The sequence below is a fragment of the Methanoculleus chikugoensis genome, from assembly GCF_900095385.1.
Classification (GTDB): Archaea; Halobacteriota; Methanomicrobia; order Methanomicrobiales; family Methanoculleaceae; genus Methanoculleus; species Methanoculleus chikugoensis_A.
In genome coordinates, this window is sequence record NZ_FMID01000049.1 from 1 (window position 1) to 57,671 (window position 57,671).

Annotated in this window: 50 protein-coding genes and 1 tRNA gene (1 of these 51 running past the window's edge); 30 read left to right on the forward strand and 21 right to left on the reverse strand. The window is 61.3% G+C overall.

Features of this window, described 5'->3' with window-relative positions; translation table 11 throughout:
* Positions 1-245: 245 nt before the first annotated feature.
* Positions 246-566, reverse strand: a complete 321-nt coding sequence (locus L21_RS10545; protein WP_143727280.1) for a hypothetical protein — start codon at positions 564-566, stop codon at positions 246-248.
* A gap of 1,540 nt (positions 567-2,106) precedes the next feature.
* Between L21_RS10545 and L21_RS10550 the strand changes: the two genes are divergently transcribed.
* Both L21_RS10550 and L21_RS10555 read left to right on the forward strand, forming a co-directional pair.
* Complete coding sequence (locus L21_RS10550) at positions 2,107-3,120, forward strand: GNAT family N-acetyltransferase (protein WP_074370437.1); 1,014 nt, start codon at positions 2,107-2,109, stop codon at positions 3,118-3,120.
* Positions 3,121-3,756: 636 nt separating this feature from the next.
* Complete coding sequence (locus tag L21_RS10555; protein ID WP_256713042.1) at positions 3,757-4,644, forward strand: polysaccharide deacetylase family protein; 888 nt, start codon at positions 3,757-3,759, stop codon at positions 4,642-4,644.
* Positions 4,645-4,742: 98 nt separating this feature from the next.
* Here the strand turns inward: L21_RS10555 and L21_RS10560 are convergent, their stop codons facing one another.
* Positions 4,743-6,290: a lipopolysaccharide biosynthesis protein gene (locus L21_RS10560; RefSeq protein WP_083608960.1), complete on the reverse strand. Its 1,548-nt coding sequence runs from the start codon at positions 6,288-6,290 to the stop codon at positions 4,743-4,745.
* A 550-nt stretch (positions 6,291-6,840) separates the two neighbouring features.
* Between L21_RS10560 and L21_RS10565 the strand changes: the two genes are divergently transcribed.
* The 6 genes from L21_RS10565 (at position 6,841) to L21_RS10590 (ending at position 12,715) form a co-directional block, all read left to right on the forward strand.
* A complete protein-coding gene (locus L21_RS10565; protein ID WP_074370440.1) occupies positions 6,841-7,323 on the forward strand; it encodes a polysaccharide deacetylase family protein in 483 nt (160 codons plus the stop codon).
* Positions 7,324-7,408: 85 nt separating this feature from the next.
* Positions 7,409-8,419 (forward strand): GNAT family N-acetyltransferase, encoded by a 1,011-nt coding sequence (locus tag L21_RS13610; protein WP_083608962.1) that lies wholly within the window; start codon positions 7,409-7,411, stop codon positions 8,417-8,419.
* 305 nt (positions 8,420-8,724) lie between these two features.
* A complete protein-coding gene (locus L21_RS10575; RefSeq protein ID WP_143727281.1) occupies positions 8,725-9,090 on the forward strand; it encodes a DUF8044 family membrane protein in 366 nt (121 codons plus the stop codon).
* Between the two features lie 57 nt (positions 9,091-9,147).
* A complete protein-coding gene (locus L21_RS10580; RefSeq protein WP_074370443.1) occupies positions 9,148-9,945 on the forward strand; it encodes a DUF7982 domain-containing protein in 798 nt (265 codons plus the stop codon).
* 455 nt (positions 9,946-10,400) lie between these two features.
* A complete protein-coding gene (locus L21_RS10585) occupies positions 10,401-11,483 on the forward strand; it encodes a CapA family protein (protein ID WP_074370444.1) in 1,083 nt (360 codons plus the stop codon).
* Complete coding sequence (locus L21_RS10590) at positions 11,480-12,715, forward strand: glycosyltransferase (RefSeq protein WP_074370445.1); 1,236 nt, start codon at positions 11,480-11,482, stop codon at positions 12,713-12,715. The genes L21_RS10585 and L21_RS10590 overlap by 4 nt, the downstream gene beginning before the upstream one ends.
* A 555-nt stretch (positions 12,716-13,270) precedes the next feature.
* Here L21_RS10590 and L21_RS10595 read toward each other — a convergent pair.
* Complete coding sequence (locus L21_RS10595; protein ID WP_074370446.1) at positions 13,271-14,728, reverse strand: right-handed parallel beta-helix repeat-containing protein; 1,458 nt, start codon at positions 14,726-14,728, stop codon at positions 13,271-13,273.
* Between the two features lie 545 nt (positions 14,729-15,273).
* On the opposite strand from L21_RS10595, the gene L21_RS10600 reads away from it, so the two are divergent.
* A complete protein-coding gene (locus tag L21_RS10600) occupies positions 15,274-16,449 on the forward strand; it encodes a glycosyltransferase family 4 protein (protein ID WP_074370447.1) in 1,176 nt (391 codons plus the stop codon).
* A 182-nt stretch (positions 16,450-16,631) separates the two neighbouring features.
* Positions 16,632-18,818, forward strand: coding sequence for a DUF2206 domain-containing protein (locus L21_RS10605; protein ID WP_256713048.1), 2,187 nt, complete (start codon positions 16,632-16,634; stop codon positions 18,816-18,818).
* Positions 18,819-18,850: 32 nt separating this feature from the next.
* Here the strand turns inward: L21_RS10605 and L21_RS10610 are convergent, their stop codons facing one another.
* From L21_RS10610 to L21_RS10625, 4 genes are all read right to left on the reverse strand, one after another.
* Positions 18,851-20,092 carry a lipopolysaccharide biosynthesis protein gene (locus tag L21_RS10610; RefSeq protein ID WP_074370449.1) on the reverse strand — a complete coding sequence of 414 codons (1,242 nt, stop codon included), beginning with the start codon at positions 20,090-20,092 and terminating at the stop codon, positions 18,851-18,853.
* A gap of 249 nt (positions 20,093-20,341) precedes the next feature.
* Positions 20,342-22,903, reverse strand: coding sequence for a CARDB domain-containing protein (locus L21_RS10615; RefSeq protein WP_074370450.1), 2,562 nt, complete (start codon positions 22,901-22,903; stop codon positions 20,342-20,344).
* A gap of 400 nt (positions 22,904-23,303) precedes the next feature.
* Positions 23,304-24,950, reverse strand: a complete 1,647-nt coding sequence (locus tag L21_RS10620; RefSeq protein WP_074370451.1) for a hypothetical protein — start codon at positions 24,948-24,950, stop codon at positions 23,304-23,306.
* A 230-nt stretch (positions 24,951-25,180) separates the two neighbouring features.
* Positions 25,181-26,734 carry a right-handed parallel beta-helix repeat-containing protein gene (locus L21_RS10625; protein WP_178377723.1) on the reverse strand — a complete coding sequence of 518 codons (1,554 nt, stop codon included), beginning with the start codon at positions 26,732-26,734 and terminating at the stop codon, positions 25,181-25,183.
* A gap of 323 nt (positions 26,735-27,057) precedes the next feature.
* On the opposite strand from L21_RS10625, the gene L21_RS10630 reads away from it, so the two are divergent.
* The 11 genes from L21_RS10630 to L21_RS10675 all read left to right on the forward strand — a co-directional run bounded on the left by L21_RS10630 (position 27,058) and on the right by L21_RS10675 (position 34,103).
* Positions 27,058-27,645 carry a hypothetical protein gene (locus L21_RS10630; protein ID WP_074370452.1) on the forward strand — a complete coding sequence of 196 codons (588 nt, stop codon included), beginning with the start codon at positions 27,058-27,060 and terminating at the stop codon, positions 27,643-27,645.
* A 74-nt stretch (positions 27,646-27,719) separates the two neighbouring features.
* On the forward strand, positions 27,720-28,868 hold the full coding sequence (locus tag L21_RS10635) for an ORC1-type DNA replication protein (protein ID WP_074370453.1): 1,149 nt from the start codon (positions 27,720-27,722) through the stop codon (positions 28,866-28,868).
* A 46-nt stretch (positions 28,869-28,914) separates the two neighbouring features.
* Complete coding sequence (gene mch / locus L21_RS10640; protein WP_074370454.1) at positions 28,915-29,862, forward strand: methenyltetrahydromethanopterin cyclohydrolase; 948 nt, start codon at positions 28,915-28,917, stop codon at positions 29,860-29,862.
* A gap of 170 nt (positions 29,863-30,032) precedes the next feature.
* A tRNA-Val gene (locus tag L21_RS10645) sits at positions 30,033-30,106 on the forward strand.
* A gap of 47 nt (positions 30,107-30,153) precedes the next feature.
* A complete protein-coding gene (locus L21_RS10650; protein WP_074370455.1) occupies positions 30,154-30,426 on the forward strand; it encodes a hypothetical protein in 273 nt (90 codons plus the stop codon).
* 373 nt (positions 30,427-30,799) lie between these two features.
* Positions 30,800-31,117, forward strand: a complete 318-nt coding sequence (locus tag L21_RS10655) for a nucleotidyltransferase family protein (RefSeq protein ID WP_074370456.1) — start codon at positions 30,800-30,802, stop codon at positions 31,115-31,117.
* On the forward strand, positions 31,114-31,506 hold the full coding sequence (locus L21_RS10660; RefSeq protein WP_074370457.1) for a HepT-like ribonuclease domain-containing protein: 393 nt from the start codon (positions 31,114-31,116) through the stop codon (positions 31,504-31,506). Before L21_RS10655 ends, L21_RS10660 begins: the two co-directional genes overlap by 4 nt.
* On the forward strand, positions 31,503-31,742 hold the full coding sequence (locus tag L21_RS14550) for a Fic family protein (RefSeq protein WP_342764774.1): 240 nt from the start codon (positions 31,503-31,505) through the stop codon (positions 31,740-31,742). The genes L21_RS10660 and L21_RS14550 overlap by 4 nt, the downstream gene beginning before the upstream one ends.
* 211 nt (positions 31,743-31,953) lie before the next feature.
* Positions 31,954-32,922, forward strand: coding sequence for a proline iminopeptidase-family hydrolase (locus L21_RS10665; protein WP_083608964.1), 969 nt, complete (start codon positions 31,954-31,956; stop codon positions 32,920-32,922).
* 371 nt (positions 32,923-33,293) lie between these two features.
* Complete coding sequence (locus L21_RS10670) at positions 33,294-33,503, forward strand: TOBE domain-containing protein (RefSeq protein ID WP_054848364.1); 210 nt, start codon at positions 33,294-33,296, stop codon at positions 33,501-33,503.
* 87 nt (positions 33,504-33,590) lie between these two features.
* Positions 33,591-34,103 carry a hypothetical protein gene (locus L21_RS10675; RefSeq protein WP_074370458.1) on the forward strand — a complete coding sequence of 171 codons (513 nt, stop codon included), beginning with the start codon at positions 33,591-33,593 and terminating at the stop codon, positions 34,101-34,103.
* A 430-nt stretch (positions 34,104-34,533) separates the two neighbouring features.
* On the opposite strand, the gene L21_RS10680 is transcribed toward L21_RS10675, so the two are convergent.
* Entirely contained in the window at positions 34,534-34,953 is a 420-nt protein-coding gene (locus L21_RS10680; RefSeq protein WP_074370459.1) for an SET domain-containing protein, read from the reverse strand.
* A 230-nt stretch (positions 34,954-35,183) separates the two neighbouring features.
* Between L21_RS10680 and L21_RS10685 the strand changes: the two genes are divergently transcribed.
* Together L21_RS10685 and L21_RS10690 are read left to right on the forward strand one after the other, a co-directional pair.
* The gene (locus L21_RS10685; protein WP_074370460.1) at positions 35,184-36,065 is read left to right on the forward strand and encodes an ABC transporter ATP-binding protein; all 882 of its coding nucleotides are present in this window, start codon (positions 35,184-35,186) and stop codon (positions 36,063-36,065) included.
* A gap of 3 nt (positions 36,066-36,068) precedes the next feature.
* Entirely contained in the window at positions 36,069-36,839 is a 771-nt protein-coding gene (locus tag L21_RS10690) for an ABC transporter permease (protein WP_074370461.1), read from the forward strand.
* 18 nt (positions 36,840-36,857) lie between these two features.
* On the opposite strand, the gene L21_RS10695 is transcribed toward L21_RS10690, so the two are convergent.
* Both L21_RS10695 and L21_RS10700 read right to left on the reverse strand, forming a co-directional pair.
* A complete protein-coding gene (locus L21_RS10695; RefSeq protein WP_074370462.1) occupies positions 36,858-37,034 on the reverse strand; it encodes a CxxC-x17-CxxC domain-containing protein in 177 nt (58 codons plus the stop codon).
* A gap of 43 nt (positions 37,035-37,077) precedes the next feature.
* Positions 37,078-37,254, reverse strand: coding sequence for a CxxC-x17-CxxC domain-containing protein (locus L21_RS10700; protein WP_074370500.1), 177 nt, complete (start codon positions 37,252-37,254; stop codon positions 37,078-37,080).
* A gap of 304 nt (positions 37,255-37,558) precedes the next feature.
* On the opposite strand from L21_RS10700, the gene L21_RS10705 reads away from it, so the two are divergent.
* The 5 genes from L21_RS10705 (at position 37,559) to L21_RS10725 (ending at position 42,107) form a co-directional block, all read left to right on the forward strand.
* Positions 37,559-39,550, forward strand: a complete 1,992-nt coding sequence (locus tag L21_RS10705) for a methyltransferase domain-containing protein (protein WP_074370463.1) — start codon at positions 37,559-37,561, stop codon at positions 39,548-39,550.
* Positions 39,551-39,630: 80 nt separating this feature from the next.
* The gene (nifB, locus tag L21_RS10710; RefSeq protein WP_074370464.1) at positions 39,631-40,542 is read left to right on the forward strand and encodes a nitrogenase cofactor biosynthesis protein NifB; all 912 of its coding nucleotides are present in this window, start codon (positions 39,631-39,633) and stop codon (positions 40,540-40,542) included.
* Between the two features lie 31 nt (positions 40,543-40,573).
* The gene (locus tag L21_RS10715) at positions 40,574-41,437 is read left to right on the forward strand and encodes a DNA-3-methyladenine glycosylase family protein (protein ID WP_074370465.1); all 864 of its coding nucleotides are present in this window, start codon (positions 40,574-40,576) and stop codon (positions 41,435-41,437) included.
* Positions 41,438-41,610: 173 nt separating this feature from the next.
* Positions 41,611-41,838, forward strand: coding sequence for a DUF7557 family protein (locus L21_RS10720; protein ID WP_074370466.1), 228 nt, complete (start codon positions 41,611-41,613; stop codon positions 41,836-41,838).
* Positions 41,835-42,107: a type II toxin-antitoxin system RelE family toxin gene (locus L21_RS10725; RefSeq protein ID WP_074370467.1), complete on the forward strand. Its 273-nt coding sequence runs from the start codon at positions 41,835-41,837 to the stop codon at positions 42,105-42,107. The genes L21_RS10720 and L21_RS10725 overlap by 4 nt, the downstream gene beginning before the upstream one ends.
* A 223-nt stretch (positions 42,108-42,330) precedes the next feature.
* On the opposite strand, the gene L21_RS10730 is transcribed toward L21_RS10725, so the two are convergent.
* The 6 genes from L21_RS10730 to L21_RS10760 form a co-directional block, all read right to left on the reverse strand.
* On the reverse strand, positions 42,331-42,783 hold the full coding sequence (locus L21_RS10730; RefSeq protein ID WP_143727282.1) for a hypothetical protein: 453 nt from the start codon (positions 42,781-42,783) through the stop codon (positions 42,331-42,333).
* Positions 42,784-42,868: 85 nt separating this feature from the next.
* Positions 42,869-43,579, reverse strand: a complete 711-nt coding sequence (locus L21_RS10735) for a sulfate/molybdate ABC transporter ATP-binding protein (protein WP_074370469.1) — start codon at positions 43,577-43,579, stop codon at positions 42,869-42,871.
* Positions 43,579-44,421 (reverse strand): ABC transporter permease, encoded by an 843-nt coding sequence (locus L21_RS10740; RefSeq protein WP_074370470.1) that lies wholly within the window; start codon positions 44,419-44,421, stop codon positions 43,579-43,581. Before L21_RS10740 ends, L21_RS10735 begins: the two co-directional genes overlap by 1 nt.
* Positions 44,396-45,217, reverse strand: coding sequence for a molybdate ABC transporter substrate-binding protein (modA, locus tag L21_RS10745; protein WP_074370471.1), 822 nt, complete (start codon positions 45,215-45,217; stop codon positions 44,396-44,398). Before modA ends, L21_RS10740 begins: the two co-directional genes overlap by 26 nt.
* A gap of 233 nt (positions 45,218-45,450) precedes the next feature.
* A complete protein-coding gene (locus tag L21_RS10750) occupies positions 45,451-45,729 on the reverse strand; it encodes a hypothetical protein (RefSeq protein ID WP_074370472.1) in 279 nt (92 codons plus the stop codon).
* Positions 45,730-46,387: 658 nt separating this feature from the next.
* On the reverse strand, positions 46,388-47,614 hold the full coding sequence (locus L21_RS10760) for an adenosylhomocysteinase (RefSeq protein WP_074370474.1): 1,227 nt from the start codon (positions 47,612-47,614) through the stop codon (positions 46,388-46,390).
* Positions 47,615-48,204: 590 nt separating this feature from the next.
* Here L21_RS10760 and hisF point away from each other — a divergent pair.
* Positions 48,205-49,011 (forward strand): imidazole glycerol phosphate synthase subunit HisF, encoded by an 807-nt coding sequence (gene hisF / locus L21_RS10765; RefSeq protein WP_074370475.1) that lies wholly within the window; start codon positions 48,205-48,207, stop codon positions 49,009-49,011.
* On the opposite strand, the gene pheT is transcribed toward hisF, so the two are convergent.
* Genes pheT through endA form a run of 4 tightly spaced genes read right to left on the reverse strand, consistent with a single transcriptional unit; the run spans position 48,968 to position 54,336 of the window.
* On the reverse strand, positions 48,968-50,608 hold the full coding sequence (pheT, locus tag L21_RS10770; RefSeq protein ID WP_074370501.1) for a phenylalanine--tRNA ligase subunit beta: 1,641 nt from the start codon (positions 50,606-50,608) through the stop codon (positions 48,968-48,970). The genes hisF and pheT overlap by 44 nt on opposite strands.
* 2 nt (positions 50,609-50,610) lie before the next feature.
* Positions 50,611-52,056 carry a phenylalanine--tRNA ligase subunit alpha gene (gene pheS / locus L21_RS10775; RefSeq protein ID WP_074370502.1) on the reverse strand — a complete coding sequence of 482 codons (1,446 nt, stop codon included), beginning with the start codon at positions 52,054-52,056 and terminating at the stop codon, positions 50,611-50,613.
* Positions 52,057-52,058: 2 nt separating this feature from the next.
* Positions 52,059-53,315: a tryptophan--tRNA ligase gene (locus L21_RS10780; RefSeq protein WP_074370476.1), complete on the reverse strand. Its 1,257-nt coding sequence runs from the start codon at positions 53,313-53,315 to the stop codon at positions 52,059-52,061.
* 10 nt (positions 53,316-53,325) lie between these two features.
* Positions 53,326-54,336: a tRNA-intron lyase gene (endA, locus tag L21_RS10785; RefSeq protein WP_074370477.1), complete on the reverse strand. Its 1,011-nt coding sequence runs from the start codon at positions 54,334-54,336 to the stop codon at positions 53,326-53,328.
* Positions 54,337-54,430: 94 nt separating this feature from the next.
* Between endA and L21_RS10790 the strand changes: the two genes are divergently transcribed.
* Positions 54,431-55,648, forward strand: a complete 1,218-nt coding sequence (locus L21_RS10790) for a hypothetical protein (protein WP_074370503.1) — start codon at positions 54,431-54,433, stop codon at positions 55,646-55,648.
* 42 nt (positions 55,649-55,690) lie between these two features.
* Here L21_RS10790 and L21_RS10795 read toward each other — a convergent pair whose 3' ends face one another.
* On the reverse strand, positions 55,691-57,671 hold the 3' portion of the coding sequence (locus L21_RS10795; RefSeq protein ID WP_074370478.1) for a PKD domain-containing protein. The gene runs 602 nt beyond the window's last position; 1,981 of the gene's 2,583 nt are visible here — the last part of the coding sequence; the start codon falls outside the window, past its right edge; it ends in the stop codon at positions 55,691-55,693.

Here is a 57,671-nt window from a genome sequence, read left to right on the forward strand (position 1 = left end):
ATAACCACACGGGAAGTCCGTACCGATATCACCGGGGGCAATCCGAACGTGCTTCTCACAACTCCGGTTAATTTATGGACATGAGGGCGTGCCAGCCTGGCGGGAAGGCCATTGCCGCGGCACTCGCCTCTACACAGGGCGGCGTTTTCCACTACGCTCCGGCAGCAAAACAGGCAGGCTTTTCAACGATCCGCCGAAGGGGCCACAAAAGCCGTATACCGGGAGTACGGAAGAAGTGGAAGGATTCAGGGTTCAGTCCGCTTCAGCCAGGCTTCCCTCCAGAAAAGCAAGCACGACCTGTCGCAATCACTGTGCCTCTTCCCATCGCAGTAGACCCCCTCCAGAAAAACCGTAGGACTCCTTAATATTCTTACTTCACCGTTAGATTCAAGGGTGATTGACCTTACTTTTTTAAATACGCGGCATTTTTTCCCACAAAAATCCTCCATTTCCGGCATGAAGAGCAGACCTTTGTATTTCCCATTCTCATCAAGCGTGGAGCGTATTTCTTCTAAAGACCGGACCTGGACAAATTCACCGGGTTGCAGATCGAGTACCTCTTCCACAGGCATAACCTCCTTTTGGGTAACAGTTGGTCGATTTGTGCTGCAAGTGTCGTCGCTTAAAGGTGAAAGTATCGGCTGAACTTGCCTCCATAATGGAGCGACGTATGGAACTTGTTTAACAATAGGTACCAGAGGAGCCTTGATAGAATCATTCCATGCTCTCTGCATGCGGAACACATATGACGGCCGCGTAAATCCGTATACCTCCTGAGCCATGAAGGTACAGGGTATTGCACGTTGGTTCATATTCCCCCCGTTACTTTTACCAAGAAATTAACTCCTGGACACCACCGACCAGCAGTCACACACTTAAATCCATCCATTGCAATTATCAGGATTTTACCGGCATATCATGGACTATTTCCGGAAAGGGCGCAAGATTCAAATCACATTGTTCCATTTCATCCAGCAGCGCGACCGGCCTAAACTCCTGATTTGGCAGGATTCAGGTCGGCATAGTATATAAATCATTTGCTGCAGGTATGATTCCCGATACGTGCGGAGAACAATACAGGGTCCAGGAATTAACTCTGACCCCTGATTCGAAACGGGGCGGTGTACTGAATGATAACTGAAAAGAGTTTCAAATCATTTTCTCTCAAATACTCTATATCTCCAATCGACCCTTTTTTCAACGGAGTATGGTTGCCAATGAGGTCGTCCCAAAAAGGTCTCCGAACCTTCGCCATACCCTAATCAGAGCGCTTACTTCTTAGGAGTCTGCCATCTGAAACATATCCAGGGTATTGAGGGTGAAACGGCTTTCCGTTGGGAACTGCACCTCCGGTGCTCGAGCTCCGGTTCTACCGACCATCGCTTATCGCACCGTTAGGTGCGAGGAACAGAGCTTGAGCACCGCTGGGTGCGGGGGAAGGAGTTTGAGAAGTCCGAAGGGCTTCGAACGGGGTGTCCCCCTCCCGGTAACAGTGTTTTGGGATAACCTCAATGATTCTCACCGGCGACCCAAACCACAAGGCCTTAACCATCGAAGGCGGCTCCGCTGCGACGGTACCCGGGCGGAAACAGGAGCAAAATCCCGGTCCGGATGCAAACATCACATCCTCATGAATAAAAACAGCCATGTGACCGTTCGGATCGAGACAGTCGCTGCATCGCTTCATAGCGCCGGATCGATATCTCTCGAAAAGAAGGTTAGCTTACCGGCACAAAAACTATTTCGGAGTGAAAACTCAGGCGTCCACGGGCAAGGCCGTGCACAGGGCTGCCCGTGGCCGCCCTCTGCCGATCAAGGAGAAACAGGGAGGCAAAGACATCGAGAGAGCCTGCTCCCCGGCGGAGCAGCCGTTCGGCCGGCTCGGGCCGGTCCCGGATGTCGGCTGCTTCACGGTCACAATCGTTAAAACCGCCTCTGTAGAACGGCTTCAGCCGCCCCCCGATACCGCTCAGTCGACATGGGGAGAAGGTGCGATCCACCGGCGAGGTTTTTCCACAGGGCCAAAAAACCGTCATTACTCATTAATACCCCACATTGTGTCATATAGAAAGTTTTTTTTACATTTGGAAAGGTAATGGCCCTTCCATGGGCTATTCCATACAAGAACTGTCTGAGGAGAATGCGGAGGCCTGGGATGAGTTTAACAACCGGTGCCCGGAGGGGACATTTTACCATACCACAAAATGGAAGAGTACACTGGAAAATGCACTCAAAATCGACCTTAAGTACTGGATCCTCTGGAAAGAGCAGAAGATAGTCGGCATATTCCCTTTGAGGCACCGCACGATAGTATTTCTAAACGGGCTTGATCCTATCCCCTACTCAGGATTCAACAGTATCCTGCTGGATCATGATTTCAATCCCCGAGACCTGAATGAAATACTCGCTCTGTTCGCATCGAAGTACGCGTTTTGTTTATTGAATATGAATAATAAAACGCTGTTGGACCATATAGGATACAACCATCATCCCACCGACAATACAGGCAATATGGTATTGGACTTACAGCAGAAATCACCAGACAGTGTCTGGGAAAACTTCCCTGCCAGAAAAGGACAGAGAAAGTTTATTCGCAGGTTCGATGAGAAGGGATTTGAAATCCGTGAACTCCGCCGACAGGAAGATGTGAAAACGTTTTATCGGTACTATGCTGAAAACCTCATACGTATAAACGCAGATATTCTGCCTTTCACTTTTTTCCAGAAACTTCTGGAAACATATTCGCAGGATGAGATGCGTGTAACATTGTTATCGAAAGGGGATATGTATGCCGGGGGGTTGCTCACCTTCGTCCATCCCGCCAGCAAGACAGCATATTTCCAGTATCTCTCCCTGAATCGAAGTCTCCCTAACACATATCACCCCACCTACGCCCTCTTCTGGGAAGGGCTTAATTGGGCGTGGGACAACGGATATCAGAAGGTCTCCTTCGGCCGGCAAAATATGGATCCAAACAACGCCCGTTTTCGAATAAAGACAGATTTCGGAGCGGAATACCTGCCGATATATTCGAGGGCAGTCCTGTTCTCTAAAACTACCTCATTACTCTATCAACTCAAAGAAATATATCGTGGAAGCCAACGTGAACAGAACCAATAAACAGCGGAGCCTGACAGTGCGAGGGGATGTAAAAAGGCTTGAAAATGTAAATCGAACGTCCCGGACGCATTGGCCATCAACTCTATCCCGGGCACGGTTCTCCGTGTCAGTAACCGTTTACTCAAGGCTGAAGTCGCCTAAAACCCTCTCTGCCGGGCGGGGCCGACCTTCAAATTCCACGTGTGCATAATAACGGGGCCGGGGGCGCACATCACCATCAGGCATCTCGTACGGATTCCGCCTCCCGACATGTTATCCGGGTGCCGGCATGAGGCTGAAATAGAAGCCGGAGATCGCTTCTCGTCAGGTGAACCTGCAACCTGCAGGGTCTCATGACCGTTTCGGGCTGTGCTCGACAGCAGTGCGGATCGATGATGGGACACGGGACATGATGCCGTGCTTTACCATATCCTGCCATTTTTTGGGAGAGGTGGGGAAAAGCATAATATCTTCCATTCCAAGTCTGCGTGAGGGAGTCGTCTGCAGAGAATAGATCTGCTCAGGCAGGACAGTGAGATCTGGAACTTGTTTACCAGAAAGGAAGAGTACGATGCGTGCAGCCGTGACCGGTATGACCGGTTTCCGTACTACAGGAGTTGCCACCGGGACATATCCGTACCCCGGGCATCACAGTTGTTGACAGAAAAGGGCTACTATTGTGAATATCCGGAAGCACAGCCATTCGCAATCTGCCTGACACACGATATTGACACGGTATACAGGCCAATACGATCCAAAACCCTTGAGATCCTGAGTGCACTGAAGAACAGGGATCTCGCCCGTGCCGGTCGGATCGTCCCACAACTGCGCTCGAAAAAGTATCCTGAATGGAATTTCAACGAGATTGCCGCTCTCGAGGAGTCCTACGGAGCTCGCTCCAGTTTCTATTTCCTGGCCCTTGAAGAGGGGGACAGGACCTACGCATACGCGATCGAGGATCTGGAACAGGAGATGGGTGCACTCCTTGACAGGGGGTGGGAGATCGGGCTGCACGGAGGATGCGAGGCCTGCCGTGACCTTGAGCAGCTGCGGAGAGAGAAGCGGCACCTGGAAAAGGTTCTGAATCGGACGGTAGACGGATATCGAAATCATTTTCTCAAGTTCCGGGTGCCGGGCACCTGGGAACTGCTGGAACAAGCAGGGTTCCGATACGACACCACCCTCGGGTACCCGGACTGTATCGGGTTCCGGAACGGGATGTGCCACCCGTTCCGGCCGTTTAACATGAATACCAGCCAGGAAATGAATATTCTGGAGATCCCGCTCGCAATAATGGACCAGACACTGCTCTCCTACATGCGGTTGAACACGGAGCAGGCCTGGACTCAGACAGAGCGCCTTCTCGATGCTGTCGAACGGCATAACGGCGTACTCACCATCCTCTGGCATAATACGTTCATGACCGGTACGTCGCTTCAGTTCTACCGGAAGATCCTGAAGTACGGTCACGAGAAGGGCGCCTGGATGACAAGCTGCAAAGAGATTGAAGCATGGTGGCAGAAGAGCGGAATGCAGCCCCCTTGACTTCATGTTGCACCTGTCCTTAACACTCTACGGGCGCCGTTTACCCTATGATCCCGGCACCCTCTCCGACCGATCCGGGGACAATTTTCTCAAGCCCGCTATCGAAAGAGACCTAACCGCTCCATCCAATCGGTGTGCTTTGTGGGATTCGAACCCTGGATCATCCCTATGAGTTCGCTACGAAGCAGGGGATCTGTAAAGAAGATCAGGAGATAATAGGCAACCGCGGCTATACCTGCGATCCCAAACAGGAGTAAGAGCGGGAGCCCGACATATACCCCGAGCATAAGAGGGAGGGAGATGATGATGCTCAACAGCAGGTGCCGGACCAGACTGAGCATGCTGTCCCGGGATCCAGCCCCGGATTCCCGCAAGAGGTAGACGCTCTTCGCTCCCCATATGAGCATGCCGCCGATGGAGAAGATAGCGAGGGTTAAGAGAGGGTTACCGGAGGCGCCGACGACAGAGAAGATGGCCACCCATGCACATAGGGTCATGACCTCGAAACATGAATAAGTCTTCTGTTTCTCCAGAACTCCGAACAGCGTTGCAATCGGTGAGACAATGAAAACTGCGAAGAGCCAGGGGGCGAGGATCTGTGCATAGGTACCGGCGGTAAGCCAGTTCGCCCCGAAGACAAAGGTGAAGAGATCCTCGGCAAGGATGATGAAGATGATAAAGGGGAAGATACCAACGGCGATAAGCCGCGTATGGACCTCCTTGACGACGGTCTTCACACCACCGGTTTGATTCATCTCCTCGCTCGCTTTCTGATAAAACACCTGGGAGATGGCTGTTCCCACCATCGCCATCGGCAGTTTTACTGCCATTATGGCAAGAGCATAGTTGCCGAGGACGGTGGGGTTGAAGAAGTAGGCGAGCATGAAGGCAGGCAATTCCCAGGACATGCTGTTTGCAAGGTTTCCTGCGGTTCCATAGGACGCGAACTCCCTGTACCGGACGGCAAGTTCCCTCATCCGCCTCACCGTAACGGATTTTAAGTGTCTGGCGTCCTCCTGCGTTCCGAAGAGCATGAAGAGATCGGCAAGAGCAAAACCCGCCACCGAACTGAGGATAAGACCCAGGGGGGAGGCGATGAACAGCCCGCCTCCGATCTGGAACACTCGTGTCGAGACCGAATTCACAACAATGCCCTTGGAGAGTACGCCGTACCTCGCCTTCCGGGAGAGCCACCGATTCAGGATCACGAAGAGACTGTTGAAGGTGATGAAGACCGGGAGCCATATGAGATAATCGGCGATCATCGGCGTTTCAAAGACTGTCCCGAGCCAATCTGAAAACCCGATGAAGACAGCGCCGGCTGCGGCAGAGGTGCCTAAGATACAGACGATACAGAGCACGGAGACATTCATGGAGTCCTCATCCTTCTCCGGCAGCATGATGACATAATGGTAGGAGAGGGAGGAGATGACCACGAGCACCGCGGCAATAGAGAGGAAGAGCTGGGCGACGCCGAAATACTCCGGGGAGTAGATCCGCGTAACTACCGGGATGAGGAGGATGCCGACGACCTGCGCGAGCACGGTGCCCGTTGTCAGTTTGAAGATATTGCTGAGGAAACTTGCCACGCGATTCCCTTGTCTCCTATCCAATCCCGGAGGGGCTATATGTGTTTCGCCCTGCACTCAGAGAGGGTTCTAAAATTATAGACGGATACCGGGCAAGAGGTTCCGGAAGCATCAGAAACGAGGGAGGGGCGTCTGGTTCGATCCTGAACTCTGCAAGAAGCGCAGTGCCATCGAACGGTTCTCCAGCCGGATCGAGGCATTCAAGAAGATTACTTCCCGATATGAACGCTGTGAGACCTCGTTCCTCGGCCTGATCCGCCCGGCATTTGCTATCACGAACTGGAGAATTACGGGATGAACTCAATATCAACGCCACCAACAACCTCTTCCTCAAGGCAACCATGCAGATGCATGAGATCTTCCGGCAGAACCCGCAGATATGACGCCTCTTCACCTATGCGGAGATGTGCAGTGAAACATTCAGTGACGACCGGGACCGGTTCCCCCACGATGTGAACAACCACCGTGAGCCCTTTGAGCCCCGGGCCTCACACCGCCTCGCCGAGCACAGGGCTGCCACTCCGAGGACCCGATATCCAGCCGTTCGCTCTCTGCCTCACCCGTGTATCGACGGGGTTTACCGGTCGCGCTCCCAAGGTGTGATGCATTGCGGCCCCTGAAGGCCGGCGAGATCACAAAAACTCTCACCGGCACCCGGCAGTTCCGGTTGAAGGAACTTCCCGGGTTCAACTTCCGGGAGATCACGGCCCTTGAGGAGGGGTGCGGCGCCCGGTCGAGTTTTTACTTCCTCGCTCTCGCAGCCAAGAAGCAGCAGCTGGAAGCGGTCCTCGGCCGGCCGGTCGTCGGCTACCTCAGCCGAGCGGGGTTTTGCTGCGAAGCCACCATCGGGTATGCCGACGGCATCGGTTTCAGGGGCGGGATGTGCCATCCCTTCAAGGTTTATGACCTCAAGGCCGGCCGAGAGATTGATATCCTAGAGATCCCTCTTGCTGTTATGGACCGCACATCCGATGGTTATATGCGGCTCGACGCCGGAAAAACGTGGGAGCTCACCCGGTGCCTCATCGACACAACCGAGCGCAGCCTGCCATGGGGGGTTCACCCATTCTCCGGCATGATTCCTGCATGAAGGAGGGGCTGAAGATCTACAAGAAGATTCCGCGACACTGTAAGGGGAAGGGACGACGCGGGGCGGAAATTGCCGATAGATTGATATGACGGCAAATGACCTTGAAGCGAGAATTCTTGAGTTCCATGAGTACGGTTTGTGGAACGAACTTGCTGTTCAGTCTCCTCAAGGAACCATCTTTCACAATAGCGACTACTTGCAGGTGGTTGCAGATGCCTCCTCGAGTAAACTCAAAATCTATGGGTGTTTTAAAAATGATGAACTTTTAGGTGGGTGTTCGCTGTTTGTAAAAGACTGGGGCGGGGTCGTTTCTTATGCGGTATCATCGGGACCTCTCACCCCATATGGAGGTTTTCTCCTCCCGGGCCCGGACACCTCAAAAGTGCGCGAAAGTGAATTGGTCCAACACGGCATCATCAATACACTCTGTGACAGCATCCGGGAAGATCGCTATTCTTCAATAACCATAACCAACTCGCCGGATTTGGCGGATATTCGACCCTGTTTATGGCGCGGCTGGAAGGGAAGTGTGGCGTATACGTATTACATCGATTTAGAAGGCAATTTTTCTGAGAGATTTTCAAAGAGCGTTCGAAGAGAAGTGAGGAAAGCAGAAGATACTGGTTTGCATATTGAGAAACTCAATGATGCTGCGACGCATCATAAGTTACTTACTCAAGTATTTGATCGTCAAGATCAGGATACTCCAGTTGAAGAGAATTTTTTTACGAGCATGCTTGGCCTCACTGAGAGAAAGAAATGTGGCGGCATGTGGGTTGCACGAGATGAGTCTGAAAATATCTTAACATCCCGCATCTGGATCTGGGATAACAAAAGGGCATATGCCTGGAGTGCAGCTTCGAACCAGGAATTTCGGGACAGTGGGGCAAATCGGCTCTTATTTGTCAGTCTTCTTGAGGAGATGCAGAAGATGGGATTTCATCAGGTCAATATGATGCATGGAAATACACAACGCCTGAGTTATCATGCGGCAGGGTACAATCCAATTTTGGTGCCGTATTATAGCGTTGCAAGGAGGGATTTTGTCTATAACCTGGCATCGACTATCCAAACGGCAATAAAGAACCGCAGATGAGAGTGAAAAGCGGGACATTTGAAGGATATCCCCTGGGGCAGCCCCGAAAGTAAGCGTGAGCAGCGCCGGGTGCGAGCGGATGTTCTCTCCCAGACCCTCCCCCGAGCGGCGGCACCCGATGGGAAGCCGTTTCACCCTCAATACCCGGGATATGGTTCAGATGGAAGATTCCTAGGGAGTAAGCTCTCCGATTAGGGCATACCGAAAGATTCGGAGATATTTTTGGGACGGCCTCGCATCCTGCAAGAACCTCCCGGGAAATATGAGAGGCGGCTGAAGCATGGATGGGGGGATGTGATAGCGTAGTGGGGCCACCATCAAACCCGCAGACCGTCCCCGGGATCTGCTCGGGCCTCACCGAAGGGAATATATGCAATACCCACGATTTCAGGCATGTTCCACCGATGCGTAAAAGAGATATTGCACCAATCGCTCTGATGGTCTGGATGCTCACCGTGAGCAACCTTATGGGTATATCCTACGGCTCGGACTTAAAATATTTTATAGCCGTCGCGCTTGTAGGGTTCTTCGTCATTCTCTACCTAATTCACCCGGTGTTCTCAAAACCGGGGTACATCCGCAATATCTACCGTATGGGAATTGTTTGTGCGGCGCTTTTTTGTCTGATCATTATCCTGAGAGTACTGGAGTTGATCGAATACTTGAGTTGACCAGCATGCAAGGGCCGTTCCACTCCCTATCCAACGAGTTGCCCTTAGATACCGGGTATGACAATGAACGGGTATAACCATTACAGAATCGGCTCCTACCTCCTCATCGGCTTTGCACCTCTGCTTATCCTTGCAGCCGTACTCACCGATCCGCAGGAATACATGCAAAGCCCGTTCCTCATGCTGAGCGCGACCTGTTTCATCGGAGGAGGCTTTCTCTTCGCTCTCAGCGGAGATAAACCCATAGATGCACGGCTTGCCGGCCGACTCTCCGTGCAGGGCATCCCCACCCTCGGCCACATCATCCGTGACATGGGCGGCTCCGGGCCCGCGGTTTTTCTTCCACCGGAGAGCGAAGGTGGGAGCGTCACGCAATTCACTTCGACCCGGTCCGATTACAGATCCTTTGCGGCTGAAGGCGGCGGATTCACGTACCATAACGGGAGCACGGGCATCCTGACCCCTCCCCTGGCAGCTCCCCTCCTGGATGACCTAAAGAATGACAGCGATCTCGCCCTCCCAAAGGATTACAGTCTGCTCATGGGAGCGATCCGCGAGGTGTGCGAGGAAACTCTTTCGGTTACCGAGTGGATGGACATCCGGAGAGAAGGTGATCGGGTAATCTTCACGCTGCACAACTATCTGCTCTTTTCAGGCTGCGCTTCGCTTCACGCGGAGTCCCCTGAGTTCTGCATGCTCTGTCCATGCTCGATCTGCAGCCTGATCGCATGCATGATCGCTGAGGGCCTCGGGTGCGAAGTCAGCCTGAACCGGACTGCTCTGGACGATGCCGACCGCTCACTCCGAGTAGAGTTGTCCTGCGCCTTCGCGGAAAAAACCCCGCTACCGGCCTGATGGATATTCGAGGAGAGAAGAGTCGTTGCGGCATCAGTCCCCTGCTTCATCACCGGTCAGTGGGGGTAACTCTCATCATCTGCCGCCCGGCGATCCAGTACATACTCGGTGCACAAGCAGTTAATGGTTCGGCATCCCGAGTTCCACCGTTACCGGTGCGGCACCATGCCCCAACGGGATTCGGGAGCCCCGGAAAAGCCGTATGCGTCGGGATACGCATGCTGGAGGTCATAATCAGGGCAAAATATATATCCTTGGATCGCCTGTCAGGGACTCAACGTATCGGGGAGGGAAGGCAGTATTCACGATTACCCGTGCATGATACTATCTCTCGCAGATGCCGGCAGAGTTCCACCGATCCGGCTCGAGGGGGTGGGGACCTTCAGATCGACGATGAAGACCGGTTGCAGGCCCGGATCTTCCGCCCCGGGCAAAGATTCCGCAGGAGGAGCGGTGTGACATCGGTGCGGCTGCGAGCGGTCGGAGACGTGCTGCTCTGGATGAGGAACGGCAAGAGGCCATTTGCCCTGGTCCAGCACGAACTCCGGCGGAAAGATCTGCTCTTCGGGAACCTGGAGACGGTGCTCTCCGAGAGCGGAACCGAGAGGAAGAAACGCTGGGTCAATACAACCCCCCCGGAGGCGGGCGAGTACCTCAGAGAAGCCGGGTTCGACATCCTCAGCGTGGCGAACAACCACACGCTCGATATGGGCCGGGAGGGGTTTGAGAAGACCCTCGAAGGGCTTGAGGTCCGCGGTATCGCCTACGTCGGAGGGGGAAGAGGCGATGAAAGACTCCCGGGGCTGATCGTCGAGCGGAGCGGGATCCGGTTCGGTTTCCTCGCATACACGACCGGAAGGTTCCGGTCGCCGCCGGGTGTCACCGTCGCCAAACTGAAGAAGAAGAACGTCATCGAAGATATCAGGGCGCTGAAGGAACGCACCGACCACGTTGTCGTCTCCCTGCACTGGGGGATTGAGAACACCTACTACCCCTCGCCCGACCAGGTCAGGCTCGCTCACGCCTTCATCGACAGCGGGGCGACCCTGATCCTCGGGCACCATTCGCATACCATCCAGGGGCTGGAACGGTACAAAGACGGGCTGATCGCGTATTCGCTCGGGAACTTCCAGTTCGACACCGAGATCTTCAAGGAGGGGATCAACAGCACCATGATCCTCTCGGTGGAGTTCGACCGGCACGGCATCCGGGATTACACGACCATTCCCTGCGTCATCAACAGCGACTTCCAGCCCGGGGTGGCGGAGGGACGGACCAGGGAACTGGTGGAACGCTGGATCGCGAAGTGCTCCGAGAGGGTGCGCAACGGGGGCGTCACCCGCCAGTGGTGGTTCGAGCAGATCGGCGAGGACTACCTGGAGTACAACCTGGAGAGTTACCGTTACCGGATCCGGCAGCACGGTCTTGCGCCCCTGCTCGAGTGCGGGGTCTGGCTCTTCACGCCGTTCTGTCTGAACTGCTACGCGGGCCTGATCCGGAAACGGTTCCGGGAACGCAGCACGGGGGGACGGGCATGAAGGTTCTGCAGGTGACCCCGTTCTTCAAACCGCTCTGGGAGTCGGGCGGGGTGGCACGGGTCGCATACGATATCTCACGGGCCCTGCACGAGAACGGGCACGAGATCACCGTCTACACGACGAACCGGAGCATCTATCCGAACGATCTGCCGACGAATCGCGTCACCTCCGTCGACGGGATGAACGTCTATTACTTTGAGAATTTACGAAAATACGCCCTGGGTGTGACCCCGCCGGTGATGCCCTACCGCATGCCGGCGGTCGCGAGGCAGGAGATTCCCGGGTTCGACCTTGTCCACATCCACGACCACCGCACCATGCTCACCATCATCGCCTCGCACTACGCGAGGAAGTACGGGATACCCTACGTGCTCCAGGCACACGGGGCGCTCCCGCAGGATACGGGGTCAAAACGGATGAAGCGGCTCTTCGACCGGTTCTGGTCGGATACGGTGATCCTCGGCGCCGCGGGAGTTATCGCGCTCAACGAGACGGAGGCCGAGCGGTACCGCGAGCTGGGTGTTGCCGACGAGAAGATGGCGATCGTCCCGAACGGCATCGACCTCGCCGAGTACCCTTCCCTCCCTGCCCGCGGCAGGTTTCGTGCGGCATGGGGGATCGACGACGCTGCGAAGGTCGTGCTCTACCTGGGAAGGCTCGACCCGACGAAGGGGATCGATCTCTTGATCCGTTCGTTTGCCGTGGTCGCGCGGGAGGAGGGCGACGCCATCCTGGTGCTGGTGGGTGGAGACATGGGCCACAACGACGAGTTCAGGCACCGGGTCGGCTCGCTCGGTCTCGACGATCGGGTGGTCTTCACGGGGTTCGTGAGCAAGGAGGAGAAGATGGCGGCGTACACCGACGCGGACGTCTTCGTGACGCCGAGCTTCACCGGTTTTCCGGTCACGTTCCTCGAAGCGTGCCTCTGCGGGACACCCATCGTGACGACGGGCAAGGGGGATCTGCTCGGGTGGATCGACAACACCGTCGGGTTCAATACCCGGTATACACCGGAGGCCCTCGCCGGCGCCATCGGACGCCTGCTTACCGACGAAGCGTTGCGGGCAAGGTTCGGGGAACAGGCGAAAGAACTCGTCCGGACCAGGTACAACTGGGAGACGATCGTCCGCGACATCGAGACGTTTTACGCGAAGGTTGCCGGGAGCGCGGAAGGAGGTGTGCCGGCGGGGGTCTCGAAAGGGACAACACCAAAGGCCCCGGATACGTTGTAGGCGCACCCGGCCGGAGGGCGGGTGCGTGAGCACCGTTAGGAACGACTGCCCGTAGGACAGGAGTTCGAGCACCGAAGGTGGGTGTTGCGATGGGCGTTCGGAAGGCCGAAGCGAGGAAAAAGTCCGAAACAGTGGACCGTGGTGGCTATCGCCATACGGGGGAGGCGGCTCGCGGGGAGGGGGGAGTATTCCCCCCTCGCGGCGATAGCCCCTCGAAAGCCGTACACGGGGCATGCAATGTTCCGACTGAAACGGCTGTCCGCAGGATGCAACCGGCCGGAGTGAAACTGTCGGAACGTGCGACGGTTCATTAGTATGACGTTCCGAAACGCGACTGGCTGGAAGCGCCATGGTGCGAGCACCGAAGGTGCGAGTTGCGATGGGCCAAAGGGCCGGAGCATGAGAAGGCCAAAGGTCTTCGAGTTGCGACTCCGGCGGAACAGCGGGTCGGCACTATCAAAATTCTCCGAGTATCTCATCCACCCGCCCTCCAGCCGGTACAAAACTAAAAAAAGATTAGGACCGGGGCCGTCAGGCCCGATGGTATCGACCGGTTTACGCGCCGGCAGACGCAACCGTCATACCGTCCGTCCGGACGTTCTGGCCACCCTCGACCAGGAACGCCTTCTCGGAGGCGGAGGTTACCTCTCCCGTGTACTGGACGTTCTGGTTGTTCTTCGCCCAGACGAGCGTATCGACCCGGTCACCGGAGGCGTGGATGTCAACTTCGGCATTGCTGAACTGGCCGTTCGTGCCGCCGAGGCTTGCACCCTTGCCGTCGATCCCTGCCGGGTTCACGAGCTCGAAGTTCTCGATCCGGATGTTGCTCGCGAGGTCGACCTGAAGGCCGTAGCCGTGCGAGTCGATGCTCGTGCAGTTCTCAAGCACCAGGGCGGGGTCGGTCGAACGGCTCGGGATGCTGTAGTAGCCGGCCGGCTTACGGTGGGTGTAGTCGGTCTTCCCGGCGCCGGTGTCCTTGTCGACACAGTCGTAGAGTTTGCCGCCGTTCGTCGCGTAGAACCCATACAGCGAGTTGCCTTCCGCGACGCAGTTCTTGAACGTCACGTCGGCGTTCGGGGCGTAGTAGCCGCACCCGAAGTAGTGGGTCGACATGTCGCTCTGCTTGTAGGGCACCGTCGGGTAGGGCTTCTGCCCGTTGTTGTTGCTCACGCAGTTCTCGAGGACGGCGTTCGTCACCTTCGGGTCGAACTCGAAGTGGAACCCGGACTCCAGGTTACCCTCAGCAAGGCAGTTCGTCACGCGAAGACCGTCCATGTCGTTCAACTCCGCGAAGTCGAACCCGGTGATCCAGGGGTTGAACGCGCCTTTGCTCCCGCAGTTGATCGCCTGACAGTTATCGTAGCGGACGTCCTTGATCACCTTGTTGGACGACCCCCAGGCATTGTGGAGGAACCCGTAGGTGCCGGTGTCCACGGCCTTGCAGTTGATGAACTCGACGTCTTCAAGGGTCGGGGCATAGACCGCCGGATCGTGGATCAGGAGATAGACCGCCTGGATGCTCGTGTCCGCGGTTCCCGTGATGTTGTGAACTTTCGCGTGGCTTGCCCGGATGGTCATCACGCCAAGCCATTTGACGCCGCTGCTGTAGCCGCTGCCCTCGATGTGGAACCCGTCGAGGGTCACGTACTCCTTGTCGACGCTGATACGTCCGTCGCTGGTGAAGACGAGGTTCGTTGCATCCGGACCCTGTCCGGAGAGCGTCGTGCCTGCCGGCGGCGCGATGACGCCGGCGCAGTTGAACGTACCGTCCGAGAGGACGACGTTACCGCCGTCGGGCAGCGCGGCGAGCGCCGCCTGGATCTCGGCCTGGTCGTCGACTCCGTCACAGACATAGTCTGCCTGGTTCTTCGACAGCTCGGTGCTATCGCTTGCAGCCACGGTGAGCGTGGCCGGACTTGCGGACTCGGCTGCACTTACCGGAGAGAGTGCCGCAACAAAGCAGCACACGAGAAGTGCTGCAGCCAGTCTCAGTATATTCTGCCTGTCTGTCATGCCATTCAGCCTCTCTGTGAGGTATCACTACCGTCTTGCAATCGCCATATATATATTTTATTGTAAAAATAAAATTAACCTGAGGGATTAAACGGCAATATGGGCCGCACCGATGCGATCTGTTGTGGTGACATGGCATCATAACAGAGATCGTTTCCTGCAAAAAGATATTATATAACTAGTTTGATTAAAACCGAAGATTACAAATACTCGCGCTTCCCGCCACCGTTCGCCGGGAGTGACCCTTCCCCGAAACGGTTTCAGCCGGAACGGATGGGAGTTCGGTCTCGTGCGCCGGCACGGCACGGCCTCCCCGGCCATCGCTACGAGGCGACGGCGTGAAACGGCAAGGATTCCATACCGCTTGCGCGTATCGGGAATCGCGGGTGCCCGATAGAGCAGGAATACCATATGGATACGCCGGGAGGGAAACGGCCGGCCGGGTGGATGCCGCCGGCTCTCCGCAGACCCCACCAGGGTTCATCCGTCAAACGACGCTTCAGGGCACAATCTCTATATACAGCATCCTCATAGAGAGGGCCCCTATGCGCGTGGCGTGCCTGACCTTCTGGTTCTACGACTACACCATCCAGATGGCAAACGAACTTGCCCGGCACACCGAAGTGCTGCTGCTGCTCCCCGACTACAGGTCGGAAGAGTATGTGGAGAGCATCGACCCGGCCGTGAAGGTTCACATCTTCGGCTACTCGCGATACGCCGGGAGGTTCGGGCCGTCGTGCTACCCGATGCTCAAAGATATCGTCGCCGCAATCGACGACTTCGCACCCGACGTCGTCCACTTCCAGGTGAACAACCCCATGCTCTGTCCGCTCCTCCCGATGCTCCGGAAGTACCCGCTGGTGGCGACGTTTCACGACATCGAACCGCACCCCGGTGAAGACCGTCTCCTTGACGCAGGTTCACTGCTCTACCGGCTCACCCTCTTCGTATCGCGGGCCATGCCCGACCGGATCTTCGTTCACGGGGAGGCACTCCGGGAGACCCTGGTGAAGAACTACCGCGTCCGCGGAGAGAACGTGCACGTCATCCCCATCGGCGAGCACGAAGTGGCGCCGTTCGTGAAGTTCGAGCGGGACGACCTGGAGCCCGACGGCCGGCGGGTTCTCTTCTTCGGACGCATTCACCGCTACAAAGGGCTCGACTGCCTGATCCGGGCGGAGCCGCTCATCACCCACGAGATCCCGGACGCCCGGATCGTCATCGCCGGAACGGGCGAGGACTTCGGCAGGTACCGGGAGGCGATGGCGGACCGGGACGCGTTCGAGGTCCACAACTACCGGATACCCTACGAAGAGGGCGCCCGGCTCTTCCAGCAGGCGAGCGTCGTGGCGCTCCCGTACCTCGAAGCGTCCCAGAGCGGCGTCATACCGACCGCGTACGGGTTCCGGCGACCGGTGGTGGTGACCGACGTGGGGAGCCTGCCCGAGGTCGTCGACGACGGGGTGACCGGCTACGTCGTGCCGCCGCGGGATCCGGAAGCGCTGGCAGCCGCGATCGTCCGCCTGCTGAAGGACCCCGGGGCGTGCCGCCGCATGGGGGAGCGGGGTTACGCGAAACTGAAGACGGACATGGCCTGGTCGACGATAGCACGGTCTCTCCTCGCTGTCTACAGTGAGCTGGCAGCCGCCCGGGGGAGGGGAAACGTTCCCGCGGACGAGGCGTTCGCCGATACCCCCCCTGCCGCCGGGAACGAGCGTTGACCTCATCCTCCTCCCGCAACAGGGCCCGAACCGGCGCAACACATTAATAGGTTGCCGGGGAGTAGGTGCACCGATGCTGCAGGCGGCCCGTCGGGTGTCACCGAAGGAGAAGACTCGCTGCTCACACATAGCCGGCCGGAGACAGAACAAGGGATACCATGCACCTTCGAAACCCGCTCCGAATGAATGACTGGGATAACAGAACGTTCTTCTGGACATTCCAGGCGATCCAGTTCGTCTTCCTCGGGGTGGTCAGTCTCGATCTCGTCGGGTATTACATACCGATTGCAAGGGAGGGCCTGGCGTTCCTGTATCTCACCTTCCTCCCCGGAGTCCTCGTGCTGAAGGCGCTCAGGCTCCACGATCTCGGCACGATCGAGACGGTACTCTACTCCGCCGGGCTGAGCCTTGTACTCGTCATGCTCACCGGCCTTACCGCCAACGTCGTATACCCGGTACTCGGGTACACGCGGCCGTTCTCGTTTCCGATCCTCCTCCTCACACTCGTCGCCGTCATGCAGGTTCTGCTCTATCTCGCGCTCACCAGGGATAAGGGGCGTACCGGTGAGAGCCCCGGGCTCGCCGTCCCCTCCTCTCCTGCGGTACCGTTCCTGATACTCCTCCCGTTCCTCGCGATCATCGGGACATACCTGCGCGACAACTACCACATGGTCACGCTCCTCTTCCTGCTCCTCGTCCTGATCGCCGTCATCGGTCTCGCCGTCGGGTTCGACCGTTTCATCCCGAAGTCCTGCTATCCGCTCGGGATCTACGCCATCGCGTTGTCGCTCCTCTACCATACCTCGCTGATATCGGAGTACGTCTGGGGTTACGACATCCACCACGAACTTCACCTCGCAAACGGCGTGCTGATGCCGGGGCTCTGGGACATGGCCATCCCGTATAACACGAACGGGATGCTCTCCGTCGTCGCGCTCGTCCCCATCTACTCGCTCATATGCGATCTTGATCCCGTCTGGATCTTCAAGATCGTCTACCCCCTTCTCTTCGCGCTCGTGCCGCTCGGGCTCTACCGGGCGGTCGAGAAACAGACGGACGCAAGGATAGGGTTTCTCTCGATCTTCTTCTTCTTCTCGTTCTTCACGTTCTACACGGAGATGATCTCCCTCGCCCGCCAGCAGATCGCGGAACTCTTCCTCGCGCTGACCGTGCTCGTGATGATCGACAAGACCATGGACCGGGGGAAGCGGGCATTCCTCATGATCGCATTCGCGTTCGCCATGATCGTCTCGCACTACGGGCTCTCGTACATCTACCTCTTCTCGCTCGTTCCGGCATGGCTGCTGCTTGCCGTTCCCGAGCGCCTGCAGTCCCGGCTGCCGGAGAGGCTCGCCAGGGGCGTCGCCCTCCTGAGGCACGATCCCCTCGCTCCGCCGGGAACCGGCGGGAGGACGATACCGGTGAGGACGCTCATCCTCCCCTACATCATCATCTTCGCCGCCCTGGTCTACCTCTGGTACTCAACGGTCGCCGAAGGCACGGCGCTCGCTACCGTCACCGGCATCGGGGACAAGATATGGAACACCCTCTTTATGGACTCATTCAACCCGACAACCGCCCAGGGGATGCATATTCTCACCAGCCAGTCGACGACGCCCCTCCACGGCCTCGCGAAACTCGTCCATGTCGCCACCCAGGGCCTCATCGCCGTCGGGCTGCTTGCAACCCTCGCAAGACGCGAGCGGTGGCGCATCGAGCCCGAGTATCTCGCCGTCTCGCTCGTTTTCCTGCTCATCAACGTAGCCGGCATCGTCGTCCCGTTCTTCGCAAGCTCGCTCAACACCAGCAGGCTCTACCACATCACCCTGATCTTCCTTGCCCCGTTCGCGATCATCGGCGGCATAGCGCTGTACGAGAGGTTGACCGGGTGGATACGCGCAGTCAGGGCCGCCCCGTTCATGGGGACGGCGTACCAGGCCCTCTCCGTATTCCTCGTCATCTTCTTCCTCTTCAACAGCGGGCTCCTCTACCAGGTCATGGACGACAACCCGACGTCGATGGCGCTCGACACCGCCGGCGACAAACCGGTCTTCAACGGCAGGGAGGTGCAGGGAGCGGTATGGCTCTTCTCGGAGGGGAACGAGCGCCCGGTCTACGTCGACGGCACACGCTGGTGGCTTCTCTTAGGGTTCAACCCCGGCAGCCAGCGGTACGTTCCGGCAAATGCGTCGCTGCTGGAGCCCAACTCCTACCTCTACTTCGGTACGTACAACCTCGTGCGGGAGAGCATCCGGATCGAGACGCAGGAGCACGCGGTCACCACGGCAACGTATACGGGTGCGGACCGGTTCATCCGGAGCCACCACCGGATCTACGATAACGCCGGTTCCGCCGTCTACTACCGGTGAAGAACCGGGCCCGGCAGCGTATCCAAAAAAAATTATAGCCACCCTTTCTTCTTCAGGATCAGGCCGACGAGGAGCGTTCCGGCGACGTACGTGGCGAGCCACGCGTATCCCATGCCGATGAGGCCGAACCGGTTCATCATGGCGTAGCCGAGCCCGAGCAGGGCGACGCTGATAAAACCGCTGAGGACGACGAGGCTCCGGATATCGTTTCTGACCTTTGCGATGGATATGAACGTCTGGCAGATGGAGACGAAGAGGGCGGATGCGGCAAGCACGCGGAGCAGGGCCATCCCTTCGACGTAGTCCTTGCCGATCAGGTTGAGAATCTGCTCCCCGAAGAGGGAGAGGCCGATGATCGCGGGTACGAGCAGGAGGAACATGCTCGCGAGCGTCCGGAGAACGCTCCTCTTCATCTCCCCCCCGTGGCTCCCCTCGACGAAGAGCGAGGTCGTGAACGCGTAGGGGATCATGAAGAGGATCGAGACGATCGCGTAGGTGATGTAGTAGTTGGCGGTGCTCTCGGCCCCGAGCACGTTGAGCACCATGATCGGGATGAGCATGTTCGGGGCGGACATCAATATCCCGGCGACATACGCACCGGCGGAGAACTGCCATGCCTCCCGCAGGAAGACCCGGTCGACGCACGGCGTCGGCCGGACGGAACACCGAGCAAGGAGGACGAGAGCCAGGACGAGACCAAGGATGAACGAGAGGCCGAAGGCGCCGAAGATGCCCACCGCGCCGAGGAAGACCAGGGGGACGAGGAAGAGGATCCGCGTCCCGTAGAGCAGGTTCAGCGCGAAGTAGTGTTCGGACTTCCGCAGGGCGTTGAACGCACCCTCAAAGACCCAGGTGATGGAGTAAGCCCCGAGGATGACGAGGTAGAGCGGCGCGATCGTTCTGACGATGGCGAGCTCGGGAGCCAGGACGTCGACCGTTGCGATGAAGAAGAGGCCCGCACCGAGCGCAACCGCCGTAGGGACGAGGACGGCGGTTCCGATCACCCTGTTCTTGTCGCGGGTCGGAAAGAACCGGATCACCGACTGGTCGAGACCGAGGCGGGAGATGAGGATGAGGAGGCCCATCGACGACATCAGGGCGGTTGCAATACCCACGTCCGCCTGCGAGTAGAACCGGGCGGCGATCATCCAGAAGAAGAACCCGAACCCCGCTGCAACGAACGACGAGGCCATGATAAAGAACGAATTCCGGATAAGCGGCTGCTGTAGGTGCTGCCTGACCTCACTGAAATTCTTCGGGAGCGCTACTGCCATTCGGCCGCCCGTATCGGTCGGCACCTATATAGATGTATCCGCCGCTCCAACCCCGCGAGAGCCGGAGATCCTCCGGGAGAGAACGTTCAGGGCCGTGTTGCACGATGCGGCAACGGACGATGCCCGCCGGATTCGGAGAGGAGCGCCGTCCATAACCACTATCGCCACCAACTGTAGAGAAGGTAGGGGCGGCACCCGTGGCAAAACCCGGAGGAGAGGAGGGATCAACCGCTCCTCCCGGGAGACACTTTAGAGAGAAGAGGTCCTGCCGAAGAAGAAGTCGGCGAGCAGGGCAACATCCTTCCAGTCCACGGTGCCGTCTCCATTAACGTCGGCAGCCGGGTCGGACGGCGTTGTTTTCTGCGCCATCTCGGCAGCGATCGTCACGTCGACCCAATCGACGTTGCCGTCTCCGTTGAGGTCGCCCCTGACGGGGGCGGGGGTGCCGACGACGATCGCTTTGCTCATGACGTTGTTGGTCTCGTTCGACTCGGCAATCCGGTTGACGTCGTCGACGGTGGCCTTCACGGTGTGGGTGCCCTCGACGGCCTTCCAGGTTGCACCGCTTGAGCCGCCGTTCGCGGTCAGGGTAACCGACGCGCCGGGAGCGATCGCCGTGGCGTGGGTGTCGGACCAGACGCCGGGCCCTGCCGCGCCGTCATCGAACGTAAAGAGGACGCCGTGCTTGGTGCCCGCAGGCGTGGGGGCGGTGCCCTGGTTCTTGATCGTGGCCTTCAGCGTCACCGCATCCCCGGTAGCGGGGTTCGCCGGCGTCCAGGCGATGTCGGTCACCACAAGGTCCGGCTTCCCGGAGGGGGCCGGCGTGGTGGGGGTGGGGGTCGGGGTGGACCCCGACGCGGCCTTCGAGACCGCGATCTGCTCGGTGCGAACGTTGTTTGCATCGTTCGACTCAGCAATCCGGTTGACGTCGTCGACGGTGGCCTTCACGGTGTGCGTACCCTCGACGGCCGTCCAGGTTGCACCGGCCGAACCGCCGTTCGCGGTCAGGGTGACCCAGGAGCCGGGGGCGATCGATGCCGCGTGGGCGTCGGACCAGACCCCGGGGCCGGCGGCACCGTCATCGAACGTAAAGAGGACGCCGTGCCGGGTGCCCGCAGGCGTGGGGGCGTCGCCCTGGTTCTTGATCGTTGCCTTCAGCGTCACCGCATCCCCGGAGGCGGGCTTCGCCGGCGTCCAGGCGATGTCGGTCACCACAAGGTCCGGCTTCCCGGAGGGAGCCGGGGTGGTGGGAACGGTCGGGGTCGGTGCCGGCGAGCCGGTGGACGTCACCTTCACGTTCTGGAGGGTCGCCTGACCTGCCGGAACCGTGCTTGCGACAGTCACACCGGGGGAACCGGCGGGGAGGGTCTTAGAGACGATCTCCATGTCCTTCACGAGGACGTTCTGGGTCCTGTAGCCCTCGATCACGAACGGTTTTGCCGCATCGGAGACGATCTGACCGGAGAAGACGGTGTTAACGTTCTCCTTCGCCCAGACAAGCGTCTCCACGCGGTTGCCGGACGCATAGATGCTCACCTCGGAGTTGTCGAACTGGCCGTTCGTGCCGCCGAGGCTGGAACCCTTGCCCTTGTACCCGATCGGGTCGACCAGGTGGAAGTTCCGGATCTTCACGTTGTTCGCGAGGTCGACCTGGAGGCCGTAGCCGTTCGCGTTGATGCTCGTGCAGTTCTCCATCACCGTAGAGGGGTTGACCGAACGGCTCGGGATACTGTAGTAGCCGGCAGGCACCCGGTAGGAGAAGTCGGTTCTCCCGGCACCGGTGTCCTTCTCGACACAGTTGTAGAGCTTGCCGCCGTTCGTCGTGTAGAACCCGTTCATGGAGTTGCCTTCCGCGACGCAGTTGATGAACGTCACGTCACAGTTCGGGGCGTAGTAGCCGCACCCGAAGTAGTGAGTCGACATGTCGTTCTGCTGGTAGGCCCGCGCCGGGAAGGGTTTCTGCCCGTTGTTGTTGCTCGTGCAGTTCTCGAGGACGGCGTTCGTCACCTTCGGGTCGAACTCGAAGTGGAACCCGGACTCGAGAGTGCCCTCCGCATAGCAGTCCTTCACGCGAAGACCGTCCATGTCGTTGAGCTCCGCAAAGTTGAACCCGGTCACCCAGGGGTTGAACGCTCCGAACTTGCCGCAGTTGATCGCCTGGCAGTTCTCGTAGCGAACGTTCTTGATCACCTTGTTCGTCGATCCCCAGGCATTGTGGAGGAACCCGTAGGTGCCGGTGTCCACGGCCTTGCAGTTGACGAACTCGACGTCCTCGAGGGTCGGGGCATATACGGTAGGATCGTGGATCAGGAGGTAGACCGCCTGGATGCTTGCATCAGCGGTTCCCGCGATGTTGTGGATCTTCGCGTGGCTTGCACGGATGTTCATCACACCGAGCCACTTGACACCGCTGCTGTAGCCGGTTCCCTTGATGTGGAACCCGTCCAGCGTGATGTACTCGCGGTCGACGTTGATCCGCCCGTCGCGGGTGAAGACGAGGTTCGTCTCCGATTCACCTTCCCCCTTGAGGGTGGAGCCTGCTTTAGGAGAAATGATCCCTGCGCAGTTGTACGTACCACTGGAGAGGAGGACAACACCGCCGGATGACGGCAGGGCATTCAGTGCTGCCTGGATCTCCACGTGATCGTTGACCCCATCACAGACGTAGGCAGCCGCCGCTTTATCGGCTGCACTGCTGTCGCTTGCCGCGACAATCGTGGTGGGAGTCGCTTCGAGTGCCCCGACAATCGGGATGAGCCCGACAATCAGGAACACTGCAATAAGAAGCTTCGTTGTCCGTCTATCTCGCATTATCTCACCTCTTGGGAGATACTCCATTATCTGACAGCCGTCTTTTAAAAGGTTTTTTAAATAAAATAGGCTGATTTAAAAGATTTGAATTTTAAACAGACCCATCATTAGAGAGATAATCGATTATTTCCACCATTTTGGGAATTTATGCCCCGACGAAAAGTAATATATACAAATTCGAAATTTAGCGCATACGCCCCGCAGAATACGCACCTTGACCGGGGATCCCCGGAGGTATTCCTGACGGATGAACGGGGGCAGAATATCCATTATAATACTGTAACTAATATAAAACTCGCAGAATTGTGCGACACCCCGCGCCCGGCCGACCGCGGCGGCAACTACCCCCTGCCGCACCCCGGCCGGATACGGCACCGGTGATCCGGGAGACGGGCGGCGATCAGAGCGAGCCCGAGACGACCGCCACGTTCTCAAACGTCACCGCACCGGCAGGAACCGTATTCGTGAGGATGACGCCGTTGGTGAACGGTGCGAGGTTCGCGGAGACGATCTCCATATCCCTGATCCGGACGTTCTGCGTGCGATCGCCCTCGATCACGAACGGTTTTGCCGATTGCGAGACGATCCTGCCCGAATACTCGACGTTCTCGTTGTTCCTTGCCCATATCAGCGTCTCCGCCCTGTCCCCCGATGCATAGATGTTGACCACGGAGTTAGACAGCGGCCCCCCCTGCGATCCTCCGAGGTTCGTCGCCTTTCCATCGATCCCGGCCGGATTCTCCAGGGAGAAGTTCTTGATCAGGACATCGCTTGCGAGGTCGATATGAAGGCCGTAGCCGTACGAGTCGATGCTCGAACAGTTCTCAAGCACGAGAGACGGGGCTATCGATCGTGTCGGGGCGGCGTAGAACGATGCCGGCTGGACGAACCGGTAATCGGTCTTCCCGGCTCCGACGTTCCGGTCGACACAGTTGTAGAGTTTGCCGCCGTTCGTCGCGTAGAATCCGTGCCGGCTGTTCCCCTCGGAGTAGCAGCTGATGAAGGTGACGTCACCGCGGGGTGCGTAGTAGCCGCACCCAAAGTAGTGCGTGGATCGGTCGTCCTCGCGGTAGGGCTTTGTCGGGTAGGCTTTCTGCCCGTTATTTCTGCTGATGCAGTTTGTGAGGATGCAGTCGCGCTTCTCGGGGTCCCACTCGAAGTGGAACCCGGACTCCAGGTTGCCTTCCGCGAGGCAGTTCGTCACCCGGAGGCCTTCGATGTCGTTTAACTCCGCGAAGTCGAACCCGGTCACCCAGGGGTTGAACGCACCGTACCTGCCGCAGTTGATCGCCTGACAGTTCTCGTAGCGGACGTTCTTGATCACCCTGTTCGTCGACCCCCAGGCGTTGTGGAGGAACCCGTAGGTCCCGGTGTCCACGGCCTTGCAGTTGACGAACTCGACGTCCTCGAGGGTGGGGGCGTAGACGTCCGGGTCGTGCAGCAGGAGGAAGACCGCCTGGGTGCCGGCATCAGCAGTCCCCTCGACGGCGAGGACCTTCGCGTGGCTCGCGTAGATGGTGACCACGCCGAGCCAGAGATCGGGCTCGGTCTTCGGGTACCCGGTGCCCCTGACGTGGAAGTTGTAGAGCGTGACGGATTCGCGGGAGACGAGGAGCCGCCCGTTGTCGGTGAACTCGATGAACGTCGCATCCACCCCTTCCCCGCAGAGCATGGTCTTCGCACCCGGGTAGATGTTCCCGGCGCAGTTGAACGTCCCTTCGAGGAGGGCGACCGTTCCGCCCGAGGATAGTGCATCGAACGCCGCCTGGATCTCCGCCTGGTCGTCGGTGCCGTCGCAGACGATATCGGCCCGGGCCTTCGCTGCAGCGCTGCTGTCGCCTGCCGCAACGACGATCGTCGGCCCGGCGACCTCCGGGGGCACCGCCGGAGTCGTGGGAATCGGGGTGACCGGTGGAGGGGGCGGGGGTACCGGCACCGGAGGGTAAAAGTGCACGATCAGCACGACGGCGACGATCACCGTGAGTATGATCGCGACGGCGATGAGGATGCGCCGTTCTCTCGTCCCCAGCTGCAGTCCTGCCGACATGGAACTACCTGCCCGTTATTGCTGCTATCCGGGGATCGTGCGGAGCCGCGAGAGCCCGGCGACACCTCCCACCCCGGATCACCCACTATGGCACGGAAGTACCATTTAAGGGTTTAGCCGACTCCCTCCCGCCGGAGGGTTCCGCCGGGGATTCCGGAAAGAAAACGGCCGGCTCTGGAGGTCGAGGGATTTACGCATGAAGCCTTCCGCACCACGGGCGCCCCGGGGACCTATGCCGCACCGCCGGCCGGCAGCACCTTGAGATCCGTCAGGTCCGCACCCCCTTCCAGCGTCCACTCGACCGCCACAGGCCGGGGAGCATCGGAGACGATCGTCCCGGAGTATGCGACGTTTCTGTTGTTGACGATGGAGACCAGCGTCTGCGGCCGGTCGCCCGACGCGGAGAGATCGATGACCGAGTCGGAGATGCCCGCATCGATCGTCGAATTCACCGGGAGTTCGCCGGACGGGCACCCGAGCATCGCCCCTACACCGTTGATACCCGCCGGATCGGTCATGGTGAAGTTCCTGATGAGCGCGTTCTCCGTGCCGCAGACAAAGAGGCCCCAGCCGTAGGAGTCGAGGCTCCGGCAGTGATCCATCACGATGGACGGGCTCTTCGAGACGGGCAGGGACTGGAGGATGCAGTAAGATATGGGTTTTACGGAGCCGCCAGCGGTCGAGTTGCGGCCGGTCTCGCTCTCGGTGCAGTTGTAGAGGAGCACGCCTTCCGGGTTGATGACGAAGAACCCGAACGCACCGTTCCCCTCTGCCCGGCAGTTCACCAGCGCCACTTCCCCTCCCGGGAGGTAGAAGCCGGCGCCGAAGAAGTCGGGGTCGCCCACCAGGTAGTCGTCGGGATAGGGTTTCCGGCCGTTGTTGCGGCTCACGCAGTCGGTGAAGACGCAGTCGCGTTTCTCCGGGTCCCACTCGAAGTGGAACCCGGACTCCAGGTTGCCCTCCGCAAGGCAGTCCGCCACCCGGAGGCCTTCGATATCGTTCAACTCCGCAAAGTTGAACCCGGTCACCCACTGGTTGAACGCACCGTCGCTCCCGCAGTTGATGGCGGAGCAGTTCTCGTACCGGACGTTTTTGATCGTCGTGTTTTTAGTTCCCCAGGCGTTGTGGAGGAACCCGTAGGTCCCGGTATCCGCGGCCCGGCAGTCGACGAACTCGACGTCTTCGAGGATGGGGGCGTAGACGTTCGGGTTGTGCAGCAGGAGGAAGACCGCCTGGATGCTCGCGTCCGCCGTGCCCGTGACGTTGTACACCCGGGCATGGCTCGCGTAGACGGTGAGCACCCCGTGCCACCGGGTGAGGTCGAGGGTCGTATCCGTGCTCGCGTTCACGTAGCCCGAGCCCCGGACGTGAAACCCGTCCAGGGTGACCCGCTCCTCCGAGACGTTGAGGAGGCTGTTCCGGCTGAACTCGAGGGACGTATTCTCCGGCCCCTGCCCGAGAAGCGTCGCTCCGGCGGCGGGGATGAGGCTGCCCGAACAGTTGAACGTGCCGTCCGAGAGGACGACCGTGCCGCCCGGCGGCAGCGCATCGAGCGCCGCCTGGATCTCCACCTGGTCGTCGAGGCCGTCGCAGACGTAGTGCGCATCCGCTGCAGCGCTGCTGTCGCTCGCCGCCACAACGATCGGCGCCGCGGGTGCGGCGGCAACACCCTGGACGAGCAGAAGCCCGGCAACTATGCCGACCAGGAGAACGACCGGCAGGTCCGCGGCGGGTGGGCGTGGCCGGGATGGATCTGACGCTTTTTGACGCAGGCGGGTAGTCATCACGCTCCTCGGGCACATCGTACGGGCTACCGGGTAGAGGTGTCGGAAACTTCACCCCGATATAGCAGCAGAGATATAAAAATCCATGCGCGAAGAAATAGCCATACGCCACCATACACAGGGGTTCCGGCACCCACGCGGGCGGCGGTCGGAACCGGCCCGGATACCCGGGGCAGCCACCTGTCTTCATCGTGCCGCCGACTGCCGGCCCGGATCGCCCCCGGTGCCGGGGCGGAGAAATGCGGCCGAACCGGCCGAACGGCGGGGCGATGCGGGTCGCCGGTGGAATTGTATATAAAGAGATACAATATTATTCGGGAAATATGTCCAGCAAGAAGGAAGTCACCATCGGGATCACCATCAACCTCGAGAACTACGAAAATCTCCGTCTTGAGGTCGAGGGAGATGTAGAGACCCACGAGGATGTGGACGACCTTATCACATTCCTCGACGGGATCCTTGCCCGGCTCGGGCGCGGCGATCAGGCGACCGCCGAGCGCGTGGATGCATACCGTCGCCGCGTTCTCGCGGCAAGGCCCCCGGTCCAAGAGGTGCCTCTCCCGGAGAAGAAGGCGCCTGAGCCGGCAGCCCCGGTGACGGAACCGGCTGCCCGGGAGGAGGAGAAGAGAGCCTGCCCTCCGCCCGAGGTCATCGAGGCGGCGATTCCGCCGGCACCGGAGCACCCGGAGCCCCCCCGGGTGCCGAGACCGCCCGAGAAGCCGGAGGAGAAGCCCGCAGCACAGCCGGAGGCGGCACCGCCGCAGCAGGAACCGGTTCCGGCGAAGCCGTCCGGGGCTCCGGCGGAGGATGTCTGCGAGGTCTGCGGAGCAGAAGTGACGAAATCACAGGCAAAACTCTCTCAACTCTTCATGAGCAAAACGCTCTGCAAGAAGTGCATGGAACAGCCCTAATTCCTGCAGGATCCGCGCGATGAGGAGAACCCAACCTGGAGGATATAAATACTACCGTACCCGAGGATTGTATAATGAAGAAGAACCTGCTCATGTGGGACGAGACGCTTTTTCGGGACCCTGAAGTCTTCGAGATCGATTATGTCCCCGAGCAGTTCAACCACCGTGACGCCCAGATCCGGGAACTCGCGTATCAGGTCAAGCCCGGACTGCGGGGGGCGAGGCCGCTCAACACCATCTGCCGCGGCCTCCCGGGAACCGGGAAGACGACGAGCGTGAAGAAGGTCTTTGCCGAGATCGAAGAGGCCACGAAGAAACTCGTCCCCGTCTACATCAACTGCCAGATCGACAACACGAAGTTCGCCATCTTCTCCCAGATCTACCGCCGCGTCACCGGGCACCCGCCGCCGCCGTCGGGCACGTCGTTCAAGCAGGTCTTCGACGCCATAGCGAAAGTGCTGCAGCGCGAAGAGCAGGTGCTCCTCGTGGCACTCGACGACGCGAACTACCTCCTCTACGAGAACGAGATCAACCAGGTGCTCTATCCCCTGTTGCGCTCGCACGAGGCCTACCCGGGCGTCCGGATCGGGGTCGTCGCCATCGTCAGCGACATGTCCGTCACCCTGCAGACCGAGGTCGACGCACGGGTGGCGTCGGTCTTCCGCCCGACCGAGATCTACTTCCCTCCCTACTCAGCGGAGGAGATCCACGGCATCCTCGAGGAGCGTGTCCTGCAGGGTCTCTACCCGAACGTCCTCCGGGCCGAGATGCTGGATCTCGTGGTGGAGCAGACGATGAAGAGCGGCGACCTCCGCGTCGGCATCGACCTCCTGAAGCGTGCGGCCCTGAACGCCGAGCGGGAGGCACGCCGGTCGGTCGAGCGGGGGGATGTCTGCAAGGCATACGAGGTCTCCCGGTACCTCCACCTTGCGTTCTCGCTCCGGGCGCTCAAGGCCGAGGAGCGGGAGGTGCTGGCCAGGATCGCGGATATGTCGGCCCGCGACGATAAGGAGATGAACGCCGGCGACGTCTACCGGTTCGTCAAAGAGCAGGTGGGAGGGGTCAGTTACACCAAGTTCTACGAGATCATCCAGAAGTTCGATGCGATGCGGCTCTTAAACCTCCACTACCGCCAGGGAAGAGGGCGGACGAGGCTGATCAGTCTCCGGTACGATCCCGGGCGCGTGCTGGAGCACCTGGGGCAGGAGCAGACGATTTCATAATCCTTATCAGTTCCCCCGCCGTTTATACTCTGATGAGGTTTTCCACATGCTCAGCGTGAACGAACTGGCACTGGATATTTTTGAGGAACTCTTCGAATACGCCGAGGAGTTCAATGCCGTCCCGCACGAGCTCGACAACGGCGCACGCATTGTTGACTGCGGCGTCAGCACTTCGGGCGGGTACCTGACTGGGAGGCGGTTCACCGAGATCTGCATGGGCGGGCTCGGCGAGGTCGACATTACGATGGGCCGGATCAAGGAGTTCCCCATGCCGTTCATCGAGGTCAGCACCGACTTCCCGTCGATTGCGTGCCTCGGCGCCCAGAAGGCGGGCTGGACGATCAGCGTCAACAAGTACTTCGCGATGGGGAGCGGCCCCGCACGGGCGCTCTCCCTGAAGCCCAAGCACACCTACGAGGTCATCGAGTACGAGGACGAGTTCGATTACGCGGTCATCTGCCTCGAGAGCGACCACCTCCCGAACGCCGCGGTGATGGAGAACATCGCCGAGGCCTGCAACGTGGACGTGGCGAACACCTGCGCGGTCGTCGCCCCCACAGCCTCCCTCGTCGGCTCGATCCAGGTCGCCGGCCGCTGCGTGGAGACCGCGGTCTACAAGCTGAACGAGCTCGGGTTCGACACCAGAAAGATCACCGCGGGTATCGGCCACGCCCCGATCGCGCCCGTCAAGAAGGACGGCACGAAGGCGATGGGCTGCACCAACGACGCGACGATCTACCACGGCAGCATCATGCTGACGATGAACGCCCCGGAGATCAAGGACTACCTGGATCGGATCCCGAGCAACAAGTCCAAGGGGTACGGGAAGCCGTTCTACGATATCTTCAAGGAAGCCAACTTCGACTTCTACCAGATCGACACCTCGCTCTTCTCCCCGGCCGAGGTCGTCATCAACGAGCTCTCCGAGGGCAAGATCTACCATGTGGGCGCCGTCAACCCCGAAGTGACGCTGAAGTCCTTCGGGTTTATCTGAACTCTTTTTTTTAGAGGATACTTTCGTCAATCTCCCATCATGCATACTCCGGCGGAGGCCTCTATGAGCGCAGGCCACAACGGACGGGAGATGCCGCGCACGACGACACCGGAATAGGAGCAGGCAACACGTTTATCCGTCACGGTGCAAAACACTATAAGGCATCCACGGGGCTTGTGGTCTAGCCGGTTATGACGTCGCCCTTACACGGCGAAGATCCCCGGTTCGAATCCGGGCAGGCCCATTTCTTTTGTAGAATATCTCACACGGTTCTGAGCGCATAACGCTCCGGTGATCGTTCCAAAATCCCCAGGAGGAGGTTCATCCGCCCCCAATCACCCTCACGATCACCGCCACCACCCCGCCGACGATCCCGCCCGCCCCGGCGCCCTGGTCGAGGGCCTTCTTGCGATGAACAAAGCGCTCGCCGGGGATCTCCCGCCGGAAGAGCGCTCAAGGCTGGAAGCGGCGTGCGAGGAGGCCGACCGGGAGATCGACCGGATCGTGTATGCGCTCTACGGGCTAACGGAGGAGAAGACCGTGGTCATGGAGGGGGCGGGGTGACGTTCCGGGCCGGCTGAGTCCGGCAGGTTTTATCACGCAATAAACGAGGGGTTCCTCCCCGCCGCACCCCCGGCAGGAAACCGTCCCGGCCATATCCCGGAGCCCTTCCCCATTGATTGCCTCCTCTACGTCCGCACTTGAGGCATCCTTGAGAGCAGGGAAACGACAGAAACGGGTGTGCGCTGCTCGTTAGCGCACACAACGAGAGATTGGTAGCAGGAGACTATCGATGAACCACGATAGGATCGTAAAGGGATCGTAGCCTCCGCTGATCACCGCCCCTACCCCGTCCCCCCAGCCCCGAAAACCCACCACACTCCGGCACACCCGGGGATACCTATACAAGAGAGAACGGCGCATATCCCGATCAGGAATGGACACCATCACCGGCGAGCCCGGCGGGGAGTGTGCGAGGATCATCGGCATTCTCCGGGCGAAGAAGGCATACCTGGAGGAGACCTACCACGTCGGGTCCATCGGCATCTTCGGCTCGTGCCGGCGCGGCGAGGAGCACGAGGGGAGCGACGTGGATATCCTGATCGAGTTCTCCAGGGTGCCGGGGATCTTCGGGTTCCTCAGGCTTGAGCGGTACCTCTCCGAACTTCTCGATAGGCCGGTGGATCTGGTCGAGAAGAGTGCACTCAAACCCCGTATCGGCCGCCGTGTTGCAGAAGAGGTCATCTATATATGACGGCTCCGCGAAGCGCCCTTGATTACCTGGATGATATCCTTGATGCCATCGAAAAGATCGAGATCTTTACCCGGGGCATGTCGCATGAGGAGTTCTCCGACGATGATAAAACCGTCTACGCAGTCATGCGAGCGCTGGAAGTGATCGGTGAAGCGACGAAGTGTATCCCTCCCGAGATCAGGGAGAGCTGCCCGTCTCTTCCCTGGACAGAGATGGCCGGCATGCGCGACAAACTGATCCACACCTACTTCGGGATCAACAGGGCAATCATCTGGAGAACGATCCAGGACGATATCCCTCTGCTCAGGCCCGGAATGCAGGCCCTCCGCGATGGCCTGGCCGCAGAGGAGAACAGGGATCAACAAACGCCCGATCCGCGGGGCTTTTGAAAGTAACCGAACAAGTAACGCGCCTTCTGGCCTGTTTGAAGGAGAGACCATCAGGAGCTCGGGATGCCATGCAGTGCCCGGGTCTCAATCACCGACCCACATTCCTGTACGATTACCGGAGACCAGCGATTCAGGCAGGTTTTGTTCAGATGACGCATCCGGATTCCCCGAGAAGCCCAGAACAGAAATACCGACTGACAGAAAAGGGGAAGAAGTGCCTGGAGAGCAGAGAGTGATACCTGGGATGGAGGGGAGAATGCCTGCCGACACCATGCACGGCAGGTTTACGTCCTGGCGGTTCCCCCCTCACCTCCCATCCATCCCACGCACGATCACCGCCCCCACAAAACTCTAATCCTACCCCGCGCAAACATCCCATCAGGAACGCCCCGCCGGCGGCGCGAGAGACCCCGGCCACGCGCTCCGAGATCCGGAGGGATACACCCCATGCCACTCATCGCTCTCACAACCGTAGCGCTCCTCGCGCTCTGCATCGCGGCCGGCGGATCGAACGTCACCATAACCAGAACCGACGGCGACACCCGCGAGGGCTACGTCGACGTCACCGGCGGCCGGGTCTGGTTCCGGATCGTCGGTGCGGAGAGCGCGGGAACGCCCCTCCTTGTCCTCCACGGGGGGCCGGGGATGACGCACGACTACCTCGAACCGCTCGAGGCGCTCGCGGACGAGCGGCCGGTCGTCTTCTACGACCAACTCGGGTGCGGGAACTCCGACCGGCCCGACGATCCCGCTCTCTGGACGGTGGAGCGCTACGTCGCGGAGGTCGACGAGGTCAGGGAGGCGCTCGGCCTCTCCCGGGTGCACCTCCTCGGGCAGTCCTGGGGAGGCGGGCTCGCGGCCGAATACGTCCTCGCTAAAAAACCCGACGGCGTCGAGAGCCTCATCCTCTCCGGGCCGCTGCTGGACGCCGGCCGGTGGGTCGCCGACCAGCGGGCGAACCTCGCGGCGTTCCCCGACGAGATGCAGGAGGATATCCGGGAGGCGGAAGCAGGCGGGAACTTCGACTCACCGGAGTACCAGGAGGCCATAACGGCGTACTACACCCGGCACGTCTGCCGGACGGATCCCTGGCCCGAATGCCTGAACAGGTCGATCGAGCAACTCGCCATGCCGGTCTACCTCCAGATGTGGGGGCCGAGCGAGTTCACCTGCACGGGAACCCTCCGGGAGTTCAGCGTCACCGACCGGCTCGGCGAAGTCACGGTCCCGGTGCTCTTCACCTGCGGGGAGCACGACGAAGCAACGCCCGAAGCGATGGCATACTACCGGAGCCTGGTGCCAGGATCGGAGATCGCGGTCTTTAAAGGCGCCTCGCACAGCCACCACCTCGAAGAGACCGCGGCATACATCGCGGCCGTGCGGGAGTTTTTATGCCGGGTCGATGCGGCACACTGACCCGGGGGCAGACAAACCCACTCTTTTGCGCCCAGGAGAATCATATCACAACTCCGGAGTCTCGCGCGAAGGCGCGAAGAACGCGAAATCCAGAGAAATGCTGGCAATCCCCTTCGCGTCTTCGCGTGCAGCAACGTCGATGGAGGTAGCAGGTGCTATGCCTCAGGGTGAGACATTCAACAGAGCCCTATTTTAGCACTCGTGCAGGCCGGGGGCACATCAGGCGCCGCCGCTCTTCCCCATCCCGGAACCCACAGCGACAGACAGCATCGCGGCATCCCCATCCACAGGGAGAGGTTGCGCACCACGCTGTTGTCCCGGGCATCGAAACTTATATTACCCGGAAAGCAGGATCACCGCCGCGGTGCATCATGAAGTTAAGCGCAAGAAACCAGCTTCCCGGAAAAGTAAAGGCCATTGATGTGGGCGTCGTCACCGCAGAGGTCGTCATCGCGCTGGACGGCGGCGGCGAACTTACCGCGGTCATCACGAAGAAGTCCGTGGAGAACCTCGGGCTTACCGTCGGCAAGAAGGTCTACGCCGTGGTCAAGTCGACCGAGGTCATGGTCGCCATCGACTGAACAACCCACCCCTTTTACCCCGAGCAGGGCGGCAACGCATAAATAGGCCGGCAACCGTTCTGCCGGCATACCCACCGTGGGGCAACCATGGCACGAGAATACCCTCCCCTGCTGATTGCGGTCATCATCTGCGTCCTGATGACCGTGTTTGCCGCCACCCACGCCCTCCTCGCGAACGAGGGCACACCCCCTCCGGGACCGCCCGCTCCGCCTCCAACGACCCCAGCCGGAACCCCGGGAACGCCGGTCGCGACGGGCGCCCCGGTGCAGGTTGCGTCCCGCACGTTCTCGATCAGCGTCACCCCATCGTCCGCCACGGCCCAGCCGGGCGATACCGTCAGGTTCACGCTCACGGTGCACCCAGAAGACGGATTTGCCGCACCCATCGAGGTCAAAGTCACCGCTACGGCGCTCGGGGGCGTATACCGCGATAACCATGACCTCGGCACGATCTCCGTACCCTACCCGCCGCTCACCTACGAGGTCGTGGCCCCCGACCTCCCGCCGCTCGTCTCCACCGCGACCGTGGATGCCGTGGTCACGGCGACCGGAGGAGGCACCGTGCGGACGGAGCGGGTGCAGTTGGTCATCAGGAGATAGGGCACCGGCACGGCATATCGGCCGATATGGTCGTTGCAGCCGGATTGCGGCGCGTCCGGGCCGCATCTCTCTTCTCACACACCTACACCCCGGACACCCACCGGAGATATCCCCGAATTGCCCTCTAATCCCTCAAATCTCCCAATTTAAAGGACGGTTCTGAGCTACCCGCACGGCCTGCGGGACGGTTACCGGGGTCGACAGCCGCAACGGAGAATCGAGAGAATACCTACAATATAGAGAGTATTGTGCAAACCCCTTGATTTCCACTGGAGATTTTGGCAGGCGGGCCTGAACTGCCTGGTGAGGATGGGGCGATGTCCCGGAACCTGGTTCGGGATACCGGCGACGACCGCTCTGTCCCGGGGATAAACCGGAGCAAAATGGGGTTGGAACAGCAGATCAGCGCGGCTCCAAGCGTGGAGAGGACTCACTCCTCCACCGCATCGAACCAGACGGGGTCGGGACAGTCCGCCGGCCCGCCGTAGTTGATGGTGATCTCCTCGCCCCTCGAGATGGGGCGGTGGGCGGAGATGCGGATCGCGCCCCGGAGATGATCGCAGACGTGATCCGCGTTCGCGTGGTAGGAGTGGTTGTAGAGCGACCCGTAGCCCAGCGCCACGGCGGCGTGCTCCCCCCATGCGAAGTAGTAGTCGAAGAGGTGCGTCTTATCAAGGTGTTCCTGCTCGTCCGCTCCCCCGAGCACGATCACCGGGCAGGTCTCGATCACCTCGCCGGCCGCAAGATCCCTGCGGGCGAAGACGCCCCGCCCGCGGCACCCCGATGAACCGACGTATACGGTCTTTGGAGGGGAGAAGACCCCTCCCGTCTCCCTGAAATTGTCGATCATGGTTTCGCTGCGACTCCACATCTGCAGATAAGAGCGGTTCGCTCTGCCGGGCAAAAAGGCTGCGGGGGCTCCGTCACGGTAGACAGGAGTTCCGGCCCGGACGGAGCAGGAACTGCGGCATGCACCGACGGCGCGGCAGAAGGGTGAGCGAAAGAATGTTGTAGTCGCACGACTCCACTGACCCTTCAGGAGGAGAAACGATCGGGGACGTCATCGTAGCGCACGACCTCTTGAAGCGGTTCGGAGACCTCGTGGCGGTCGACCGTATCGCCTTCCGGGTCAGAGAGGGAGAGGTCTTTGGGTTTCTCGGCCCGAACGGAGCGGGAAAGACGACGACCATGAAGATGATCCAGTGCATCTCCCCGAAATCCGGCGGCACCCTGCAGGTCTTCGGCATGGACGTGGATACCCACCACCGCCGGATCAAGAGCCGTCTCGGGGTGGTGCCGCAGGAGAACAACCTCGACCCGGACTTCTCGGCCTACCGGAACCTGCTGATCTACGCCCGCTACTTCGGCATCCCGAAGCGAGAGGCGGAGAGGCGGGCCGAAGACCTCCTCGCGTTCATGCAGCTCGACGAGAAACGGGACGTCCTGATCGACAACCTCTCGGGCGGGATGAAACGGCGGCTGATCATCGCCCGGGCGCTCGTCAACGAGCCGGAACTGCTCATCCTGGACGAGCCCACCATCGGGCTCGACCCGCAGGCGCGACACCTGATCTGGGAGAAACTCCGGAGTCTCCGGGCGGAAGGAAACACCCTCGTCCTCACCACCCACTACCTCGACGAAGCGGAACGGCTCTGCGACCGGCTGGTGATCATGGATCACGGAAAGATCCTCGTCGAGGGCACCCCGGCGGACCTCATCCGGGAGCACGCGGGAAACGACGTCGTCGAGGTCGAGCGGACACAGAAGGTGGTCGCCCGCCTGGAGGAACTCGGGCTGAACTACGACCTTGCCGGGGATGTGGTTCAGGTCTTCACGGATCGCCCGAACGACGTTGCACGAGAACTGCTCGAAGCCTGCCGGCACGAGGCGGCGGTGACGGTCCGGCCGGCAACCCTCGAGGACGTCTTTCTGCGGCTGACCGGCCGGAGCCTGCGGGAGTGAGCGATGATCGTCGACATCACCACGAGAGTGCAGAGCGTCTGGCGGAGGAACTGGGACGCCTTCCTCAGGACATACAAGGTAAACTTCATCCCGCCCTTCGTCGAGCCGGTCCTCTACCTCCTGGCGCTGGGGTTCGGTCTCGGGACCTACATCGAGGCGGTCGACGGGATCCCCTACCCCGTCTTCATCGCACCCGCCCTCGTCTCGATATCGGTGATGTACTCGGCCTTCTTCGAGTGTACCTACTCGTCGTTCGTCCGGATGTACTACCAGAAGACGTTCGACGCCATCATCGCGACCCCGGTCGGCATCGACGAGGTGATCGCGGGGGAGATGCTCTGGGGCGCCACCCGGGGGATGATCTACGCCGCACTGATGCTCCCCGTGCTCCTCATCTTCAACGTCGTCGCCATGCCGTCGTCCCTGCTGCTCATACCCTTCGCGTTCCTCGCCGGCCTCCTCTTTGCGGGCATCGCGATGTGCTTCACCGCTATCACGCCGAGCATCGACGCGCTGAACTACCCCTCGTTCCTCTTCATCACCCCGATGTTCCTCTTCTCGGGGACGTTCTTCCCGCTCGACCTCCTGCCCGAACCAATCCAGTACTTCGCCCTCGCCACGTTGCCGCTCACGCACGTCGTCGCCGTCAACCGGGCAATCACGCTCGCGGCGTTCTCGCCGGTAAACCTCCTCAACCTCGCCTGGATAGCGGCGGCTACCGCGATCTTCTTCGTCCTCGCCATCAGGCTGATGCGAAGGCGGCTCATCGTGTGACGGCGGTAAAAAAAAGGGTTAGAACCGGGGTTTTCTGTGCTTCGGGAGGCAGTCGCGGCAGTAGACCGGCCTGCCCTCAGTCGGCTTGAAAGGAACTTCGCACTCTTTACCGCAGTCGGAACAGACCGCCTTGTGGAACTCACGGGGGCGGTCGTCATACGAACGGGGGCCCCTGCGGGGGTATCTCTCTTCCATTGGAACTTCACTCACTTCTGGAAACAGAATTCGTACTGGCTACTCAGAACCGGGGTTTCCTGTGCTTCGGGAGGCAGTCGAGGCAGTAGACCGGCCGACCCTCCGTAGGCTTGAACGGAACTTCGCACTCTTTACCGCAGTCGGAACAGACCGCCTTGTGGAACTCGCGGGGACGGTCGTCATACGAACGGGGGCCCCTGCGGGGATATCTCTCTTCCATATACTCAACCATGCAGATAATCTGCACATACACAACTACCTGCCTGCATATATAGGTGTTTCTTGGGGATCCGGGACCGGGGAACCCGGCCCGGAGTGGCCGGTGCGTGGCCGGGATGGGCGGGAACCAAAACCCGCCTTCAATGTGCCTGATTCCCGCTAAAGAGAGGATCGTGACGCAATGCTTTTATCGATACCATCCTATCGAAAGATCATCCAACTATGTACAGGATAACCGTTCTCTTTTGCAACCCGGCAGAACATCGGTTCTATTCCGGAAACGGAGTCGGGGGGAGTGGGCCGGCATGATCGACGAGGTCAACACCGACGAACCTCCCGATAGCAGACGCAAGGCAAAACACCGGGACAAAAGGACGTTCGGTCCGGTCCCGAACCTTGAGGAACACGTAAAGCCCGACTGGTGGCGGGGTATCTTCAATCGCCTCTACCTGAAGACCGACGGCGACGTCGTCGACGACCCCGGGATCACCGAGCGGGAGATCGACCGGATCGCCCGGGTCCTGCACCTCCAGCCCCACGAGAGGGTTCTCGACCTCTGCTGCGGCCAGGGCAGGCACACCCTCGAACTCGCGCGCAGGGGCTACAACGTCGAAGGCCTCGACCAGTCGCACTACCTGATCCAGCGGGCCCGGTCGACCGCGAAGAAAGAGGGGCTCCCCATCCGGTTCCGGGAGGGGGACGCCCGGCGGCTCCCGTACCGCACCGACACCTATGACGTCGTCCTCATCCTCGGGAACAGTTTCGGCTACTTCGATTCCGTCGAGGAAGACCTGCGGATCCTCACCGAGATCCGGCGCATCCTCAAACCCTGGGGGCGGCTGCTCCTGGACGTCGCCGACGGCGAGTACTTACGCGAGCACTTCCAGCCGAGGTCCTGGGAGTGGATCGACGATGGTATGTTCGTCTGCCGCGAGAGGTCGCTCTCGTTCGACGAACAGCGCCTGATATCCCGCGAGGTGATCACCGACGTCGAGAAGGGCGTCGTGGCCGACCAGTTTTACGCCGAGCATCTCTACACCCCCGAGGCGCTCCGGCGGCTCCTGGAACGGGCGGGGTTCTCCGGGATTGCCTTCCAGGAGATCGCGACCGAGTCGCAGCGCAACCAGGACCTCGGGATGATGGAGCGCCGCCACATCGTCACCGCGCACGTCAGGAAGGAATGGTCGGCGACGAAGACGAAAGGCCGGGAGACGGCAAAACACGTCGCGGTGCTCCTCGGCGATCCGGCCAGGCCCGACGCCCTGAAACCCTCCTGCGCCTTCGACGACGACGACTTCTACACCATCGACCAGATGAAGGCGGCGCTGCGGGAACTCTCCGGCTACCGGTTCACCTACCTCTCCAAACACGAGACGCTGATCCAGGATCTCCCGCGGCTGAAGGGGAAGGTGGACTACGTCTTCAACCTCTGCGACGAGGGGTTCAACAACGACCCGAGGAAAGAACTCCACGTGCCGGCGCTTCTCGAGATGTACGGCATTCCGTACACGGGAGCCGGCCCGCAGTCGCTCGCGTTCTGCTACGACAAATCGCTCGTGCGCGGGATCGCAAAAGAGATGGGGATCCCGGTGCCGGACGCCTGCTTCATCACCCCCGGCGACCGCACCTACGATGTCGGGATGAAGTTCCCGGCGATCGTCAAGCCGAACGCGGGCGACTCCTCCTACGGCATCACGCAAAAGAGCATCGCCCAGACCATCGAGGAACTCTCCGACATCATCACCTCGCTCCGGACGACCCTCGGGTATGACTGCTCGCTCCTCGTCGAGGAGTTCCTCACGGGAAAGGACATCAGCGTCGGCATCATCGGGAACCCGTCGGGCTACAGCATGGTGCTGCCCGTCATCGAGGAGGACTACTCCGCCCTGCCCCCGGACCTCCCCCGTATCTGCGGCTACGAAGCAAAGTGGCTCCCGGACTCGCCGTACTGGAAGGTCACGTCAAAGCCGGCGGATCTCCCCGAGGGGACCGAGAAGATGATCGTGCGGTGCTGCCTCGCCCTCTTCGAACGCCTGGAGTGCCGCGACTACTGCCGGTTCGACTGGCGGCTCGACGAGCACGGCAACCCGAAACTCCTCGAGGTCAACCCGAACCCCGGCTGGTGCTGGGACGGCCACCTCGCCAGGATGGCGAAGTACGCAGGCCTGAACTACTCCGAGATGCTCGGCCGGATCCTCAAAGCCGCCGAAGAACGGTTCGGGATGGAGCCGGAGAGGGATACGCGCGAGACCGGCAAGGAACGCCTCCCGTTCGACCTCAGCCAGGAGACGGCCTGACCCTACCACCTTTTTACGGTCCACCCGGACCGGCCGGCAACCATCAGTATATAATATCCTCCGGCGCATAGATCAGTTATATGGCCGACGAGTATCGAACCGCAACGGTCCAGGGAAGGGAGGTTCCCTACGATCCGGAGCAGTTGCGCAAGATCAGCGAGCACCCCTGCTACTCAGATAAAGCCTGCCACGCCTTCGGGAGGTGCCACGTCCCCGTCGCTCCGAAGTGCAACATCCAGTGCAACTACTGCATACGGGACTTCGACTGCGTGAACGAGAGCCGGCCGGGCGTGACGAGCAGGGTGCTCTCCCCGGAGGAGGCGCTCGACCTTGTTCGGAACGTCGTCAGGGAGTACCCGTACGTGAAGGTGGTCGGGATCGCAGGTCCGGGCGAACCGCTCGCAAACCCGGAGACGTTCGAGGCGCTCAAGCTGATCCACGAGGAGTTCCCGCACCTGATCATGTGCATCAGCACGAACGGTCTTGCGCTCCCCGAGTCGATCGAGGAACTCGCGAAGTACGATGTCGGGAACGTTACGGTCACGCTCAACGCTGTTGACCCCGCGATCGGTGAGAAGATCTACTCCTGGGTCGAGTACAACGGGAAGAAGTACCACGGGCGCGAGGCGGCCGAACTCCTCCTCGCCCAGCAGATGAAGGGGATCGAGATGGCGGTGGCAAAGAAGATGTTCGTCAAGATCAACACCGTCTACATCCCCGGGATCAACGACGAGCACATCCCCGAGATCGCGAAGAAGGTCGGGGAGATGGGAGCGTTCACCTTCAACGTCATCCCGCTCATCCCGCAGTACAAGTTCGCCGCGATCACCCCCCCGACGTCGAAGGAGAAGCGGGAGATGCAGGACCGGTGCGAACCGTACATCAAGCAGATGCGCCACTGCGCACGCTGCCGGGCGGACGCGATCGGGAAACTGGGCCAGGACGTCCAGTCCTGCGTCTACCAGCAGATGAAGGATGAGAAGAAAGAATAACCCCTTTTTTTATCCGCCGCTGCCACCGGCCATGAAGACGATCGAACTCCGGCCCGACCAGCCGTTCGACCTCGACCTGACGCTCGCCTGCGGGCAGGCATTCCGCTGGGAGAAGGCGGGCGGGTGGTGGCGGGGCGTCGTCGAAGGCCGGGCCGTCCGGATACGGCAGGACGGATGCCTTCTCGCGTTTGAGGGGGCGGACGATGGGTTCGTCCGCGATTACTTCCGGCTCGACCAGGATCTTCCCGCCATTCTTTCGTCGATCGACCGCGACGCGGCGATCGGCGCCGCCATCCGGGAGTGCAGGGGGCTGCGGCTCGTGAGACAACCGCCGTGGGAGTGCCTGGTCTCGTATCTCTGCGCCACGAACACGAACATCCCGGCGGTGAAGCGGCGGGTCGCGCTGATGGCGGAGCGCTACGGGAGGCCGGTAGACGGGCCCTCCGGCAGGGCGTACGCGTTCCCCGGACCGGAGGCGCTCGCCGGGGTCTCACGCATGGATTTATGGGACTGCAAACTCGGTTACCGGACGGACTACGTCTGCGAGGCTGCCGGTTTCGCAAGCGAAAACCCGGACTGGGCGGAGCGGGTTGCCGCCCTTCCGTTCGAGGAGGCGCGGCAGGCGCTGATGCAACTGAAGGGCGTCGGGCCGAAGGCGGCGGACTGCGTGCTGCTCTTTGCGTTCGGGTTTTTTGAAGCGTTCCCGGTCGACGTCTGGATACGCCGGATTGTGGGGGAGACGTATCTTCCCGACCTTGCCGGCAAAAACTGCACCCCGGCGGAGTACGAGCGGATCCGGCGATTTAGCCGGGACTATTTTGGGGAGTATGCCGGGTATGCACAGGAGTACCTCTACTGCGCACGGGGCCCGGCAAGCCGCGCGGGGGCGCCGTGATGGGTTCACGGTGCCGGGACATATACGATTATTCTCGTCATCAGGTTGCCGGGGCCACCGTTTTGCAGGGCTCTTCGGGGCAGAGCGGGAAGAGCCCCTTCGCTTCACCGCCCTCTCATCGAAGAGAATACCATGGGGTAATCATTATACCACATACACCCCTATAGAGCACTATGGTTACGACGATCCAGCTTCGACCGGAGACCAAGTCTCGCCTGGATGATGTGAAGATCCATCCGCGAGAGACCTACGACGAGACGCTGAACCGCCTCCTGGACATGGCATACGATCCGGAACCGCTCTCCGAAGAGTCCATGAAGAAGATTGAAGAATCCTTTGAAGACATCCGTGCCGGTAGAGTTCGTCCCTTCGAGGAGTATGTGCAGGAACGCGGCCTATGATATGGCGACTGCTCATCACGGCGGGCGCCGAGCGGGACCTCGATAACATCCCGGAATTTGATCGCAAACGAATTAAGGATGAGCTCTATGCTCTGGCGGATGAACCGAACCCTAAATCTTACGTCAAAAAGATGAAGGGGCATTCACGCAGCCCCCTGTACTCTTTTCGTGTTGGCCAGTATCGAGCGGTCCTCACCATCGAGGGTAATACCATGATAATCACCCTGGTCGAGGTCGGAAACCGGAGCAAGGTCTATCGGAAATATTGATCCAATACAACGGTGTGCCGGGGTGCTGAACGGAGCGTTCCGATAGCGCACGGGAGCGTGAGACGGGGTTCGGATCGCCATCCAGTCCAGAAAGCTCCCCGGGCGCGCGCCTTCTCTCTTCGGCACTGCGGTCGCACCGCCATCCACACTCCAGGCCCGGGCAGGCGATATCCCGGCGGTTTGTATGGAGTGCCTTTACCCCGCACGGGGCCAGAAACGACGTTCACTCCTTCTTACGGACCCGCTCCAGGACGAGAGCGACCGCCACGAGCAGGGCAAGGATGACGATACCGGCAAGGCCGAGGATGGCGACACCAACAATCTGGATAGGTACCCCGCACACCGAGACCACGGGTGAGGCGGTGGCAATGGCAACTTTTCCCATCTTCAGGGGCGGCACAAATTCCCCATCAGCACCGGGAGGCCGTTGCCGCGCCATCGTCGTGTTGTAGAGGTGCGCCCTCGTCTCCGGGGGCATGCCCTCCAGGAATTCGGGGCAGGCCCTCTCATAATACTCGCCGACGGAGGCGTTCTGCTCCAGCATCCGCTCGTATATCTCCGCGTGCGACTCGTCGAACGAGTAATTAATGGGGATCTCCCCGCCCGCGGCCGATCCCGGCAAAAGTGCGGCAACCGCGAACAGTGCGAGGAACAGCACGTAACTCTGTTTCTTCATGGTCGTCACGAGAAGGGCCGGGAGTCCGGCGGCCCCCGGCTATGACCAGTGATGGGTGCCGGGGGCATAAAGCCGTTGTGGGGCCTTACCCGGCAAAGCTCGCGATGAACCCGTTCTCCCGCATCGCAAGCACCTCCCCCGGCGCACCCTCGGCCACCACCTTCCCCTCCTCGATGAGGCAGAGGCGGTCGCCGAGTTCAAGAGCGTCGCGGAGGTTGTGGGTGACGACGATGCAGGGGATGCCGGCGTCCTTTATCCTGCCGCGGAGTTCGCTCCGCATCGCAGTCTGCGCCCGCATATCGACGGCAGCGAGCGGTTCGTCGAGGAGGAGGAGGTCCGGTTCGAGCACCAGCGCCCGGGCGAGGGCCACCCGCTGCCGCTGCCCGCCCGAGAGCCGGCCGGCGTTGACGTCCGCGAGATCGACGAGGTTCATGGCGCGGAGCTGGTTTGTCACGGAAAAGGCGATCTCCGGCCGCGGGACCTTCCGGCACCGGAGGCCGAACGCTATGTTCTCGGCGACGGTCATGTGCGGGAAGAGCGCGTAGGACTGGAAGAGGTGGCCGATCTTCCGGCTCTCGGGAGGAATACCGATCTTTTTTTCGTCCGAAAACAGCGTCCGATCCCCGAGCACGATCTCGCCGTGGTCCGGGGTGAGGATGCCGGAGATCAGGTTCAGCACCGTGGACTTGCCCGATCCGTTCTCACCGATGAGGACGAGGGTCTCGCCGGACCGGACGGAGAGCGTGACGTCGAGGACGAAGTCACGCAGCTCTCGGACGGCATGGACGGCGAGCATCAATACTTCCTCCGGGTGACGATCTTCACGGCAGAGATCACCGCAAACGATATCACGACAAGGATGATGGAGAGGCTGATTGCGGCGTTCATGTCTCCCTGCATGGTCGTGTAAATTGCAAGCGGCATCGTCTGGGTTCTGCCCTGGAAGTTTCCGGCAAACATGATCGTGGCACCGAACTCCCCGAGTGCCCGGGCGAACGAGAGGATCGCCCCGGAGACGAGTCCCCCCCACGCAAGCGGGATGGTGATCCGGAGAGCGACGGTCATGCGGGAGGCCCCGAGCGTCCGCGCCGCATCCTCGTAGAGGCGGTCGACCGTCTCGAAACTCGCCCGCGCCTGCCGGATGTAGAACGGCGAGGCGACAAAGACCTGTGCGAGGATCACCGCGATCGTGGTGAAGCCGATATGGATGCCGAAGATGTCGAGGTACTGCCCGATCACGCCCCGGCGGCCGAAGGCCATCAGCAGCGCGAGACCCGCCACCGCCGGCGGGAGGACGATGGGGAGGTCGGTGAGGGTGTCGACGAGTTCCCTGCCCCGGTAGTCGTGCCGGGCGTTCACCAGGGCAAGCGGCGTCCCGAAGAGGACGACAATCACCGTGCTCACCGTCGCGGTGACGAAGGAGAGCGAGAGCGCATCGAGCACCACCGGTTCGGTAAGCGAGCTGAGGAACGCCTCCGGCGATATGCGCAGGAAGAGCGAGACTACCGGCAGCGTGATGAAGAGGAGGAAGAGTGCAAGAAGGACGGCGGTGAGGAGGGAGAGCACCACCCTCCTCAATACCGTCAGGCTGCCGTGCGGGGAGATCCCGCGTTCAGGCAGCGATCGGGTCAAAACCATATTCCGTCAGGATGGCGCTGCCGTCCGGGCCTCGGACGAATGCTATGAACGACTCTGCTTCAGTCTTGCCCGGCGACTCCGCAAGGATGCCGAGCGGATAGGTGGCCACGACGTTGTATTCGGCCGGGATGTCGAGCCGGGTCACTTTCGTCAGGTCGTCTTTTGAGACGTCAGATTTGTAGACGATCGCCGCATCGGCCTCGCCGAGCGCCAGCTTGGGTACCACGGAACTCACCGCTGTCTCCTCGGAGACGACGTTCTTCATCACGGCGTCCTTGTAGGCCGGACCATAGGCAGGATCGGCGGCCATCTTCTCGAACATCTGCCGGGTATAGTCGCCGAAGGGAACATCCTTGGTGCCGATGACGATCTTCACACCGGGTTTGTTCAGGTCGGCGAGACCGGTGATCCCTGCCGGGTTATCGACCGGGACGATCAGGGCCAGGCTGTTCCCGAGGAACGGCGCCACGGTGCTGTTCTCCATGAACCCGCCGCCCTGGAGCGCCTTCATGTGCTTTGTACTCGCGGAGACGAAGATATCCGCATTCGCTCCCTGTTCGATCTGGGTGCGGAGGGTCTGTGAGCCGTCGAAGACGAAGTCGACCTTGACGTTCTCGTTCTGCGCCTCGTAAGCTTTGCCGATATCCGTGAAGGCCCCCGTGAGCGATGCGGCCGTAAAGACAGTCAGGGTTGTCTCTCCCGGGGTCTCCTCCGTGGTCGTGCATCCCGCAACCAGGAGACCGGCGATGATCATGAGCGTTACGGCAACGAGGGTTGCCGGGGTTGATACTTTCATAATAATGACACCTTGTTCATAAAGGATTACGGCACGGCATATTTAATTTAGCTCATTCGGAGCCCATATAAACGATATTCGGTTTACAGGTTCGACGAGCATAAAAATATGTTGTGCTGCCGGTTGCTGGATACGGGGGTTTGAGGAGATTCTTCATGACGACCGGCCCGGGCGAGAACCGGCCGTCACCCCGGCCGATGACGGTCGCACGCAGGTTGAACGATACGTTCGGGTCAGGCTCGCCGCCGTTTCACTTCGTCCAGGAGCTCGCGGCGGACGCTTTCAATCCGCTCGTTCACCATCTGGGCAAGGGGCTCTTCCCCTACATCATAACGCGAAGTCTCCCGCAACCGCATCTCTTCGAGCGCCCTCGTTTTCGTCAGTTCTCCGATGACCGACTGGGCCATATTCGAGTACTCGCCGCTGTCGACCTTCTCCTTCAGCCACCGGTAGAGGTGACCCGGGAGCCGCACACCCACCTGCTTGCTTGAGACGTTATCGGGAGACTCCATCTTCCTATTCAGGTATTCCGGCAGGACAATTATATTGTATTGTTTTTATTTTTTCAGCGAGATACCTATGGGTACCCATAGGTATCATTTAAGCGATCGGAGCACCCATAGGGAGTGTATGAGACAGAGCAGTGTGGTTGACCCGTGCAGGCCGGAAAGTATACCGGAAGCACGAAAGGGGTGGAGTAACACCCTCCCGGAGAGGAACAAACGTGCAGAGAACAGGGGGACGGGTGTGTGCGCGGGTTAGACAGGACCCGGAAGACGGCGTGCCCGTCGTGCGATACCGGAGCGGATGGACCTGCTCCCTGCCCATTCTGCGGGTGCCGGGACCACGTCAAGGAGATCATTACCGCCAACCCACGGGTCCATACCGTCCATCAATGCCTCAAATGCGGTCACTGGTTCGACGATCGGGGGGCGGCATGCCCCCGGTGCGGCTCCCCGGGGGAACTTCTGGGGAATGTCGATGTTCCCGGGTGCGGCATATATGCGCAGTATCGGTGCCGGAGATGCAGTCACGGGTTCATGCTCAAGATACGAGAAAGCACAGATGGCCACGGGCGCTAACGGCGAACCGAACCCCGCCCGCCGTCCGCTCCCATCACGGATCGTGCGCAGGCATCTATAATAGTGCGGTAAAAAGAGAAGGGACGAGTTACGTCCCGATCGTCCAGCTGCTCATGTAGGTCTTCTGCTCGGGCGTCAGCCGGTCGATCGAGAGACCGAGCGCGTCGAGTTTCAGCCGTGCCACAGCCTCGTCGAGGGCCGACGGGACGTCGTGCACGCCGGGAGCGAGTTCGCGGCCGTGCTTCGCGATGAACTCGGCGGAGAGCGCCTGGACGGCGAAACTCAGGTCCATCACCTCGACGGGGTGGCCCATGCCCTTCGGCGTCGCGAGGTTCACGAGCCTCCCTTCGGCAAGGACGTGGACGGCCTTCCCGCCGAGCACGTAGGTGTCGATCCCGTCCCGGTGGACGGTGGAGTCCGCGTGCGACGCAAGCCAGTCGACGTCTATCTCAACGTTGAAGTGGCCGGCGTTCGCGAGGATCACCCCGTCCTTCAGGCTCGGGAAGTGGCGTTCGGTGAGGATGCTCGTATTCCCGGTGGTGGTGGCGAAGATGTCGCCGAGCGGTGCCGCTTCATCCATCGTCATGACGTCGAACCCGTCCATGTGCGCCTGGAGCGCCCGCCGGGGGTCCACTTCGGTCACGATGACGCGGGCACCGAGGCTCCGGGCCTTCTGCGCAAGTCCCCGGCCGCAGTAGCCGTAGCCGGCGACGACGAACCGCTTTCCGGCGATGAGGACGTTCGTGGTGATCATGATCGACGCAAGCGAGCTCTCGCCGGTGCCGTGGACGTTGTCGAAGAAGTGCTTCATCGGGGTGTCGTTGACGGCGACGACCGGGAACTTGAGCGCCCCTTCCTGTGCCATCGCGCGGAGCCGGTGGATGCCGGTCGTGGTCTCCTCGCACCCGCCGACGATCGAGTCCAGCACATCCCGCCGCTCGGTGTGGATGCGGTGGATCAGGTCCATCCCGTCATCGATGGTGATTGCGGGGCGGGCATCGAGCACCCGGTCGATGGCCGCGTAGTACTCCTCGACACTGGCGCCCCGGCGGGCGTAGGAGTGAATCCGTTCCCGGGTATCGAGCGCCGTCGAGACGTCGTCCTGGGTCGAGAGAGGGTTGCACCCCGTGATGTATACCTCGGCTCCGCCTGCCGCGAGCGTCTCGACCAGCACCGCGGTCTTCGCCTCGACGTGCAGGGCCATACCGATAGTCATGCCGGAGAACGGCTTCTCCTCGACAAAACGTTTCCGAATGGACGAGAGCACCGGCATATACTGCCGCGCCCACGCAATTTTTAGATCTCCAGACTCCATAAAAACCACCAGACCGGTTATCCCGCCCGGATATTCTCCGGTTTGCCTGTAAAGGTGTCTTTCGTGAGTACTTAAAAGTAAGGGAGCAGCACGGGCTCCAGGGGATCGGGTTCGCCCGCGTGTATGTGCAATATCTATTGACGGCTATTCTCCAGGAGCATCCCGGAGTGTTCAGCCATTTGTAAAGGCCATGTTTTAGAAGTTTTCACCTATGCGCTCACGGATGTTGTATCACACGAACTGGACACGGATTTTCACCTGATATCGCCACGCGGGGAGGGGCTGACGGGGAGGGGGCACGCCCCCCTCCCCCTGTCCCCACCCCTCAAGGGCGATATCCCCACGGTCCACTGCACCGGGATTTTTCATGGCTCGGCTGTAGGTAGGCTCCACCCAGCTAAAGGCTTCTGTTTTACGTGATACGAAACAGGGAGTTTCAGACGGTTTTGCGTTCACCAGGGCATATCCTGGACTTTGCGACCCCCACCCCGCCAGGGCTCCACCAAACACCCGCAAGCCAACCCCGCTCACAAGAACAGCGAACTCTTATAGGCAAACCCTCATCACCTCCGCCCTCAAAACCACTACCCATGGTTTTGACCAAGCGGATCATCCCCTGCCTGGACCTCAAGGACGGGCGGGTGGTCAAGGGCACGCACTTCGTCGGCCTGCGCGACGCGGGCGATCCCGTGGAACTCGCCCAGCGCTACAACGAGCAGGGCGCGGACGAGGTGGTCTTCCTCGACATCACCGCCACCAGGGAGGACCGGGGCACCATCATCGACGTCGTGCAGCGGGCGGCCGATCAGCTCTTCCTTCCGCTCACCGTCGGCGGCGGCATCCGGACGATCGAGGATATGAAGCAGATCCTCCGGGCGGGCGCGGACAAGGTGAGCATCAACTCGAGCGCCGTCGCCGACCCGAACCTGATCTCGCAGGGCGCAGAACGGTTCGGCACCCAGTGCATCGTCGTCGCCGTCGATGTCCGGCGCAACTACGAGACGGCGCCGGGAAAGACGCCGATAAGCCTTGCCGACGGCCAGGAGTGCTGGTACGAGGTCGTGACCCACGGCGGCAGCCGGGGCACGGGGCTTGACGCCGTCGCCTGGGTGAGAGAGGCGGAGGAGCGCGGGGCAGGCGAGATCCTGCTCACCAGCATGGAGACCGACGGGACGAAGGAGGGGTTCGATATCCCGGTCACGAGAGCGGTCTCGGAGGCGGTCGGGATCCCGGTGGTCGCGAGCGGCGGCGTGGGAACGCTCGACCACTTCTACGAAGGGTTCACGGAAGGAAAGGCCGACGCCTGCCTCGCGGCAAGCGTCTTCCACTACGGCGAGTTCACCGTCCGCCAGGTCAAGGAGTACCTGGCAGCGCGGGGTATCCCGGTACGGCTGTAAGGTCGAGCGCGAGCGCCGCGACCGGGTGCTCGAGGTCGAACGCCCCGAGAACAGCCGGGTGGATCTCCCCGAACACCCCCACTATTCTTCCGTCGACAACGATATCCCCGCGGCGGCCGTCGAGGAACGCCGGGTCGGCCGACTCCGTGACCGTATAGGAGAGCGAGAGTTCCCGGCAGAGGACGTCCGCCGCCGCGTATGCCTCGGAGAAGTCGGCCGCCGGATGGATGCTGACCGCGGCGGCCTGCTGGGAGGTGACGCAGTCCTCGACCACGTCGCCCACCGCAAAGAGCCGCTGCGGGAGTTCGCGGTGCTTGTTCGCCTGGAGCATCTCCATCAGCAGGGGGAGGAGGTCGGTCCGGACCACCGTCTGCTCCTCGCTGATCGGGTGGAGAACCCGCAGGGTCCCCGGAGCAGGCTCGCGCTGCATGTTCGCGTAGAGCACCCGCTCGTTTGAGAGGGTGAACGGCATCATCTCGAGGTACCCGAGGCCGATCATCACCGACCTTACCGCTCCCGCGATGGCGGGGATCGGGTGCTCCTGTGCGACCGTGGAGGTCTCCGGGAGGACGGCGTCGAAGTTCTCGATACCGTAGGCGATTGCCACGTCCTCAAAGACGTCCCAGTCGTGGAGGATGTCCGAACGGTAGCAGGGGACGAGCACCCGGACCCGTGAGTCGCCGTCGGGCTCTGCCCCGAACCGCATCCGGCGAAGAAGCCGCGATATCTCCTCTCCCGTGAGGGAGAGGCCAAGAAGGGAGGAACACTCCGCGACCGAGACGACGCGCTCCGCGGGGGCGAGCGTGGGCATCTCCTCTCCCTTGACGGTGACGCTCTCGATCGTCGCTCCGGCCTCGGCGAGCGCCGTGCAGATGATGTTGACCGCCGTCATCACCGCTTTCTGGTCGGTGCCGGTGCAGTCGAGCAGGATGTTCTTTGTCGCCGACGTGACCCTCGTCAGCTCGCCGTTGATGATCGGCGGGAAGGAAAGCACCCGGTCGTCGGCATCGACGATCAGCGGGAAACGATCGAACTTCTCCACCAGGTGGGCATAGTCCCGGCCCTTCGGGTGGTCGGCGAGCATCTCCTCCATCGTCATCTCCCGCTCGAAGTCCAGCGGGACGAACGATCGGCTCCGGGGCGAGGCGATGTAGCGGAAGGGCGGCGTGATCGCGTCCAGATCGTGGACGCCGATCGCCACCTTGCCCCGACCGCGCCCGACCGCCCAGTGGAGGGCCTCCTGGAGGGCCATCAGGCTCTCGATCGCCTCCTCGTCGAGGTTGACGTTCCTTATCACCGCCGAGCCGAGATACGGCCGGATACCGGCAAGCCCCGGGTCGACCGAGAAGGTGATCCCGGAAGGGCGGACGGTGTAGGCCGGCAACCCCTCTTCGATACCGAGGAACCCGCGCATCGCCCGGGCAACGCCCTCGGGAGAGTAGAGGTCAGGCCGGTCCGGGAAGAACTCGACGTCCACGTGGTCTTCCTCGATCCGCTCGATGTCGGCCCCGATCATCGGAACGCGGTCGATGATCGTCTGCCGGTCGGTTCCGGCCAGCCGTTCCAGGTACCGGTAGGGTAACGTTATAATCGCCATGCTCACCGCCTCCCGCCGTAGGTGGGCGTCTCCCGGACCCACTCGACGTCGCTCCTGTATAGCTGCCGGAGATCCCGCAGGCCAAGCCGGAGCATCGCCACCCGGCTGATCCCGAGGCCCCACGCGAGGACCTTGTGCTCGATCCCGAAGGGCGCGGTCACCTCCTCCCGGAAGATGCCCGCGCCGCCGAGTTCCACCCAGCCAAGCCCGTCGACGTAGACCTCCGGCTCCACGGAGGGTTCGGTGTAGGGGAAGTAGCCGGGGCGGAACCGGACCTTCTCAAAGCCCATCTTGGCATAGAACTCCTTCAAGAACCCGAGGAGGTGGCGGAAGTTCACCCCTTCGTCCATCACGATCCCCTCGAGCTGCTCGAACTCCGCGAGGTGGGTGGGGTCGACCGCCTCCCGCCGGTAGACCCGGCCGATGCAGAACGCCTTCACCGGGGGGGTGGGGTGGCTCGCCAGGTGCTGGATGGAGAGGCTCGTCGTGTGCGTCCGGAGAACGCACTGCTCCGCCTTTGCGGCGCTCCAGGTGCCTCCCCAGCCGGTGGACGAGGTCTCGCCGCCGTGCTCGTGCATGTCGCGGACGCGCTCATAGCCCGCCGGGAGCGGCCAGCGCTCGCCGAGGAAGAAGGTATCCTGCATCTCCCGCGCCGGGTGATCCTGCGGCTGGAAGAGGGCGTCGAAGTTCCAGAACGAACTCTGCACGATCCCGCCCGCCATCTCTTCGAATCCCATGTCAAAGAGGGTGCGGCGCATCTCGTCGATGATGCGCTGGTAGGGGTGGGTCTTGCCCGGGTAGGCGCGCCGGGGGAGTTTCGTGACGTCGTAGCGCCGGAGCGGGAGATCCTTCCACTCGCCGGAGAGGATCTGCTCGCGGGTGAGCGTCTCGACCTCTTCCCGCAGGTCGAGCCCTCCGCTGAGGAGTTCGCGGCCGCGGGGCGTGATCGAGACGGTGTAGGCGACGGTCTCCTCCTCAATGGCGAGCCCGCGCTTCACGAGATCGCCGACCCCAACGCCGTCCTCGATCGCGCCGCTCTCGCTGAGGCGGGCGAACGCGGCCTCATCGGGGCCCGGGGCGGTCCGGCCGGTCTTCTCCACGACCCCGTCGCGGATGGCGATCCAGCCCTTCTTGCGCATCCAGCCGATCGCGATCTTTGCGAGCGGATGGCGCTGGAGGTCGCGCATCGGGATCGTCTCCTCGAAACTCTCGAGCACCTGCCGCTCGGGAAGGCCCTTTTCCATGTAGGCCCGCCCCTCCTCCGTCGGGACATACCGCCGGGAGACGTGTTTATCTACGTCCACAAGCCCCCGCTCCCCGGCGAGGTTCGCGTACTGCACCACCGCTTCCCGGCGGGCATCCATCTTCTCCGCAAGGACGGCCGCATCGACCGACCCGGTCGCCTCCAGGGCGACCAGGAGCCTCTTCTCGTTCAGCGTCAGTTCCACCGTCACACCTCCTCTGCAAGATGCTCGACTGAATCCATCTTATCCCGTAACTCCACAAGGAACGCCTGCACGCGCTCATACGTCTCCTTCTTGCACTGCCCGCAGGTGAGTTCGCCGCTCTCGCACCGGCGGCGGAGGTCGGCGAGCTCCACGTCGTCCTCGAGCATGTGGAAGAGATTCAGGAGATAGACCGAGCAGGCGTCCGGCTCGCCCCCGAGACGCTGTTGCTCCTCAAGCGTCATCCTCCCGCCGGTCATCGCCCCCATGACCTTCTTCCTGACCGATTTATCGGGCTCGTAGAACCCGAACAAACTCTCGGGCACGCTGCTCGACATCTTCCCGCCCTGGAGTCCGGGCATGAAGATGTGATAGGTCGACGAGGGGAGGTAGAACCCGAACCCGCCGTGAGCGATCTCGATCTTCCTGACGGCGTCCTCGACCTGCTCCTGCGGAAGGCCGGTGACGTCGACGTGACCCGCATACTTCTTCGAGCCGGGGAAGGCGCGGTGGACGGCTTCGAGAGCCGCCTCGGGAGCGTTCTTCGACCGGACGCTGATATGGTCGCCGCGATCCTCGACCGTGAAGAGCCTGAGTTTGTAGGCCACGTCCCGGGTGAGCCGGATGTGCGGGTCCTGGTCGAGGCCGACCGGGACGACGGTGGGCGCAGGGCCGGCGTCGAGCTGCGGGAAGAGGATGTCGGCAACCTGGGTGATGACGCTCACGGCATGGGAGAGCGAGGTATCGGGTCCAAACCCGTAGATCGCCGACATCTCCGAGAAGTTCACCTTCGTGGACGCCTCGAACGCGAGGTCTTTCAGGCGCTCGTTTTTGCTCTGGTAGTAGGTCGTGCCCTCGAATCCCAGGGCGTAGAGGGCTTTGAGATACTCCTTCCCGTACTCGCGGCACTTCTCCCACGAGATCCCGCGGACCGCGTGCGCCTCCCGGTCGGCGACGGCGACGTAGCCGTTCCCGCCCTGCCGGACGTGCCAGACGACCTCCTTCATGACCATCAGGTGCCCCAGATGCGGGAGGCCCGAGGGCATGAACCCGGTCAGCACGTGAAACGGGGTGCGCTTTTGGATGGCGTCGGCGACCAGGTTGTAGTCCCGGTGCCCGACGACGATACCCCTGCGCATAAACGACGGTACTTCGGGAAGCCTTCGTGCGACCTCACTGATCGGCTCGATGCCGAACTCGGCAAAGAGTCGATCCACATCAACGGTCTGGTTACTCGACCACGGGTTCACTTCAGAATGCATGTGCTGACGCTCACAGTTTTATTCGGGCGAATTCGACGTATCTGATATCGGTGTTATATATGCAGGCAAACAACATCTTTTTTTTGACGCTGTGAGCGAGCCTGACGGAGCGGGAGACGGCGCTCATCGGCGTGGAGGTTCCGGACGGAACCGCGTGGACGAGCATCTCGGAATGGCTCTTCTTTCCCGAGTAGACACGGAAGTGGTGGCCGAACTTGTAGCCCGTCCGGGGGATGTAGCCCTTCTCCCGCAGATCGGAGAAGACCCGCTCTTTTTCATGGATCTCGACGTCTTTTCCTGCCGCCGCATCGAGGAACTGCTCTGCGGTCATCTGTCCCCCGTCCTGCACGACCGAGAGGCAGCGTCTGCGCATGAGATAGATCGACTCGACCGGGCGGAGGAGGAGCCGTTCGGTATCGAGCCGCTTGCCGTACCAGTCCTCTTCGAGCGGGGTTCCCGGCGGCAGGTGGGCGAGCGCGTAGGTCCCGAAGAGCGTGGCCTCCACCGGCGTCGCGCATCCCGCAGGCTCCCCGACCCCGGGAAGATCCTGCACCCGCACCTCGTAGTAGGTCAACTCGTCCTCGTCGTCGACGACCGCGAGGAGGTACTGTTTGCGCATGTTGACGGCGGCAAGCACGTCCTGGCTTAACCGGTCGAAGTCGACGATGTCGCGCTCGGAGAGAACCCGGATCAGGTACCGGGACTTCCCGACGCCGGGCTTGTGGCCGCGGCGGAAGACGCGGAAATCCTGCGGCCCGGGCTGGATTACGTATCCCCGCTCGCGGATGTCGCGGTAGACGAGGTACCTGCGGATGAAGTTCGGCTGGCCGGCAAAGAGGCCGAGCAGGGCGTCGAAACCGAAGTCTTTCACGTCGATCTTGTTTCGTTCCATGAGGTAGAGTGCCTCTTCGGGAGAGAGGCGGAGGCCGGTTCCCTCGGGCCTGCCGTAGCCGCCCTGCTCGTAGAGCGTCCGCCCTTCACCGCCGAGGCGCACCCAGGTTCCGTCGAATGTTGCCAACACGTGCTAGAGGTATTGGAGGTTCACGTTCATTAATGGATTGCCGGGGCGAACCACTACGCTTTTTGCGTGCCGCGCCGCACCAGTGATCGATTCCATGACGGAAACAGTCCGAGACTTCTGGAAGCCGGGGACGATCCTCGCGGCACTGCTCATAGCGGTGGTGATGCCGGCAGGAATCGTCTCTGCGAGCGAGACCTCACCGGAGGTCGCCTGGAACGTGACGTTCGCACCGGAGAACAACAACAAGTTCGACGCCGTTGCGCCGACGGCGGACGGCGGGTTCATCGCCCTCGGTTCAACCCTTGCGGAGAAGTACGGGGGGAGCGAGAGCCTGCTGCTCGTAAAGACCGACGGCCGGGGTAATGAGACATGGACGGTGACGATGCCCGAGATAGCGCCGGCCTCCGTTGCGGAGACCGATGACGGGGGATATATCATCGGCGCCTACAACATGTCCACAACCGTGGTCGATCAGGACTTCAACTACCAGGGTTCCTCGTTCCTGATCAGGACGAATGCCGCCGGTGAAGAGGAGTGGCGGCAGGTCATTCCCGGGATGAAGGTCTCGTCCGTCGAGGAGACTGCGGACGGCGGGTACGCCGCGATCGGGTGGCTCTGGAACCCGCCCGAATCGGAGAACGAGACGACGGCGGTCATCGTAAAGACCGATGGTGACGGCACGCCCGCCTGGAACAGGACGTTCCCCGGGATCTCTGCGAACGTAGGAACCGTGACCGCTGACGGCGGCTACGTCCTCGGGGGCACCAAGTCGCCCTTTACCTACGACATCGGCGACGCCTTCCTGATCCGGCTGGATGCCGACGGGAAGACGCTCTGGCATGAGAACTACCAGGTCCCGATCATCTTCGACGTCAAGGAGACGGATGACGGGCGGTTCGTCTACGCGGGCAACTACTGGTACGGCCTCGTCGACGGAGACGGCAAGGAGGTCTGGCTCCGGAACATGGAGGGGCTGACCGGATACGCCGTCGAGTTGCGGCCCTCCGGCGGGTATGTGGTTGCAGGCACGGACGCGAGGAGCGGAGAGGGATTCGTCTTCGGAACGGATGCAGACGGAACGATCCTGTGGGACACGGCGTTCACCGCTACCGGGATTTACGGGGCCGCCAGCGCTCCCGGCGGATACACCCTCGCGGGCATCCGGTTCCTCTCCCCCGATACCAGCGCCGCCTGGCTTGCCGGCATCACGGAGGCGGTGAGCCCCGCCCCGACGGCGGCACCGGGATTCGGTGCGGCTGCTGCCGGGGCGGCGCTGCTCCTCCTCCTCGCGGGGAGGAGACGGAGAGGGTAACCCTCCTCCATCGCTTTTTTTGAACAGTTTTCAGGGCCCGCTTCAGGGCTCTCCTTTCCGGAAGTAGAGGAGCGCCCCCGCCCCCGCGATGATGAGGGCAAGCAAGCCCGGGATGAGGTGCGCGTACGGGATCTCCTCCCCGGCCGTGGGTTCCTGGCCGGTATCGGCGGCAACCGCCTGTGCCGCGCCGTCATCGGGTGCCGCGGCAAAGAGCGCATACGCACTGAAGTGCAGGACTTCGGCCGTGACGCTCCGGGCCTCCGGGAGGACGGCGGTGGGAACTTCCTCCCAGGTGCCGGCCGACCGGTTGTATCGCTGCACCACGAGCCCGCCCTGCACGCTGCCGTTGTAGACGGCGTCCCACTGCTCTTCTGTGAAGTTGAACGAGAGCGTCGCCGGCGGGGAGAAGGCGGCACCCTCCGGCCCGGCGGTGCAGGCGTACCCGGCAAACACGTACGCGCCGGGCGCCGCGGGCACGTCGGCCGGATCGATCGTCGCAAGGGTCACCGCGCGAAGCGGATTGCCGGCGGCATCGACCGCCCGGATGCCCTCAGCAATCATGAGGGTCGCGACCCCGTCGGCCGAATGGATCCTGGCGACCTGGTCGACAAGGCCGGTCTCTCCGAGGTGCAGGCTGCCGGAGTCGGCTTCACGGGGGGTGGGCTTCGGCGTGGGGTTGGGCTCCGGCGTGCTCCAGCCGGGGTTGACCGGGGCGGAGCCGCCGCCACCGCCTCCTCCTCCTCCCCCTCCGCCCGGGGGGTTCTGTATCGCGGTCGGGGTGGGCGTCTGGGTCTGGGTCGGCGTCACGTTAACCGTCGGGGTCGGGGTTACGGTCGGGGTCACGGTCGGAGAGGGCGTCGGCGTCACGCTAACCGTCGGGGTCGGGGTCGCGGTCGGGGGATGGACGGTTATGTAGCCGGGCTCTGCTGCCGTGCCGCTCCCGGCGGCGTTCCCTGCGGTCAGGGTGACGTCATAGGCACCGGGGCTCACGTAGGTGTGCACCGGGTTCTGCTCCGAAGAGGTTCCGCCGTCACCGAAGTCCCAGAGCCATGTTTCGGGCCCGCCGGTCGAGGTATCCGTGAACCTGGCGGTGAGCGGCGCAGTCCCGTTCCTGACGTCGGCCGAAAACGAGGGGTCGAGTTGCTCGTAGACGGTGATGTAGTCGTACTCCGTGTGCGTCGCGCTGGCTCCCGCGTTGTCACAGGTCAGGGAGACGTTGTAAACACCGGGACGATCGTAACGGTGATACGTGTCCCGGTGTACCGATCTCTCGCCGTCACCGAAATCCCAGAGCCAGGCCGTCGCGTAGTCCGGCAAATCACCATAGAAAGCGACCGTGAGGGGCGCAGGCCCCGACACCGGCTCAGCCCGGAAACGGATGACCGGCGGTTCCGGGGGACCGACGCGGATGAGATCGGTCTTCGTGACGGTGTCTGACCCGAACGCGTTGCTCACCGTGAGCGAGACGGTATAGTTCCCGGGGATCTCGTAGAAGTGCCGTGGGTCCTGCAAGGTTGAGGTGTTCCCGTCGCCGAAGTCCCATTCCCAGGTGCCCGGGTCGCCGGCCGACTGGTCGATGAACCGGACGTTGAGTACCGCCCCTCCTTCGCCGGGGTTTGCCGAGAACTCCGCTACCGGGGCCGTTCCGCTGAAGTAGGTGAAGGCGTAGACGTCCGAACCCTCGCCACGGCCGTTCTGCCAGACGACCCGATCGCCGCTGACGGCGGGGTAGAGTTGTTCGGTCGCGGAAGGAATGACCGGCACCTGCTTATCCTTCCCTGCGGTGAGGTCGCAGATGTAAACGTTCCACGGCCCGTCCCGCCTGTCCTCCCAGGCGATGAGGTCCCCGTCAATCGCCGGGGAGACCTGCCAATCGGGGTCGTCGGTGATCCTCTGCTCTCCGGCGCCAGGATCGTCGAGATCGAAGAGGTAGATGTCGGGAGCCCCGTTCCGGTAGTCCTCCCAGACAATCCGGCTCACCGATATCGACGGGTAGGTCTGTCGTGCACCGTTTCCGGTGATC

Excerpts from the sequence above, each read along its gene's own strand:
- L21_RS10635 (WP_074370453.1), top strand. The coding sequence starts at position 27,720 with ATGAAGAAGAACCTGCTCATGTGGGACGAGACGCTTTTTCGGGACCCT.
- mch (WP_074370454.1), top strand. The coding sequence starts at position 28,915 with ATGCTCAGCGTGAACGAACTGGCACTGGATATTTTTGAGGAACTCTTC.
- pheT (WP_074370501.1), bottom strand. The coding sequence starts at position 50,608 with ATGGCGATTATAACGTTACCCTACCGGTACCTGGAACGGCTGGCCGGA.
- L21_RS10705 (WP_074370463.1), top strand. The coding sequence starts at position 37,559 with ATGATCGACGAGGTCAACACCGACGAACCTCCCGATAGCAGACGCAAG.
- L21_RS10780 (WP_074370476.1), bottom strand. The coding sequence starts at position 53,315 with ATGCATTCTGAAGTGAACCCGTGGTCGAGTAACCAGACCGTTGATGTG.
- modA (WP_074370471.1), bottom strand. The coding sequence starts at position 45,217 with ATGAAAGTATCAACCCCGGCAACCCTCGTTGCCGTAACGCTCATGATC.
- L21_RS10665 (WP_083608964.1), top strand. The coding sequence starts at position 31,954 with ATGCCACTCATCGCTCTCACAACCGTAGCGCTCCTCGCGCTCTGCATC.
- L21_RS10630 (WP_074370452.1), top strand. The coding sequence starts at position 27,058 with ATGTCCAGCAAGAAGGAAGTCACCATCGGGATCACCATCAACCTCGAG.
- L21_RS10690 (WP_074370461.1), top strand. The coding sequence starts at position 36,069 with ATGATCGTCGACATCACCACGAGAGTGCAGAGCGTCTGGCGGAGGAAC.
- L21_RS13610 (WP_083608962.1), top strand. The coding sequence starts at position 7,409 with ATGACGGCAAATGACCTTGAAGCGAGAATTCTTGAGTTCCATGAGTAC.
- L21_RS10610 (WP_074370449.1), bottom strand. The coding sequence starts at position 20,092 with ATGGCAGTAGCGCTCCCGAAGAATTTCAGTGAGGTCAGGCAGCACCTA.
- L21_RS10590 (WP_074370445.1), top strand. The coding sequence starts at position 11,480 with ATGAAGGTTCTGCAGGTGACCCCGTTCTTCAAACCGCTCTGGGAGTCG.
- L21_RS10675 (WP_074370458.1), top strand. The coding sequence starts at position 33,591 with ATGGCACGAGAATACCCTCCCCTGCTGATTGCGGTCATCATCTGCGTC.
- L21_RS10580 (WP_074370443.1), top strand. The coding sequence starts at position 9,148 with ATGACAATGAACGGGTATAACCATTACAGAATCGGCTCCTACCTCCTC.
- nifB (WP_074370464.1), top strand. The coding sequence starts at position 39,631 with ATGGCCGACGAGTATCGAACCGCAACGGTCCAGGGAAGGGAGGTTCCC.
- L21_RS10750 (WP_074370472.1), bottom strand. The coding sequence starts at position 45,729 with ATGGAGTCTCCCGATAACGTCTCAAGCAAGCAGGTGGGTGTGCGGCTC.
- L21_RS10695 (WP_074370462.1), bottom strand. The coding sequence starts at position 37,034 with ATGGAAGAGAGATACCCCCGCAGGGGCCCCCGTTCGTATGACGACCGC.
- L21_RS10740 (WP_074370470.1), bottom strand. The coding sequence starts at position 44,421 with ATGGTTTTGACCCGATCGCTGCCTGAACGCGGGATCTCCCCGCACGGC.
- L21_RS10600 (WP_074370447.1), top strand. The coding sequence starts at position 15,274 with ATGCGCGTGGCGTGCCTGACCTTCTGGTTCTACGACTACACCATCCAG.
- L21_RS10790 (WP_074370503.1), top strand. The coding sequence starts at position 54,431 with ATGACGGAAACAGTCCGAGACTTCTGGAAGCCGGGGACGATCCTCGCG.
- L21_RS10730 (WP_143727282.1), bottom strand. The coding sequence starts at position 42,783 with ATGAAGAAACAGAGTTACGTGCTGTTCCTCGCACTGTTCGCGGTTGCC.
- L21_RS10760 (WP_074370474.1), bottom strand. The coding sequence starts at position 47,614 with ATGGAGTCTGGAGATCTAAAAATTGCGTGGGCGCGGCAGTATATGCCG.
- L21_RS10550 (WP_074370437.1), top strand. The coding sequence starts at position 2,107 with ATGGGCTATTCCATACAAGAACTGTCTGAGGAGAATGCGGAGGCCTGG.
- L21_RS10735 (WP_074370469.1), bottom strand. The coding sequence starts at position 43,579 with ATGCTCGCCGTCCATGCCGTCCGAGAGCTGCGTGACTTCGTCCTCGAC.
- L21_RS10680 (WP_074370459.1), bottom strand. The coding sequence starts at position 34,953 with ATGATCGACAATTTCAGGGAGACGGGAGGGGTCTTCTCCCCTCCAAAG.
- L21_RS10625 (WP_178377723.1), bottom strand. The coding sequence starts at position 26,734 with ATGACTACCCGCCTGCGTCAAAAAGCGTCAGATCCATCCCGGCCACGC.
- L21_RS10595 (WP_074370446.1), bottom strand. The coding sequence starts at position 14,728 with ATGACAGACAGGCAGAATATACTGAGACTGGCTGCAGCACTTCTCGTG.
- L21_RS10720 (WP_074370466.1), top strand. The coding sequence starts at position 41,611 with ATGGTTACGACGATCCAGCTTCGACCGGAGACCAAGTCTCGCCTGGAT.
- L21_RS10655 (WP_074370456.1), top strand. The coding sequence starts at position 30,800 with ATGGACACCATCACCGGCGAGCCCGGCGGGGAGTGTGCGAGGATCATC.
- hisF (WP_074370475.1), top strand. The coding sequence starts at position 48,205 with ATGGTTTTGACCAAGCGGATCATCCCCTGCCTGGACCTCAAGGACGGG.
- L21_RS10605 (WP_256713048.1), top strand. The coding sequence starts at position 16,632 with ATGAATGACTGGGATAACAGAACGTTCTTCTGGACATTCCAGGCGATC.
- L21_RS10615 (WP_074370450.1), bottom strand. The coding sequence starts at position 22,903 with ATGCGAGATAGACGGACAACGAAGCTTCTTATTGCAGTGTTCCTGATT.
- L21_RS10700 (WP_074370500.1), bottom strand. The coding sequence starts at position 37,254 with ATGGAAGAGAGATATCCCCGCAGGGGCCCCCGTTCGTATGACGACCGT.
- L21_RS10620 (WP_074370451.1), bottom strand. The coding sequence starts at position 24,950 with ATGTCGGCAGGACTGCAGCTGGGGACGAGAGAACGGCGCATCCTCATC.
- L21_RS10660 (WP_074370457.1), top strand. The coding sequence starts at position 31,114 with ATGACGGCTCCGCGAAGCGCCCTTGATTACCTGGATGATATCCTTGAT.
- L21_RS10670 (WP_054848364.1), top strand. The coding sequence starts at position 33,294 with ATGAAGTTAAGCGCAAGAAACCAGCTTCCCGGAAAAGTAAAGGCCATT.
- L21_RS10725 (WP_074370467.1), top strand. The coding sequence starts at position 41,835 with ATGATATGGCGACTGCTCATCACGGCGGGCGCCGAGCGGGACCTCGAT.
- L21_RS10715 (WP_074370465.1), top strand. The coding sequence starts at position 40,574 with ATGAAGACGATCGAACTCCGGCCCGACCAGCCGTTCGACCTCGACCTG.